Source organism: Microbacterium sp. W4I4, from assembly GCF_030816235.1.
Classification (GTDB): Bacteria; Actinomycetota; Actinomycetes; order Actinomycetales; family Microbacteriaceae; genus Microbacterium.
Genome location: NZ_JAUSXT010000001.1, coordinates 2,614,009 through 2,670,186 on the forward strand (window position 1 = coordinate 2,614,009; position 56,178 = coordinate 2,670,186).

55 protein-coding genes and 1 pseudogene (2 of these 56 cut by a window edge) are annotated in these 56,178 nt (G+C 69.1%); 32 read left to right on the forward strand and 24 right to left on the reverse strand.

The features are described from left to right. Positions 1-917: the 3' portion of a sensor histidine kinase gene (locus tag QF046_RS12395; RefSeq protein ID WP_307370224.1), read on the forward strand. It extends 355 nt beyond the left edge of the window; only the last 917 of its 1,272 coding nucleotides appear in the window; its start codon lies off the left edge, out of view; its stop codon occupies positions 915-917. Continuing rightward, the gene (locus tag QF046_RS12400; protein WP_307370226.1) at positions 914-1,594 is read left to right on the forward strand and encodes a response regulator transcription factor; all 681 of its coding nucleotides are present in this window, start codon (positions 914-916) and stop codon (positions 1,592-1,594) included. Before QF046_RS12395 ends, QF046_RS12400 begins: the two co-directional genes overlap by 4 nt. A 225-nt stretch (positions 1,595-1,819) precedes the next feature. Here QF046_RS12400 and QF046_RS12405 read toward each other — a convergent pair whose 3' ends face one another. The 5 genes from QF046_RS12405 to QF046_RS12425 all read right to left on the reverse strand — a co-directional run bounded on the left by QF046_RS12405 (position 1,820) and on the right by QF046_RS12425 (position 7,112). Further along, on the reverse strand, positions 1,820-3,046 hold the full coding sequence (locus tag QF046_RS12405) for a sensor histidine kinase KdpD (protein ID WP_307370228.1): 1,227 nt from the start codon (positions 3,044-3,046) through the stop codon (positions 1,820-1,822). Next, entirely contained in the window at positions 3,039-3,833 is a 795-nt protein-coding gene (locus QF046_RS12410; RefSeq protein ID WP_307370232.1) for a response regulator transcription factor, read from the reverse strand. Before QF046_RS12410 ends, QF046_RS12405 begins: the two co-directional genes overlap by 8 nt. A 50-nt stretch (positions 3,834-3,883) precedes the next feature. Next, positions 3,884-5,725, reverse strand: coding sequence for an Ig-like domain-containing protein (locus QF046_RS12415; RefSeq protein WP_307370236.1), 1,842 nt, complete (start codon positions 5,723-5,725; stop codon positions 3,884-3,886). Between the two features lie 157 nt (positions 5,726-5,882). Further along, the gene (locus QF046_RS12420; protein ID WP_307370238.1) at positions 5,883-6,476 is read right to left on the reverse strand and encodes a signal peptidase I; all 594 of its coding nucleotides are present in this window, start codon (positions 6,474-6,476) and stop codon (positions 5,883-5,885) included. 75 nt (positions 6,477-6,551) lie between these two features. Continuing rightward, complete coding sequence (locus QF046_RS12425) at positions 6,552-7,112, reverse strand: TasA family protein (protein ID WP_307370240.1); 561 nt, start codon at positions 7,110-7,112, stop codon at positions 6,552-6,554. A 152-nt stretch (positions 7,113-7,264) separates the two neighbouring features. Between QF046_RS12425 and dcd the strand changes: the two genes are divergently transcribed. The 4 genes from dcd to QF046_RS12445 all read left to right on the forward strand — a co-directional run bounded on the left by dcd (position 7,265) and on the right by QF046_RS12445 (position 10,847). Next, on the forward strand, positions 7,265-7,870 hold the full coding sequence (dcd, locus tag QF046_RS12430) for a dCTP deaminase (protein WP_307370241.1): 606 nt from the start codon (positions 7,265-7,267) through the stop codon (positions 7,868-7,870). A gap of 1 nt (position 7,871) precedes the next feature. Further along, complete coding sequence (locus tag QF046_RS12435; protein ID WP_307370242.1) at positions 7,872-8,477, forward strand: hypothetical protein; 606 nt, start codon at positions 7,872-7,874, stop codon at positions 8,475-8,477. Positions 8,478-8,536: 59 nt separating this feature from the next. Further along, complete coding sequence (locus tag QF046_RS12440; protein WP_307370243.1) at positions 8,537-9,577, forward strand: LCP family protein; 1,041 nt, start codon at positions 8,537-8,539, stop codon at positions 9,575-9,577. Positions 9,578-9,647: 70 nt separating this feature from the next. After that, positions 9,648-10,847 carry an MFS transporter gene (locus QF046_RS12445; RefSeq protein WP_307370244.1) on the forward strand — a complete coding sequence of 400 codons (1,200 nt, stop codon included), beginning with the start codon at positions 9,648-9,650 and terminating at the stop codon, positions 10,845-10,847. A 244-nt stretch (positions 10,848-11,091) separates the two neighbouring features. Here QF046_RS12445 and QF046_RS12450 read toward each other — a convergent pair whose 3' ends face one another. Both QF046_RS12450 and QF046_RS12455 read right to left on the reverse strand, forming a co-directional pair. Next, positions 11,092-11,952, reverse strand: a complete 861-nt coding sequence (locus QF046_RS12450; RefSeq protein WP_307370245.1) for an AraC family transcriptional regulator — start codon at positions 11,950-11,952, stop codon at positions 11,092-11,094. 84 nt (positions 11,953-12,036) lie between these two features. After that, entirely contained in the window at positions 12,037-12,774 is a 738-nt protein-coding gene (locus QF046_RS12455) for a hypothetical protein (RefSeq protein ID WP_307370246.1), read from the reverse strand. Positions 12,775-12,859: 85 nt separating this feature from the next. Between QF046_RS12455 and QF046_RS12460 the strand changes: the two genes are divergently transcribed. After that, positions 12,860-13,363 (forward strand): MarR family winged helix-turn-helix transcriptional regulator, encoded by a 504-nt coding sequence (locus QF046_RS12460; protein ID WP_307370247.1) that lies wholly within the window; start codon positions 12,860-12,862, stop codon positions 13,361-13,363. A gap of 1 nt (position 13,364) precedes the next feature. Here the strand turns inward: QF046_RS12460 and QF046_RS12465 are convergent, their stop codons facing one another. Then, positions 13,365-14,270: an alpha/beta hydrolase gene (locus QF046_RS12465; protein ID WP_307370248.1), complete on the reverse strand. Its 906-nt coding sequence runs from the start codon at positions 14,268-14,270 to the stop codon at positions 13,365-13,367. A 69-nt stretch (positions 14,271-14,339) separates the two neighbouring features. Between QF046_RS12465 and QF046_RS12470 the strand changes: the two genes are divergently transcribed. After that, positions 14,340-15,011, forward strand: coding sequence for a TetR/AcrR family transcriptional regulator (locus QF046_RS12470; RefSeq protein ID WP_307370249.1), 672 nt, complete (start codon positions 14,340-14,342; stop codon positions 15,009-15,011). 20 nt (positions 15,012-15,031) lie between these two features. Here QF046_RS12470 and QF046_RS12475 read toward each other — a convergent pair whose 3' ends face one another. After that, complete coding sequence (locus QF046_RS12475; protein WP_307370250.1) at positions 15,032-15,895, reverse strand: helix-turn-helix transcriptional regulator; 864 nt, start codon at positions 15,893-15,895, stop codon at positions 15,032-15,034. Positions 15,896-16,028: 133 nt separating this feature from the next. On the opposite strand from QF046_RS12475, the gene QF046_RS12480 reads away from it, so the two are divergent. Together QF046_RS12480 and QF046_RS12485 are read left to right on the forward strand one after the other, a co-directional pair. Next, positions 16,029-16,925, forward strand: coding sequence for an MBL fold metallo-hydrolase (locus QF046_RS12480; RefSeq protein ID WP_307370251.1), 897 nt, complete (start codon positions 16,029-16,031; stop codon positions 16,923-16,925). Between the two features lie 56 nt (positions 16,926-16,981). Beyond that, positions 16,982-18,460 carry a carboxylesterase/lipase family protein gene (locus tag QF046_RS12485; RefSeq protein WP_307370252.1) on the forward strand — a complete coding sequence of 493 codons (1,479 nt, stop codon included), beginning with the start codon at positions 16,982-16,984 and terminating at the stop codon, positions 18,458-18,460. Positions 18,461-18,473: 13 nt separating this feature from the next. On the opposite strand, the gene QF046_RS12490 is transcribed toward QF046_RS12485, so the two are convergent. Both QF046_RS12490 and QF046_RS12495 read right to left on the reverse strand, forming a co-directional pair. Beyond that, positions 18,474-19,904, reverse strand: a complete 1,431-nt coding sequence (locus QF046_RS12490) for an MFS transporter (protein ID WP_307370253.1) — start codon at positions 19,902-19,904, stop codon at positions 18,474-18,476. Positions 19,905-19,977: 73 nt separating this feature from the next. Beyond that, positions 19,978-20,844: a serine protein kinase RIO gene (locus QF046_RS12495; RefSeq protein ID WP_373425757.1), complete on the reverse strand. Its 867-nt coding sequence runs from the start codon at positions 20,842-20,844 to the stop codon at positions 19,978-19,980. Positions 20,845-21,119: 275 nt separating this feature from the next. Here QF046_RS12495 and QF046_RS12500 point away from each other — a divergent pair, with 275 nt between their 5' ends. The 8 genes from QF046_RS12500 to QF046_RS12535 all read left to right on the forward strand — a co-directional run bounded on the left by QF046_RS12500 (position 21,120) and on the right by QF046_RS12535 (position 28,330). After that, complete coding sequence (locus tag QF046_RS12500; protein ID WP_307370258.1) at positions 21,120-21,422, forward strand: putative quinol monooxygenase; 303 nt, start codon at positions 21,120-21,122, stop codon at positions 21,420-21,422. Between the two features lie 131 nt (positions 21,423-21,553). Next, positions 21,554-22,960 carry an HNH endonuclease signature motif containing protein gene (locus tag QF046_RS12505; protein ID WP_307370260.1) on the forward strand — a complete coding sequence of 469 codons (1,407 nt, stop codon included), beginning with the start codon at positions 21,554-21,556 and terminating at the stop codon, positions 22,958-22,960. 181 nt (positions 22,961-23,141) lie between these two features. Continuing rightward, positions 23,142-23,603, forward strand: a complete 462-nt coding sequence (locus QF046_RS12510; protein ID WP_307370262.1) for a DUF3817 domain-containing protein — start codon at positions 23,142-23,144, stop codon at positions 23,601-23,603. Positions 23,604-23,661: 58 nt separating this feature from the next. Continuing rightward, positions 23,662-24,243, forward strand: coding sequence for a TOPRIM nucleotidyl transferase/hydrolase domain-containing protein (locus QF046_RS12515; protein WP_307370264.1), 582 nt, complete (start codon positions 23,662-23,664; stop codon positions 24,241-24,243). A 137-nt stretch (positions 24,244-24,380) separates the two neighbouring features. Further along, entirely contained in the window at positions 24,381-26,237 is a 1,857-nt protein-coding gene (gene dnaK, locus QF046_RS12520) for a molecular chaperone DnaK (RefSeq protein ID WP_307370267.1), read from the forward strand. 2 nt (positions 26,238-26,239) lie between these two features. Further along, positions 26,240-26,890 (forward strand): nucleotide exchange factor GrpE, encoded by a 651-nt coding sequence (locus QF046_RS12525; protein ID WP_307370270.1) that lies wholly within the window; start codon positions 26,240-26,242, stop codon positions 26,888-26,890. Between the two features lie 11 nt (positions 26,891-26,901). Beyond that, complete coding sequence (locus QF046_RS12530) at positions 26,902-27,882, forward strand: DnaJ C-terminal domain-containing protein (RefSeq protein ID WP_307370273.1); 981 nt, start codon at positions 26,902-26,904, stop codon at positions 27,880-27,882. A 4-nt stretch (positions 27,883-27,886) separates the two neighbouring features. Beyond that, positions 27,887-28,330 (forward strand): heat shock protein transcriptional repressor HspR, encoded by a 444-nt coding sequence (locus QF046_RS12535; protein WP_307370275.1) that lies wholly within the window; start codon positions 27,887-27,889, stop codon positions 28,328-28,330. A gap of 6 nt (positions 28,331-28,336) precedes the next feature. Here the strand turns inward: QF046_RS12535 and mgtE are convergent, their stop codons facing one another. Beyond that, positions 28,337-29,695, reverse strand: coding sequence for a magnesium transporter (gene mgtE, locus QF046_RS12540; RefSeq protein ID WP_307370276.1), 1,359 nt, complete (start codon positions 29,693-29,695; stop codon positions 28,337-28,339). Positions 29,696-29,975: 280 nt separating this feature from the next. On the opposite strand from mgtE, the gene QF046_RS12545 reads away from it, so the two are divergent. The 7 genes from QF046_RS12545 (at position 29,976) to QF046_RS12575 (ending at position 37,601) form a co-directional block, all read left to right on the forward strand. After that, positions 29,976-30,641, forward strand: a complete 666-nt coding sequence (locus tag QF046_RS12545) for a GntR family transcriptional regulator (protein ID WP_307370278.1) — start codon at positions 29,976-29,978, stop codon at positions 30,639-30,641. 104 nt (positions 30,642-30,745) lie between these two features. After that, complete coding sequence (locus QF046_RS12550; RefSeq protein ID WP_307370279.1) at positions 30,746-31,711, forward strand: tripartite tricarboxylate transporter substrate binding protein; 966 nt, start codon at positions 30,746-30,748, stop codon at positions 31,709-31,711. A 53-nt stretch (positions 31,712-31,764) separates the two neighbouring features. Beyond that, positions 31,765-32,307 (forward strand): tripartite tricarboxylate transporter TctB family protein, encoded by a 543-nt coding sequence (locus QF046_RS12555; protein WP_307370281.1) that lies wholly within the window; start codon positions 31,765-31,767, stop codon positions 32,305-32,307. Next, positions 32,304-33,956 (forward strand): tripartite tricarboxylate transporter permease, encoded by a 1,653-nt coding sequence (locus QF046_RS12560; protein ID WP_307370284.1) that lies wholly within the window; start codon positions 32,304-32,306, stop codon positions 33,954-33,956. Before QF046_RS12555 ends, QF046_RS12560 begins: the two co-directional genes overlap by 4 nt. Next, positions 33,953-34,822 (forward strand): dihydrodipicolinate synthase family protein, encoded by an 870-nt coding sequence (locus QF046_RS12565; RefSeq protein WP_307370285.1) that lies wholly within the window; start codon positions 33,953-33,955, stop codon positions 34,820-34,822. Before QF046_RS12560 ends, QF046_RS12565 begins: the two co-directional genes overlap by 4 nt. A gap of 77 nt (positions 34,823-34,899) precedes the next feature. After that, a complete protein-coding gene (locus QF046_RS12570) occupies positions 34,900-35,877 on the forward strand; it encodes a LacI family DNA-binding transcriptional regulator (protein WP_307370286.1) in 978 nt (325 codons plus the stop codon). Positions 35,878-35,969: 92 nt separating this feature from the next. Then, complete coding sequence (locus QF046_RS12575) at positions 35,970-37,601, forward strand: fucose isomerase (RefSeq protein WP_307370288.1); 1,632 nt, start codon at positions 35,970-35,972, stop codon at positions 37,599-37,601. Positions 37,602-37,612: 11 nt separating this feature from the next. Here QF046_RS12575 and QF046_RS12580 read toward each other — a convergent pair whose 3' ends face one another. Beyond that, entirely contained in the window at positions 37,613-38,185 is a 573-nt protein-coding gene (locus QF046_RS12580) for a hypothetical protein (RefSeq protein ID WP_307370290.1), read from the reverse strand. 149 nt (positions 38,186-38,334) lie between these two features. On the opposite strand from QF046_RS12580, the gene QF046_RS12585 reads away from it, so the two are divergent. Further along, positions 38,335-39,513, forward strand: a complete 1,179-nt coding sequence (locus tag QF046_RS12585) for a glycosyltransferase (RefSeq protein ID WP_307370292.1) — start codon at positions 38,335-38,337, stop codon at positions 39,511-39,513. Between the two features lie 16 nt (positions 39,514-39,529). Here the strand turns inward: QF046_RS12585 and QF046_RS12590 are convergent, their stop codons facing one another. The 4 genes from QF046_RS12590 to QF046_RS12605 all read right to left on the reverse strand — a co-directional run bounded on the left by QF046_RS12590 (position 39,530) and on the right by QF046_RS12605 (position 42,370). Beyond that, entirely contained in the window at positions 39,530-40,624 is a 1,095-nt protein-coding gene (locus tag QF046_RS12590; RefSeq protein WP_307370295.1) for an alkene reductase, read from the reverse strand. 83 nt (positions 40,625-40,707) lie between these two features. Next, positions 40,708-41,172 (reverse strand): MarR family winged helix-turn-helix transcriptional regulator, encoded by a 465-nt coding sequence (locus tag QF046_RS12595; protein WP_307370297.1) that lies wholly within the window; start codon positions 41,170-41,172, stop codon positions 40,708-40,710. Position 41,173: 1 nt separating this feature from the next. Continuing rightward, positions 41,174-41,635, reverse strand: coding sequence for a hypothetical protein (locus QF046_RS12600; protein ID WP_307370299.1), 462 nt, complete (start codon positions 41,633-41,635; stop codon positions 41,174-41,176). A 42-nt stretch (positions 41,636-41,677) separates the two neighbouring features. Then, complete coding sequence (locus QF046_RS12605) at positions 41,678-42,370, reverse strand: NRDE family protein (protein WP_307370300.1); 693 nt, start codon at positions 42,368-42,370, stop codon at positions 41,678-41,680. Between the two features lie 184 nt (positions 42,371-42,554). Here QF046_RS12605 and coaBC point away from each other — a divergent pair, with 184 nt between their 5' ends. From coaBC to QF046_RS12625, 4 genes are all read left to right on the forward strand, one after another. Continuing rightward, on the forward strand, positions 42,555-43,781 hold the full coding sequence (gene coaBC / locus QF046_RS12610; protein ID WP_307370302.1) for a bifunctional phosphopantothenoylcysteine decarboxylase/phosphopantothenate--cysteine ligase CoaBC: 1,227 nt from the start codon (positions 42,555-42,557) through the stop codon (positions 43,779-43,781). 74 nt (positions 43,782-43,855) lie between these two features. Next, the gene (locus tag QF046_RS12615; RefSeq protein ID WP_307370304.1) at positions 43,856-46,003 is read left to right on the forward strand and encodes an ATP-dependent Clp protease ATP-binding subunit; all 2,148 of its coding nucleotides are present in this window, start codon (positions 43,856-43,858) and stop codon (positions 46,001-46,003) included. Positions 46,004-46,196: 193 nt separating this feature from the next. Further along, a complete protein-coding gene (locus tag QF046_RS12620) occupies positions 46,197-46,433 on the forward strand; it encodes a hypothetical protein (protein ID WP_307370306.1) in 237 nt (78 codons plus the stop codon). Then, a complete protein-coding gene (locus tag QF046_RS12625; protein ID WP_307370308.1) occupies positions 46,430-46,864 on the forward strand; it encodes a TA system VapC family ribonuclease toxin in 435 nt (144 codons plus the stop codon). The genes QF046_RS12620 and QF046_RS12625 overlap by 4 nt, the downstream gene beginning before the upstream one ends. Before the next feature lie 15 nt (positions 46,865-46,879). Here the strand turns inward: QF046_RS12625 and QF046_RS12630 are convergent, their stop codons facing one another. Continuing rightward, positions 46,880-48,247 (reverse strand): glucose-6-phosphate dehydrogenase, encoded by a 1,368-nt coding sequence (locus tag QF046_RS12630; RefSeq protein WP_307370310.1) that lies wholly within the window; start codon positions 48,245-48,247, stop codon positions 46,880-46,882. An 84-nt stretch (positions 48,248-48,331) separates the two neighbouring features. Here QF046_RS12630 and QF046_RS12635 point away from each other — a divergent pair, with 84 nt between their 5' ends. Beyond that, the gene (locus QF046_RS12635) at positions 48,332-50,116 is read left to right on the forward strand and encodes a glycoside hydrolase family 15 protein (protein ID WP_307372833.1); all 1,785 of its coding nucleotides are present in this window, start codon (positions 48,332-48,334) and stop codon (positions 50,114-50,116) included. A gap of 13 nt (positions 50,117-50,129) precedes the next feature. Here the strand turns inward: QF046_RS12635 and QF046_RS12640 are convergent, their stop codons facing one another. From QF046_RS12640 to QF046_RS12655, 4 genes are all read right to left on the reverse strand, one after another. Then, positions 50,130-50,717 (reverse strand): nitroreductase family protein, encoded by a 588-nt coding sequence (locus tag QF046_RS12640; protein WP_307370312.1) that lies wholly within the window; start codon positions 50,715-50,717, stop codon positions 50,130-50,132. A gap of 111 nt (positions 50,718-50,828) precedes the next feature. Continuing rightward, the gene (locus QF046_RS12645) at positions 50,829-51,914 is read right to left on the reverse strand and encodes an ABC transporter permease (RefSeq protein ID WP_307370314.1); all 1,086 of its coding nucleotides are present in this window, start codon (positions 51,912-51,914) and stop codon (positions 50,829-50,831) included. Next, positions 51,911-52,804: an ABC transporter ATP-binding protein gene (locus QF046_RS12650; protein ID WP_307370317.1), complete on the reverse strand. Its 894-nt coding sequence runs from the start codon at positions 52,802-52,804 to the stop codon at positions 51,911-51,913. Before QF046_RS12650 ends, QF046_RS12645 begins: the two co-directional genes overlap by 4 nt. Positions 52,805-52,899: 95 nt before the next feature. Beyond that, entirely contained in the window at positions 52,900-54,072 is a 1,173-nt protein-coding gene (locus QF046_RS12655; RefSeq protein WP_307370319.1) for a benzoate/H(+) symporter BenE family transporter, read from the reverse strand. 108 nt (positions 54,073-54,180) lie between these two features. Between QF046_RS12655 and QF046_RS12660 the strand changes: the two are divergent. After that, a pseudogene (locus QF046_RS12660) lies at positions 54,181-54,754 on the forward strand (NADPH-dependent FMN reductase). 149 nt (positions 54,755-54,903) lie between these two features. Here QF046_RS12660 and QF046_RS12665 read toward each other — a convergent pair. Beyond that, complete coding sequence (locus tag QF046_RS12665) at positions 54,904-55,572, reverse strand: response regulator transcription factor (protein WP_307370322.1); 669 nt, start codon at positions 55,570-55,572, stop codon at positions 54,904-54,906. Continuing rightward, positions 55,569-56,178 carry the 3' portion of a sensor histidine kinase gene (locus QF046_RS12670; protein WP_307370324.1) on the reverse strand. The gene runs 680 nt beyond the window's last position, so the window shows 610 of its 1,290 coding nt (coding positions 681-1,290); the start codon falls outside the window, past its right edge — the gene reads right to left on this strand; the stop codon is at positions 55,569-55,571. Before QF046_RS12670 ends, QF046_RS12665 begins: the two co-directional genes overlap by 4 nt.

The window sequence follows — 56,178 nt, forward strand, 5'->3', positions numbered from 1 at the left end:
TGTACACACTCGCCGTCCACCGCTCCCCGAGGTCCAGCTGGATCGGCCTCGGGGCCGGAGTGGCGATCACCGGAGGCCTCGCCCTCGCCTGGTTCGGACTCGGCGGGCTCACCCTGCAGGCGGCGCTCAACACGGTGCTCGCCGTGAGCATCCCCGGACTCATCGGTGCGCTGATCGGCATCAACATCGGCAACCGCAAGCGCTACATCGACGCGGTCATCGCCCGCTCGCGGCAGCTGCTCGTGGAACGCGACCAGCAGGGTCAGCTCGCCGCAGCCGCCGAGCGCGACCGCATCGCACGCGAGATGCACGACATCGTCTCGCACTCGCTGACAGTGGTCGTCGCGCTTTCGGAGGGTGCCGCGGCGACGTCGGATCGGGACCGTGCGAGGGATGCATCGATGGCGGCCGCTCAGACCGCCCGCGATGCGCTCACCGAGATGCGCTCCATGCTGGGGGTGCTGCGCGACGGCGATGCGGATGCCCCGCTCGCGCCACTGGATGCGACGAACCCCGCCGACACGGTCGCGACCGCTCAGCGCGCCGGCTTCCCGGTCTCGCTCGCCACGCGTGGAGAGGTGGATGCCGCACCGGCACTGCGCTTCGCGATCGGACGCATCATTCAGGAGGGCGTCACGAACGCGATCCGGCACGCGCCGATGGCGAGCACGATCGACGTGCGGATCGATCATGATGCGGATCCGATCGTGATCGAGATCGTCAACGACGGCGCCTCCCGCCCGGTGTCCGACGCCGGCTTCGGTCTGCGGGGCCTCGCCGAGCGCGCCGCGCTGCTCGGCGGCGTCGTCGTCTCGGCTCCGGCGGGAGAAGCGCGATGGATGCTGCGCGCCGAGCTGCCGCACCCGACCGGACTCCCCGCTGCCCCGCAACCGACCGCCAAGGAGACCGACCGATGACCGATCCCATCCGCGTGCTGCTGGTCGATGACCAGTCGCTCATCCGCATCGGCTTCCGCCTCGTGCTCGAGGCCGAGCCCGACATCGTGATCGTCGGCGAGGCCGGCGACGGTGCCGAGGCGATCGCGCAGACCGCGACGCTGCATCCGGATGTCGTGCTGATGGACGTGCGGATGCCGGGAATCGACGGCATCGCCGCCACCGAGCAGATCGTGCGGCAGCATCCGCAGGTTCGGGTGCTCGTGCTCACCACCTTCGACCTGGACGAGTACGCGTTCGGTGCGATCCGGGCCGGTGCGAGTGGCTTCCTGCTGAAGGATGCACAGCGGCAGGAGCTCGTCGCTGCCGTGCGCGCCGTGCATCGCGGCGACGGGGCGCTCGCCCCGCGCGCCACCCGTGCGCTGCTCGATCACCTGGCGACCCAGCCGGCCGACGCCGTGCCGGGGGCCGCCGGTGCCACGGCATCCGATCCGCTCACCGACCTCACCGACCGAGAGCGCGACGTGTTCCGCGCGATCGCACAGGGCCTGAGCAACAGCGAGATCGCGGCAGGCTTCTTCCTCAGCGAGTCGACCGTGAAGACGCATGTCGGCCGGGTGCTCGCCAAGCTCGGCGCCCGCGACCGCGTGCACATCGTGATCCTCGCCTACCAGTGGGGACTCGCGGACCCCGCCTGAGCCGGGTCCCCTCGCCCGCCGGGTCCCTCTGCCGGCCGGGTCCCTCCGCCCGCCGGGTCCCATCGCTCCGCGCCGTGTCCCACAAGTGGTGGGTGCAGCCGGTCCGGACCCGCCACTACTGGGACACGACTCCGACCGTGTCACAGAGGTGAAGGGTGCGGATGCCGGGGACCCGGCGGGCGGAGGGACATGCCTGGGACCATGACAGGGACCGGGCCCGGCTGATCAGTCCCGTGCGGGCAGGATCAGCGAGAAGGTCGTGGTCGTGTCGCCGTCGAGCAGCAGATGTCCGCCGAGCGATTCGGCGAGCTCCGCCGCCAGTGCCAGCCCGATGCCCTCGCCGGATGTGGTGCTGCGCTGCTCGGGCCGACGCTGGAACACCGCATTGCCGCTCGGCCGCGGGCCCTCGTCGGAGACCTGCACAGTGACGTAGTCCGTGCGACGCGTCCCGGTGATGGTCACCGTGCCGCGACCGTGGGCGAGCGCGTTGTGCAGCAGCACGTCCAGGATCTGGGAGGCCGCCGTCGCCGCCGATCCGAGGCCGGCATCGACCTTCTCGACACGGATGGTTCTGCCCGCGGATGTCGCCTGCGCACTCCAGCGCTCGGCTGCGGCGCGGATCGCACCATCGAGCGGCTCGGTCGCTACGCTTCCCGGCGCCTCGCCGCGCGCCAGCTGCAGCAGCTGGCTGATGGCATCCGCCAGACGATCGATCTCGGTCAGCGCGTGCCCGAGCTGCTCCCCGACCTTCGGCGGGGTCTCGGGCCAGAGCGAGAGGTCCTCCAGCTCGAGGCGCAATGCAGTGATCGGGGTGCGCAGCTGGTGCGACGCGTTGGCGGCGAACTCGTGCTCACGCCGGATGCGATGCTCGAGTGTTTCCGCGCTCTCGCGCAGAGCCTCGTCGATCGCGCGAGCCTCGGGAATCGTCATCCGCTCGCGCTCAGGGTGCAGGCCGCCGCGTCCCAACTCGCGGGCGGTCTCCGCCAGACGCACGAACGGTCGGGACAGTGCGCGGGCGAGCAGGATCGCGGCGATCACCGACCCGATCAGCAGTGCGATGCCGAGCAGGACGACGGGCAGGACCGCAGTCACGATCCGCTGCGTGAGCGAGGCGCTGGAGCGGGTCAACGTGACGCTCCCACCGCCGACCAACTGCTCGGTGGCGTGCGCGTCCTCTGCCGCCGGCTCTCCGACGACCAGTTTCTCGCCGTCGGCACTGATGTAGGTGACGCTCTCACCCGGGCCGAGCAGCGGCTGCAGGAACTCCTCGGTGACCGGGACCGCCTGCCCGCGCTCGGTGACCACCGCGGCCAGCAGCCCCGCGAGCCGGCCGACCTGCTGAGTCTGGGCGGCCTGCACCATCTCGGCGACCATGAACGCGCGCGGGATGCCATACAGGGCGATGATCGTCACCGCGAGGGTGACGAAGGCGACGATCAGTCGCTTACGCATCCGCCATGCCCTTGTCGGACGCTGCACCCTTGTCGGACGCTGAGCCCTTGTCGGAGGCCGTGCCGCTGTCAGGCGTCGAGCCCTCGTCGAGCCGGAAGCCCACTCCGCGCAGCGTGGTGATCCGCACGTCCGCCCCGGATTCCTCGAGCTTCTGCCTCAGGCGGGCCATGGTGACGTCCAGCGTCTTGGTGGATCCGAACCAGTTCTCGTCCCAGACCTCGTCCATCAGCCGCTCCCGTGTGACCACGGAGCCGCGGCGCAGGTCGAGCTGGGCGAGCAGGTCGAACTCCTTCGTGCTCAGCGGCAGTTCGCGTCCGCCGGTGAGCGCGCGGCGCGAGTCGACATCGACGACGAGGGTGCGCTCGGCGGCCGGCGCTGCGGAATGCGCGGCGGATACCTCGGCGCGGGCCGTGGCGGCCGCACCGGCGCTGCGGCGCAGCAGTGCCCGCATCCGAGCGAGCAGCTCGGCCAGGGCGAACGGCTTGGCGATGTAGTCGTCGGCGCCGACGTCGAGTCCGACCACGCGGTCCAGCTCGCCGTCGCGGGCGGTGAGGATGATGATGCCCCCGGAGAAGTCCTGCTCGCGCAGCCTCCGGCACACGTCGAGGCCGTCCATGTCGGGCAGACCCAGATCCAGCACGACCAGATCGACGTCGTCGCCGGCACGCTCGAGCGCCGCGGCACCTGCGGCCACCCGCTCCACATCGTACCCCTCGCGGTCGAGGGTGCGCAGCAGCGGCACCGCGATGCCGTCGTCGTCTTCCACAACCAGGATTCGTCGCCCCACGTGGTCGAGGCTATCAACGTCTTCCTCATCCGATATACCGGGTCGCGTCATCAGAATTCCCTGTCCAGGGCGCCGGTCTCCGAGACGGGTGCCGTCGAGCACGCCGTGCCCGAGAGGTCGGTGGCCGATCCTGACGGGGACCAGACCATGGTGTTGGTGGTGGTCGCGGTGCGCAGCGCCCCGCCGCTGATCAGTGTTCCGACGGTGACGGTGACGACCGTGACTGGTGCGCCGTTCACGGTGGTGGTGGTCGCGACCATCGTGGCGTTGGTGGTGGAGCTCTTGCCGGACTTCACGTAGTCGCCGCGCAGATTGACCGAGCCCAGGCGCACCGAGGTGCTCCCCGCCAGCAGGTCGACGGTGTCGCCGGCGCTGCCGGTTCCCAGCAGGCCGCCGTCGCGCAGGCGCAGGGTCGTCGCGGTCGCGGTGCCGTTCCACCCGGCGAGGATGCTGTTGGTCGACATGGTCTTGCTGAAGGTGAAGGTGATCCGGTCGCCGGTGTCGAGGCGTCCGGCGATACCGGTGGTGTTCGCCGTCTGCACGTCCAGGCCGCGCACCGGCGTGTTGTCGATGCGGCGGCCGCTCACGACGGCCGAGACGGTCTGCTTGCCCGTGCCGTCGAGGAGCACGGCCCGGAGGTCGTACAGTCCGTCGACGACGGTCGTGGTGTTCCAGCCGCAGGTGTAGGGGGATTGGGTCGGCGTGCAGATCGTGGCCCAGCCGCTCGTGCCGGAAGGCGCGTACTGGACGGTGACCGAGGTCACTCCGGCGGTGGAGTTCGCGACCGCCGTGATCGTCGACGTGCCGGCCAGGTAGGCGCCCGGGTCCTCGACCGAGACCGACGAGATCGTGTTGTCGACCATCCGGTTCGCGACGATCGCCGAGGTGGTGCTGTTGCCGGCGAGGTCGGCGGCGATCGCGCGGAAGGAGTAGGCGCCGCGTGCGAGGACGGTGGTGTTGAAGCGGCACGAGAACGGCGCCTGGGTCGACGTGCAGATCGTGGTCCAGGTGGAGGTGCCGTTGGGTGCGTACTGCAGGGTGACCGTGGCGATGCCGGAGTCGGCGTCGGATGCCGTCGCACTGAGCGTCACCGTGCCGCTGAGCGGCGTGCTCGGGTCCGTCATCACGACGGTCGGTGCGACGTTGTCGATGATGACGTCGGTGAGGACCGGCGAGTAGACGACGGTCGCCGGGTTCAGCACGGGGCTGGCCACCGCCCGCAGGTCGTACCCGCCGCTGGCGACGGAGGTGGTCATCCAGGTCGAGGAGCAGGATGCCGAGCCCAGCAGGTTCAGGCAGCCGGGCAGGCTCTTCCAGCTTCCGGTGCCGGCGACCGAGTACTCGAAGCGTACGGAGTACAACCCGAGCAGGTTCGCGTTGTGCAGGGTGGCCCCGAGCGCGACGGTGCCGCGCAGCACCTCGCCGGGATCGGTCAGCGTCACACCGAAGGCGTTGCTGACCGTTGTGCGCACGGTCGCCGAGGTGGTGGAGTAGCCCGCGCGGTCGACGGCGACCGCGCGCAGGTCGTACGACCCGTCGGCGACGGCGGTGGTGTTCCAGGTGCAGCGGTACGGGGCGGTGGTGCTCGTGCACAGCGTGGTCCAGGTGCCGGCGCCGGTCGCCTGCATCTGCAGCATCACGCTCGCCACGCCGGTCTCGGCATCGGCGGCGTTCGCGGTGATGGTGACCGAGCCCTTGAGGGCCGTGCCGGGGTCGACGACGTCGACCGTCGGGGGCGTCCAGTCGGCGGCGGCGGATGCGGTGCTCGACACGTTCGACGACTGCGCGGTGTACATGGCGGAGGAGAACTGCGTGCCGTTGAGAGCGGAGACGGCGATGAGCAGGCAGGCCAGCGCGGCCAGTGCCGTGTTGCGCAGCGTGGTGCCGATCATCGCGATCCCCCTTCTTCCGGTGTCGTACTCATCACGGTATGAGGGGGCCGGTTACAGCCGTCCCACAGCCGCACATCAATGGGGCCACAGTTCCTGCCCCTCGCAGGAACTGTGGCCCCGGTCCCGGCCCCAGTCCGAGTCGGTGGTGGTCAGTCGGTCAGATGCTGATCGAGGCGGTGACCACGGTCGGGGTGACGGGCGCGACGGCATCCGCTGTCCTGTCGGGACGCAGCGCCCGCACGAAGTCGCGCAGGAATAGCAGGGCGATCACGGCGGAGGGGATGCCGATGGCCAGGATCCGCACGATCGGCATGGAGAGGCCGATGAACACCCAACCGAGGATCGGAACCCAGCCGACAGCGCGGGGCTGAGTCGCCGAGGTGAGGGTGAAGGTCCACGGGTCCGCGCTCGCGTTGGCATCGCCCTTGGTGTGGAACACCCGGGCTCCGCCGGTCGAGTCGTCTGCGGTGATCGACAGGATGCGGTGAGTCACCAGTTCGGTCACGCCCGAGTCCTGCGGGGGCAGGTAGGTGATGATGTCGCCGACCTTCAGATCGGCGACCGGCACCTCGCGCTCGAAGACGAGGCTTCCGCGCTCGAAGGTGCCGGACATCGAACCGCCGGTGATGACGTAGCGGTCCATGCCGAGCAGGCCGGGGACGAGCATGAGCGCCACGATCGCCGTAGCGATGACGGCCACGATCGTGACCAGGGTGCTGCCGATTCTGCGTGTCGTGCGCGTGGTGCTCATGCTCGTCTCCTCTCCGGTCTCGGGTGACCGGGCTCAGCGTGCCGGGGGTGCGTCAGGTCGGAATATCGCTCCGGCTCACTGACCGATGGTGTCCGGCGCGGTCTGCGTGGAGTTCCAGGTGTACTTCGCGGTGGCGTTCTTGCCCTGCTCGACGTTCGCCGCCGACTGGGCGAGCGTGGTGCTGAACGTGTAGACGCGGGCCTCGCCGGCGGAGAAGCTGCCGAGGCTGAGCGGGCCGGCGGCGGTCAGGTCGCCGAAGGTGCCCGACCAGACAGGGGTGGGCTGCCCGGCGCGGGTGATCACGAGCGAGAGGTTCGACTTGGTGACGAAGCCGTTCGCCGCGTCCTCGGTCAGGGCGAAGTCCGCGGGAAGGGTGCCGGAGTTCGTGATGGTCACGGTGCCGTTCAGGGTGTCGCCCGGCTTGAGGTTCGCGGCGTTGAAGATCGCGGTGCCCGACTTCGAGTTGCTCTGCGTCAGGGTGCCGGTGCTGAACGCGTTCGCCGCGTTGACCGAGTTGGCGACGAAGTCGGCGCCGGAGCCGACGGTGATGGCTGCGGCGACCAGCAGGCCCGCGAGCGGCACGATGAGACGCTTGCGCGAGCGGGTGGGGGTCTGTGCGGCGATGTTCTCGTTCATGGTTCCTTCTCGGGGATGAGGTCTTGTGGGGAGTGCCCCTGGAGAAGAAGCTATTCAGGCGCGGGCCACGGCCGACCCACGGCCGGGCAACACGATGGCCATGCTTCGGCCACAGCTCCACGCGCGGGCAACAGCACCGATACGCTGAAGGCGTGCTTCTCAGCGACCGCGACATCAAGGCAGAAATCGCATCGGGCCGGATCGGGCTCAGCCCGTTCGACGGCGAGATGGTGCAGCCCTCGAGCGTCGACGTGCGGCTGGACCGGTACTTCCGACTGTTCGACAACCACAAGTACCCCTTCATCGACCCGTCCGTGGAGCAGCCCGAGCTGACCCGGCTGATCGAGGTGGACCCCGAAGAGCCGTTCATCCTGCACCCCGGGGAGTTCGCACTCGGGGCGACGTTCGAACGGGTGACGCTGCCCGATGACGTCGCCGCGCGACTGGAGGGCAAGTCCTCCTTGGGGCGCCTGGGCCTGATCACGCACTCCACCGCAGGGTTCGTCGACCCCGGATTCAGCGGACACGTCACCCTGGAGCTCGCGAACGTCGCGACCCTGCCGATCAAGCTCTGGCCGGGCATGAAGATCGGCCAGTTCTGCTTCTTCCGTCTGACCTCGCCGACCGAGAACGCCTACGGCACCGGCCCCTATGGCAACCGCTACCAGGGGCAGCGGGGACCCACGGCATCCCGCTCCTTCCAGAACTTCCACCGCACCGACGTGGGCACGACCGACGCAGGATCCATCGGAGGATGACATGGCCGACTCCAACCCGGATGCCGAGAACCCGGACGCGGTGACGCCCGAGGGCGTTCCGGATGCGGTTCCCGATTCGTCGAACCCGGCTGCGGTTCCCGACCTCGACATCCCGGCTGTCGACCTACCCGAACTCGCTGAGCCGGCCTCGGCCGTTCCCGAACCGGTCATCCCAGAACCCCAGATTCCGGATGCCGCGATCCCCAGCTCGCTGCTGGCGGAGCCCGTCATCCCACCCGCCCCGGTGGACGCGCGCGTGACGCGGGCGGACGGGCGTTCGACGTGGACCTCGGAGAGCGACGCGCCCGCCGCCGTCCGCCCCCGCGCGCGTGCCCGACTGGCTGCAGCCGCCCAGGCGGCGCGTGCAGCCGAGACGCCGGTGGTCCCGGAGCCGTCGCTCGCCCCGGAGGACGTCGTTCCGCCGTCGTCGGGTGCGTCATCCGGCGGCTATCGCGGGCTGACCGTGGTGATCTTCGCGATCCTGTTCGCGCTGCTGATCGGCGCGATCGTACTGATCGTCGTGCTGCTCAGCGGCGGCATCTCGCCCTTCCCGGCAGCCCTGGCATCCGTGGTCGGGCACGCTCTGGCGGTTGCGCCGCCGGTCTGACCGGCGGTCCCGCAGCGCGCCCCCAGGATAGGCTCAGACGCTCCAGCCAAGATCTGAGCATGCACTCAGACTTCGCAGACCTCGGCTTCACCGACGAGACGCGCACTCAGGCGCTTCCCGTTCGCGGCGGGACTGCGAGGCCTCCCCGCAAGCAGCGCGACAAGGTGAAGGTCGCCTTTCTCATCATCCTCGGCATCGTCGTGGCCGCTCTGATCGCGGGCGGCATCTACGTGTGGACGCTCTTCAACTCGTTCAGTCAGGTGACGGTGATCGACGACGCCTTCCCTGACGATGCGGGTCGTCCCGTCGCGGTCGCCGAGGCGCAGACCTTCCTCCTGCTCGGATCGGATTCCCGTGCGAGCGGAGAGGCCACGATCCGAGGGCGCTCCGACACGATCATGGTCGCCCACATCCCCGCCGATCACAGCACGGTGCAGGTCATGTCGATCATGCGCGACAACTGGGTCCCGATCCCCGGCCACGGCGAGACGAAGATCAACGCGGCCACGGCCTTCGGCGGCATCCCGCTGATGGTCCAGACCGTCGAGGGCATTCTCGACACCCGCATCGACCACGTCGCCATCATCGACTTCGAGAGCTTCAAGGGTCTGACGACGGCGGTCGGCGGCGTGACGGTCGACAACTCGACGGCGTTCAAGGCGGGGTCGGGCGAGCACTTCGCGGCGGGGGAGATCACGCTGGAGGGGGCGGATGCTCTGGCCTTCGTCCGCGAGCGCAAGGCGTTCTCGAAGGGCGACTACCAGCGCGCGGCCAACCAGCAGCTGCTGGTGAAGGGGCTCATCTCGAAGATCCTCAGCGCCGAGACGCTTGCCAACCCGGGTCGCGTGAGTGCGCTCGTCGATCAGGTCTCGCCCTTCCTGTCGACGGATGAGGGACTCGACGCCGGGTATCTCGCGGGACTGGCCGTGACGATGAGGGACATCCGCGCCGCCGACGTGCGCTTCTTCACGTCGCCGACACTCGGCACGGGAACCATCAAGGGGCAGTCGATCGTGAAGCCCGACTGGGACGGCCTCGCCACGATCAGCCAGGCCATCAAGGACGGAACCCTCGACCAGTACGAGCCGACGGGCAAGTAGCCGGACGAACGGTCGGATGCCGCGGACGCACGGTCGGGTGCGGCATCCGCTCTTCCTCGAGGCTGGAAGCATGACCTCAACCGCCCCAGTGCCGACTTCGATCGCCTCTCCCCGACGCATGCCCTACGGTGCGCTGCTGGCGATGATGGCGATGAGCTTTCTGCTCGTCAGCGCCGAGTTCCTGCCCAACGGCGTGCTCACCGAGATCTCCACGGAGCTGGGCGTCACGCCCGGTCAGGCGGGCCAGCTGGTCACCGTGACCGCGCTCGCCGGACTGCTCGTCGCGCCGACCGTCGGGCTCGCGCTTCCGCGGCTGGATCGCCGCACGCTGCTGGTGTGGATGGCGGTGCTCGCGGCCGTGTCGAACCTGGTCGTCGCGATCGCGCCCAGCCTGCCGCTGATGCTGCTGGCACGGGTGCTGCTGGGAGCGGCGCTGTCGGGCTTCTGGACCATGTCGATCACGGTGGCCGCGCGCATCGCGGGGCCGGAGCGGCTGGGGCGTGCGGTGATGTTCACCTCTGCCGGGACGTCGCTCGCGACCGTCGCCGGAGTGCCCGTGGGCGTCATGCTCAGCCAGGTGCTCGATTGGCGGGGCGTGTTCGGCATCGCCGCGGCGGCCACCGCACTGCTCGCGATCGCGCTGCGCGCCCTGCTCCCGTCCGTGCCGGCCGAGAACGTCGCGCGCCTGTCGGTGCTGGTGGAGACGCTGCGTCGGCCGGGCATCGGCCTCGGGTTCGTCGGCCATGTGCTGGTGATCTTCGGGCACGCGCTCGCGTACACCTACATCCGTCTGGCACTGGACCGCGTGCAGGTGGGCGGCGTCGCGATCGACGAGGGCACGGTCGTGCTGCTGCTGGCCGTGTTCGGCATCGGCGGCTTCATCGGCAATCTCGTGATCGGCGCCGCCATCGACCGCACCTACCGGCTGCTCGCGGTGATCACGCCGCTGGTCATCGCCGTCGCGCTGATGGTCGTCATCCTCGGCGCGGGTTCGCTGTGGACCGTCGGCGCCGTCTCCTTCGTGTGGGGATTCTTCTTCGCCTCGTGGCTGCTCATCGTGAACACCTGGGTCGGGCACCGGATGCCGGATCGGCTGGAGGCGGGAGGCGGGCTGGTCGTGGTCGGATTCCAGGCGGCGATCATGCTGGCGGCGGGAGCCGGCGGGATGCTGGTGGACGGGATCGGCATCGAGCTCGCGTACACGACGGGTGCGGTGACTCTCGCCGTGGGCGCCGTGCTGTTCGGCCTGTCGGACCGCCGCGGCCGCTGACGCGGGCCGGGCGCGGGCGCGGCGCGGGGCCACGCCCAGGGTGGATCAGAAACGCTGCGGAGACAGGCCCGGGAGCAGCGTTTTCGATCCACGCCGTGGCGCGCGGATGGAAAACGTCGGTGGGAGGGGCTGGGAACCGGCGGTTTCCATCCGCATGGCTGTTGCGCGGATGGAAAACGTCGGTGGGGCGGGCCGGGAACCGGCAGTTTCCATCCGTGCGAGGCGGACGCATCCGCCGGATGAGTCAGACGGATGCCAGGGAGCCGCGACTGCGCCAACTGGACGGCGTCATGCCGGTGTGCCGGCGGAACGCGCGGCTGAAGCCCTCGTCCGAGCCGTAGCCCAGTTCACGAGAGACCTCGCTCACGCCGCGGCCGTCCATGAGCAGCGCACGCGCAGCGCGCATGCGCACCTCGGCTACATGCTGCGCAGGCGACCGGCCGAATGCGATGCGGAACCGCTCGGCGAACACTGATCGTGACAGGGCGCTCAGCGCGGCCATGCTCTCGACCGTCCAGTCGCGGCCCGGGTCGCTGCGCACTGCGTCGATCACGCGCTCCAGGAAGGGATCGCCGGTGGCGGAGGGCCAGCCCTGCGGGGCGCAACCCAGTCGCGACCACGCGCGGATCACCGACTGCAGCAGTGTGGTCGCCATCATCCGGCAGATCACGAGGTCGCCGCGGCCGTGGTCGACGGCGTCGTCACTGCCCATGTGCTGGGCGAGGGCGGCGGCTGCCGGTTCGAGCTCGTCGAAGTGGTGGATCCAGGCGGAGTCGGGCAGGAGGTCGGCGAGGTGCGCGGCGCTGTCGGCCCAGTTCAGGTGCGAGATGAGCACGCCGGACCCCGCCGGCACGTGGATCGTGAGCGCGCGCTTTCCGGACACCAGCAGCGCATCGCCCGAGGCCAGATGCTCGGGTAGCGGTGTACCGGCCGGCAGGTGGATATCCCCGTCGAGGACGTATACGAGCGAGAGTCCGGCATCGCCGACCGCGATCGCCTGATCGGTGACGGACAGGATGCGGTGCTGCGAGCGAACACTGATCGCGACGTCTCCGAGGAGGCGCTCCAGCGCGTCGTCGTGCAGGGGCGGCGCGGCGATGCTCATGCGTCAGGAGAACCGTCCGTCGCGTCCCCCTATTCCGAAACGGCCCGGCGGCTGATGCCGTCGGGCCGTTTCGGGTGCTGAAGCTCAGCCGTGGTGGTGGTGGAAATGGACGTGCGCCGGGGCGCCGCGGTGAGAGAAGCGGCGACCGCCGAACCCCTCTCCGCGTCGGAAGCGGTCGCCGGGGCCGAAGCCCTCACCACGCGGGTGCTCGCCCGGTTCGGACCCTTCGCCGGGTCCGAAGCCTCTGAAGCGCCCGCCGTGCCCGGAGTCCTCGCCGCGCCCGGAGTGCTCGCCGTGGAATCCGTGACGGAAGCGCTCGCCGTGGAATCCGTGGCCGAAGCCGCGGTGTCCGCCGGGATGCCGATGGCCGAATCGACCCTCGCGTCGGGGGAGACGGCGGCCCTCGGCCCAGCCGAACTCGCGCGCGATCTTCTCGAGCGATGCGGTCATGGTGGCGTACTCCTCAGGGGAGACGGCGCCGGCGACGCGGGCGCGGATCTCGTCCACGGCGATGCCGAGGCGCTGCTTCGCGAGGGTGCCGGCCTCGGTGAGGGTCCAGCCCTCCTTGCTGCGCTCGACCCAGCCGAGTTCCAGAAGGCGGTGCAGCTTGCGTGCGCGCAGCGGGCGGTCGGATGCCGCGGGTGCGGCGAACGTGCCGTCGATGCGGTTCAGCATCCGCCACTCGCGACGCGTGATGCCCTCGTCGTCGAAGACGGTGGCGAGCTCGGCGCGCAGCAGGCGGTCGACTGCCGTGATCCAGTAGCCGAACGGGCGGCTGTTCTCGGTGGTGTTGTCGTTGTCGTTCGTGTCAGTGGTGTTCATGGTGTTCCTTTGCATGTCATAGTGCATATGCATGTAGTGTGACATGCGAGTGCAGTGCATGTCAAATCACATGTAAAATCGCCCTATGACCGCAGACCCCGTCGACCCCGCCGACATCATCGCGGCCGCGCTGTCGCGGCTGCGCGGTCGGCGCCAGCATCCGCACGACCACGGACCCCACGAGCACGGGCCGCACGGAATGCGCCCGCGCGGCCGACGCAGCCCGTGGGGTGCCGATGGCGGTCTGCGGCACGGTGCGCCGGCACTGATCCGCATGGTGGAGGCGCTGTCCGCGGCATCCGAACCGCTCAGCGTGAGCGGCCTGGCCGAGGCGATCGGCGTCGATCAGCCGCGCGCCTCTCGCCTGGTGCAGCAGGGGGTCGACCGCGGCTGGGTGCGCCGCGAGGCCGACCCCGACGACGCGCGACGCACGCGGATCGCACTCACCTCCGAGGGAGTGCGTCTGTTCCGCGGCGTGCGCGGCGAGCGACGCGAGGCGCTCGGCCGGGCGCTCGCCGCCTTCACCGACGAGGAGAGCGCTGAACTCGCACGACTGCTCACCAAGCTCGCCGACAACTGGAACGTCTGAGCTACCGCTGTTCGGCGCGCTCACGTCGGTCGTCGACGGCGGCATCCCCGACTGCGGAGAGGCCGCCCGCGGCGAAGGCGAGCACAGCATCCAGCACCGGATCGGCGGCGAGGATGCGATTGTGGCCGAAGCCGCGGGTGAGTAAGAGGTGCGAGCGTCCGCTGTGTGCGGCCGCGAGGTCGCGGGAGTTCTGCGCATCGATCCGCATGTCGTTCTCGTCGTGCGCGACGAGCAGCTCGACGCCGGCGGGGAGCGGGTTCGCCAGAGAGTCGAAGAGCGCGTCCGACTCCGCGCGGGTCAGGCCCAGGCGGCGGTAGAAGGCCTTCTCGAAGGCCGCGCGCACCCGAGGCGTGAGCCGCAGCATCCGCTGGAACTCGTCGTGCAACGCGCTCCCTGTTCCCGCGCCTGCGATCGAGACGACGCCGCGCGTCGGTACACCGGCTCGCACGGCGGCGAGCGCGGCGAAGGCGCCGAAGGAGTGGCCCACGATGATGTCGAAGGGGCCGTCGGATGCGCTCAGCCGGCGCGCGGCGGAGATCCAGTCCCGCGCGTCGGTGCGTTTTCCGGCGGAGTCGCCGTGGGCCGGAGCATCGAATCCGACGACGCGGTAGCCCTCTCCGACGAGATCGCGCACGAGGGTCGCGAACTGCGAGGTGCGTCCATTCCAGCCGTGCATGACCAGCGCCGCGCGCGTTCCGGTTCCCCACTGGTAGGTCGTGACCGCGTTGCCCTGCACGTCGATCACCTCCCGCCGCGCCGCCCGGTGGGTGGTGAGGTCGTCCGCGCGCACTCGCATTCTCGGTGACGTCGTCAGAAACGCGGAGTGCGCCAGTCGTCCCGCGATGGCCGGAGAGACGGCGCCGGTGAGTCGGATGCTGCGCTCGACGGCGCTCATGGGCGAGGACACGATGGATGCTCCAATCAATACGAACGATCGTGCATAGACTATCGGTACGATCGTTCGTAGACTAGGGGTGTGGCAGATTCGATGACGGAGCAGGCGGATCTCCTCCGCGACGGGAGACGCGCGCGCGGCGACGCCTCGCGTCGGGCTGTGATGTCGTACGCGACCGATCTCACCTCGATCGAGGGCCTCGACGGGTTGAGCATCGGCCGGTTGGCGGAGGTGTCCGGGCACAGCAAGAGCAGTATCGCCGGTCTGTTCCGGAACAAGGAGGGCCTGCAGCTGGCGACGGTCGCCGCCGGTCGTGCGGTGTTCACTGCGGTCGTCGTGGAGCCCGCTCGCGAGCATGCGCGCGGGCTCGCGCGGCTGGTGGCCCTCATGCACCACGTCATCGAGTACTCCCGCACGCGCGTCTTCGCCGGCGGATGCTTCTTCGCCGCAGTCAGCGCCGACTACGACTCCAAATCAGGGCCGGTCCGTGACGCCGTGCGCGACGCGATGGAGGACTGGTACGTCTACATCGAGATCCAGGTGCGCGCTGCCGTGGATGCCGGGCAGCTCGAGCTCGACACGGACGGCATCTCACAGCTGGCCTTCACGCTGCCCGCGTTGTACGAGCAGGCGAACGCCCGATCACTGCTGTACAGCAGTGATCAGCCCTACCTGCTCGCCAGGCGCGGCATGCGATCCGTGCTTCAGGCAGCGGGAGCGGACCCCGGGATGCTGACGCTGCTCGAGAGTTGACGCGCGGGCGCGCGGGCGCGTCAGCTGTGGACGGCCTGCACCAGCAGGCGCAGGGCGCTCTCGGATGCGCTGCCGCGTTCCGTCGTGCAGATAATGACGGTGTTGCTCGTGACGCTGGGGACGGAGAGCAGCTGCTGCGTGATCTGCATCTCGCCGACCAGCGGATGCGACATCCGATACCGGGCCGTGGCGGTGGTGCGGATGCGGTTCAGCGCCCAGAGGCGAGTGAAATCCTCGCTCTGCGCGGTCAGCGAGCCGATGAGCTCCAGCAGGCGACGGTCGGTGGACTGCCCGGCGGCCAGGAGCCGCAGGTGGCCGACGCTCGCGATGGCCTTCTCCTCCCAGTCGGGATAGAGGTCCCGGGTGTGCGTGTCGAGGAACACCATCTCGGTCGCGTTCGGGCGGCGCAGCGGATCATCGACCGAATCGATGTCGAGGTGGCCGGCGAACAGCGCATGACCCATCCGGTTCCAGCCGAGAATGTCGCGGCGTCGGCCGAGGACCATCGCCGGGATGTCGCCGAGGTTCAGGATGAGCTCTGCGAGCTCCGGATCGAGCCGCTCCTCCTCCACGGGTTCGCTCTGGGCGGGCCGCGAGTCCGCCCGTGCCAGCTCGTGCAGGTGCGCGGTCTCGGCGATGTCCAATCGAAGGCTGCGGGCGATGGCATCGATCACCTGCGCCGAGGCGTTCAGCGCCTGCCCCTGCTCGAGGCGCGTGTAGTAGGAGGGGCTGACGCCGGCCAGCATCGCGATCTCCTCGCGACGCAGTCCGCTCACCCTCCGCCTCTCGTGCAGCACGGACAGGCCGATGTCCTCGGGGTTCAGCCGCGCTCGCAGCGCGGTGAGGAACTCACCCAGGCTGCCGGAGCCGATCACTCTGTCCATGGCTCAAGTATGGGCGCGCGGATTCGCCCGTGGGCACCGAAGACTGACCCTGATAGGGGTAGGAACGCCGCGGGGTGGTTGTCTGTGATGCGAGCGCTCAAGCTGGCGGTGAACCCGCTACGAAAGGATCGCGATGAACGAGATCACCGTCGGAGACGTGACCATCACACGCGTCGAAGAGATGCACGGCCCCATCCTCCCGCCCGAACAGTTCTTCCCCAGCATCCCGGCTGCGGCCTGGCAGGAGCACCGCGCCGGTCTGAGCCCCGACCATCTCGATGACGCCGGGGAGATGGTCCAGGTGGCCATGCAGCCGTGGCTGGTGCGCAGCGGCGGCAAGACCATCCTGATCGACACCGGAGTCGGCAGTCACAAGTCCCGCCCGGCGGTGGATGCGTGGGATCACCTCGACCTGGATTTCGTCGCCGCTCTCGCTCGTGCGGGCGCCGCTCCTGAGGACATCGACATCGTCGTGAACACGCACCTGCATGTGGATCACGTGGGCTGGAACACCACCTGGCGAGAGGGGCAGTGGGTGCCGACGTTCCCGAACGCCGTCTACCTCATGCCCGAGGAGGACTTCGTGTACTGGAACCCGGAGACCAACCCCCGGGTCGCGGGCGGAGTCAACGAGAACGTGTACGAGGACAGCGTCATGCCCGTGCACCAGGCCGGTCAGGTGCAGTTGTGGACGGGGAGCCACCGGATCGATGATGCGCTCGAGCTTCAGGCTGCTCCGGGGCACACCCCAGGATCCAGCATCGTCCGGATGGACTCCGGCGGTCGCACGGTGATCTTCGCGGGCGACCTGCTGCACAGCCCCATCCAGGTCTTCGAACCGGGCCACAACAGCTGCTTCTGCGAGGATCCTGAGCAGGCGCTTGCCACGCGTCATGCCGTCCTGACCATGGCGGCCGAGACGGGCGCGCTGGTGCTGCCGGCGCACATCAGCGGACACAGCGGCTTCGAGGTCGAGGCCGCGGGAGATGCGTTCACGATCACCCGCTGGGCTGAATTCTCGAAGCTGTGAACGGGGCGACTGCCCGAGCGTCCGCTGCCCGGGCGCCTGCTGTCGGAGCCCCCGGGGTGCCCGTGGTCGAGATCGCCCTGCCCGACGGGCGACTGCGAGGCTTGTCCCACGGAGGGGTCCGACGTTTTCTCGGCGTTCCGTACGCGGCGCCAATCGGCGGCGCGGGGCGGTTCGCTGCGCCGCATCCGGTCGTCCCGTGGCACGGCATCCGCGATGCCACGGTTGCGGGGCCGACCTCCCCGCAACCCGATCGCAGCCGCTTCGGTTCGCTGGATGTCAGCCCGTTCTTCGCGCCGGGCTGGGTGCGCGGTGACGATCACCTCACGGTGAACGTCTGGGCGCCGGAGGATACCGACGGGCGGGCGCCGGTGCTCGTGTTCGTCCACGGCGGTGGCTTCATCGCCGGCTCGGCATCCGCTCCCGCCTACGACGGCACGGGGTTCGCCCGCGACGGCGTCGTCTTCGTCGGGGTCAACTATCGGTTGGGGGCGCCCGGCTTCCTCGCCGTTCCCGATGCCCCCGACAACCGCGGCGTCCTGGACGTCATCCAGGCGCTCCGGTGGGTGCGCGAGAACATCGCGGCGTTCGGAGGCGACCCCGCGGCGGTCACCCTGGCCGGGCAGTCGGCCGGGGCAGTGATCATCGCGAGCGTGCTGTGCGAACCGGATGCCGAAGGGCTGGCACATCGGGCGATCATGCAGAGCGGCACAGGCGTGGGTGCCTTCACCCCTGAGCAGGGCGAGATCGTGGCATCCGCGTTCGCTGAGCAACTGGGTGTCGACCTCACAGTCGACGCGCTGGGCGCCGTTCCTGACGCGGCTCTCGTCGGGGCGTCGGTGATGCTGGGTGAGGTGGACGTCGCCACCGCTTCCGCGCGGGCCCCCATCGGGGACATCGTGCGGTTCGGCCCTGTTCATCCACGCCAGCCCGCGGACAGGATCGCGGAGTCCTGGGGTGGTGGTGTTGAACTGCTCATCGGCACGAATCTCGACGAGGCGGGACTCTACCTGGCGCCGACCGGGCAGTTGGACGGGGCCGTCGATCCTGTCGCCGCGGCCGCCCGTTTCGTGGACGAACCGGAGTCGCTGGTCGCGGCGTACCGCCGTGAGTTCCCGGATGCCGATGACGTAGAGCTCGTGCGGAGCATCACCGGGGACGGCATGTTCGGCGCCGGCACCCGCCGGTTCGCGGACCGGCATCAGTCAGCGGGAGGCACGACCCACGTCTACGAGTTCACCTGGCGCCCCGACTCGGTACGCCAGCTGCTCGGAGCGAGCCATCTCATGGAGCTGCCGTTCGTCTTCGACACGGATGCCGAGGGGCTTCGCGGCCCAGACTCCCTGCTGGGCACGACCCCGCCGCCGGCTGATCTGGCCGTCCGCATGCACGCCGCGTGGGTCGACTTCATCCAGGGCCTCGGACCCGGATGGCCGGCGTGCACCGCCGACGCGCAGCAGGTCCAGTCGATCGGTGAGCGGTGGGAGATGCATTCCGGTCACCGGGCGCGGTTGCACGAGGCGTGGGGGAGTGCCTGACCTCAGATGTCGATCACGCCCCGACATCCTTCGGGAACCTCACGAACAGCAGCAGCACGAGGCCGATGAGCAGGACCAGGCCGATGCCCAGCACACCGTAGACGATGCCGCCGAACCACGCGAGGAACAGCGACCAGGCCAACGGCGAGAGGAAGGACGCGACGCGACCGGTCGTGGCGTACAGGCCGAAGATCTCGCCCTGCTGGCTCGGAGGAGTCAGGCGGGTGAGCAGGCTGCGGCTGGATGCCTGAGTCGGGCCGACGAACGCGCACAGCAGCAGGCCGCAGACCCAGAACACGATCGTGCCGAGATCCTTCAGCGCGAAGACGGCGAAAGCCATCACCACGAGCCCGCTGAGGGTGATCACGATCAGACGGCGCGGGCCGATCGCGTCATCGATCCGTCCCGCGAGCACCGTCGAGATGCCTGCGACGAGGTTCGCGGCGAGGCCGAAGACGATCACCTCGAGGAAGGTGAAGTTGAACGCCTGCGCGGCGAGCACAGCGCCGAACGCGAACACCCCGGCCAGACCGTCGCGGTAGACCGCAGCCGAGAGCATGAACCAGAACGTGGGCCGGTTCGTGCGGAAGAGCTTGACGATGTTCTTCGCGAGCACGACGTACGCGCGGAAGAAGCCCACCTTCGCGGAGGTGTCGTACGCCGGGGACTCCGGCACGTTGCGGAACATCGGGATCGAGAACACCAGCGTCCACACCGCGCAGATGATCGCCACGAGCTTGAATGACAACGGGTTGTCCTGCCCGACCGTGAAGAGCACCGGAATGCAGACGATCAGCGCGACCACCCCGCCGATGTACCCGAGGCCCCAGCCGAGCCCCGAGATGCGCCCCACGTTCTTCGGCGTCGAGACCTCCGACAGCATCGCGTAGTAGCTGACGTTGCCGATCTCGCTGATCACGGCGCCGATCGCGACGGCGAAAGCGCCGTACCAGAAGTAGATCGGGTCGGCCTCGATGAAGAAGAGCGCGAACTGCAGCAGTGCGATGCCGATCGTCGCGCCGATGACCCACTTCTTCTTGTTGCCGCGGGCGTCGGCCTGCTGGCCCAGAACCGGCGCCAGCAGCAGGATCAGGATGCCGGCGGCGAAGTTCGCCCACCCCCACCACTCCGACAGGTCGGTGAGGCCCTGGCAGTAGGCCGACCCCAGGAACTCGTCCTTGTTGCAGCTCATGTAGGAGCCGTCGGCGAGCAGACCCGAATCGCGCACCGCCGGATCGAGGAACATCCGCGAGGTCAGGTACAGCGCAATCCACACGAACGTGAGGATCACGGTGTTGAAGGGCTGCATCGCCCAGTCCCACATCGCCCACGAGACGACCTGCTTGCGCGTGGCTTCGGGAGCCACGTGGTCGCGCCCGAAGGCGGTCATCGCGGCGGTGTTGATCGGTGTCCCCGCCGCGGAGGCCGGCTGCTCTTCGCTCATGCTCGAAGTCTGGCCGGGTGCGGTGAACGACAGGTGGCGGCGCGCCGTACGGTGGGGCCGGAGGGCGCGCCCCTCACCCGAACGACGCCGCGAGCAGCTCGCCGAACAGCTCCTCCGGATCGCGCTCCACGCGTCGACGGGTGAACCAGTCGCAGATGTTCACGCAGTCGCGGTGCAGCAGATCGAGGCCCTGCGGGTTCGCGACCGTGTCGACGATCTGCGGCAGATCGATCACGCGCACGCGGCCCTCGTGCACGAGCAGGTTGTAGGCCGACAGGTCGCCGTGCGCGAAGCCCGCGGCGGCGAAGAGGTGCATGATCTCGACGATCTGCGCGAACAGGTCGGGGAGATCGGCATCCGCCCTCACCTGCGCGAGACGCGGCGCGGCCGTCTGCCCGTCGCCGATGAACTCCATCAGCACCTCGGTGCCGTTCACCTGCACGGGATAGGGCACCGGAGCGCCGAGCGCGTGCATCCGGCTGAGTGCCGCGAACTCGGCGAACGACCATTGCGCGGCCGCCACCTCGCGCCCGTGTGCGGAGTTCTTGGCCAAGGCCCGGGTGTCGCGGGTGTTCCGGGTGCGCCTGCCCTCGGTGTAGGTCGACGAGCGCTGGAAGCTGCGGTGATCCGAGTCGCGGTAACGCTTCGCCGCAAGCAGGGTGCGCTGGGTCGGATCGTCGGGCACGGCGCGTTCGATGAGGAAGACGTCGGCCTCCTTTCCCGTCTTGAGGATGCCGAGTTCGGTGTCGACCGCGGCGGCGCTCGTCACCACCCAGTCGGGCCACGGCAGCGGCCCGCGCTCGGTCGGCGTGATCGCCGGCCAGGTCGACCAGCGCTGATTCTCGACGAGCTCGGTGTCGGCGAAGGAGAGAGCAGCGTCGAAAGGGGATGCGTCGAAAAACGATGCGTCGAAGGACGCGGAGTTCTGAGGATTCACGATGTGGCTCCGGGATACGGGCCACACGCGGATCAGGAGCGGGTGGCCTCGGCGAGGGGGAAGTCGGCGGCTGTGGACACGACGAAGACGGCATTCATCGTTCGCTCCTTCCGCTCGGGCTTCCGGGCCGATCCCGGTGCGGGTTCGAGCATAGGCCGATCCATCGCGGAAGTGCGGTGCGCGGGCGGCGGGTGTTATGGGTTCGTGACCGTCCGGCTGTGAACGGCGGGCGAGCACGTCGCCATCTGTCAGGGGTGACAGGCCATATCGTGTGGGCCATGGTGTTTGTGAATGCAGGAACTCTGGGAACAGTCGCCGGTCGACGCGACGAACTCGTTGCACATCTCACTCGGCGCAACGACGTGCTTGCCGAGCTGGGCTGTCTGGCGTATGAAGTGGGCGTCGAAGAGAGCGAGCCCGACACCGTGTTCGTCGTGGAACTGTGGACAAGCGCAGAGGCGCACCAGGCGTCGCTGGCCCGGGCCGAGGTCCAGGAATCCATTGCGGCGGCGCGACCGCTGTTGTCGGGAGAGTTCGGCGGATTCCGCTTCGAGGTGGTCGGGTCGCCGCTGCGCGACTGACGCCCGATCCTGGCATCCGTGACAACCGCGGGGCGCCCTGCTGCACGTTCGTTATGCGTTCGTGACCTTGGGAGGTCTGAGCACGCTCGAATCTGCGTTCGAATGTCGGTGGTCACTCGGATACTGGAATCATGAACGCGATGGTGGCCGCAACGGACGAGCAGATGTCGATGCTCGACGGTCTCGTCTCGTCGATCCAGAGTGTGGAGCAGACTCTCGCCGGTGTTCTCGCGACACGAGACGGCTTGCTGGCGCTGGCGGGGAAGCTGGCGCTGTCGATGGCCGAGGACGGCGACGGCATCGACGCGTCCGACCTGACGATCAGGACGGTCGCGGCGGAGGTCGGAGCGGTGCTGCGGGTGAGCGACCGGACGGTGCAGCGGCGGATGGCCGAGGCATCGATCACGGTCGAGCGGTTCCCACTGGTGTGGGCGGCGCAGGGCGCCGGACAGATCAGTGCAGGTCACGCCCGGGTGATCGTGGATGCCGGCGCTCACCTCGACGACGCGGAAGCGCGGGCCGCCTACTCGGCCAGAGTGCTGGAGTTCGCGGAGGACGAGTCACCGAATCGGCTGCGGCCGATCGCGGCGCGCATCGCGGAGCAGTACCAGCCGAGGTCGCTCGAGGAGCGGCATGCGGATGCTCGCAAGGCCCGCGGGGTATGGGTGAAAGATGCCCCGGACGCGATGGCCGAGCTCGGCCTCCTCGGTCCGGCCGCACTGGTCCACGCCGCGTTCGACAGGCTCACCGGCATGGCCAAGGCGGATGCCGGCGCCTCGGTGGGCACGGCAGGGGTGGCCTTCGGGCTCGCCACCGCACCGGAATCCGGGGACTCCGCTGACCTGCGCACGCTGTCTCAGAAACGTAGCGACCTCGCCCTCGACCTGCTGCTGACCGGCGCCCCGGCAGGTCACGACACTCCAGACGGACTGCTCGCAGCGATCGTGCCGCACGTGAGCGTGACGGTGCCGGTGACCACTCTGATGGGTGCCGAGGGTGCGGAGACGCCCCCGGCGGAGCTGGACGGACGCACCCCGATCGACCTCGAGACCGCAAGGCTGCTGGCTGGCGCCGCATCCGGTTGGGACCGCATCCTCACCCACCCGATCAGCGGCGCGCTGCTGGCAGCGGACCGCTACCGGCCGAGCGCGCACCTGCGACGCCACCTGCGGGCGAGAGACCAGCGGTGCCGGTTCCCGGGCTGCGGCATGCCTCCTCGCAACAGTGACCTCGATCACACCCTGGATGCAGCCTTCGGCCGGCCCACCGAAGAGGAGAACCTCGCCGAGCTCTGTCGTCGACATCACGTTCTCAAGCACCACTCGCCGTGGCACGTCGAGCAGGTCGGGGGCGGACTCCTCGAGTGGACGAGCCCCACCGGCCGCGTCTACATCGACAAACCGCCGCCCCCGAACACCGTCACCTTCGCCGAAACGGGTCCGCCGCCTGATCCTGTCGATCTCAGTGATCCTGTCGATCTCGGTGACCCCGCCGATCCGTGGGCCTCGGTGCCGGACGAACTCCTCGCACCCTTCTGACCGGCGCGCAGGCGCGAGCCCTGACCGCCGGCAAGGTGCAGGCCAGATTGGGCACCTGGGCTGCGCTCTCTCCACCTTTCGAATGATCTTCGGCCCTGATCGGGCGCTCTTTCGGCCGCGATCCCAGCAGATCGAAGGAGACCTTCCCCTACCGTGGTGACAGATCCACCCGAGGAGACCCATGTTCCGCAGTCCTGCCCGCCTGTTCCGTGTGCTCGCGATCGCCGAGGCGATCACGTGGACCCTGCTGATCAGTGCGCTCATCGCGCGCGCCGTCGGCGCGGCTCCCGTGCTGGTGACCATCGCCGGTGGCATCCACGGCTTCGTGTTCCTCTCCTACGGCGCCACCGCCGTGCTTCTCGCGTTCAACCAGCGCTGGCACGTCGGCGTCGCGATCACCACCATCGCCAGCGCGATCGTCCCCTACGCCACCATTCCGATGGAGATCTGGTTGCACCGCACCGGCCGACTCGAGGGCGACTGGCGTCTCACCGAGACCGACGACCCGCGCGACCACTCCTGGTACGACCGCACGATGCGCTGGTTCCTACACCGCCCCTGGGTTCTCGCCGTCCTCATCCTCATCGCGATCGTCGCGATCTTCAGCATCCTGCTGATCATCGGCCCTCCCGGCGGCAAGTGAGCCGCGCGTCCGTGCCCGCGGCTGTTCAGCACTGATCGCACCGGACTAAGGTCGTGCCATGTCGGGAGCACGCACGGTCGAGCCGACCGTCGTGCTGTTCGAGGGCCGAAGTGATCGGCTCGCCTTCGAAGCCCTCGCGCAGCGGCGCGGCGCGAACCTGGCGGCCGTCGACCTCGTCGAACTGGACGGCATCACGAATCTGCGCACGCGGCTGTCGACTCTGAGCACCACGGGTGCACGGGTGTTCGTGCTGTTCGACGCCGCCGAACAGCGGTACGTGAGCGGGGTCCGGCGCGCTCTCGGGCTGACTGGTGCCGCGGACGAGCCCGACCCGCACGAACTCGACGCGATCGGCTTCTTCGGATGCGAGCGCGACCTGGAGGAGGAGGTGATCCGCGCCGCCGGGCCGGAGCTCGTGCTCGAGACGCTGGCCGTGCGCGGAGAGCTCGAACGGTTCCGGGTGTTCCAGCGCCAGCCCGCACAGCGAGTGCGGAGCGTCGAGGAACAGCTGCACCGGTTCGCCGGAACGGCCGCCGGCCGGAAGTCGCGCTTCGCCGCCGACGTCATCGAGGTCATGCCGATCGAGCGGATGCCACGCCCGCTCATGCGCCTGCTCGACGCCACCCTGAATCAAAGTTGAGTCGACGTGTATCAACTTTCTTGACAGCTTCGCCGCCTGTGCATACACTTGAGTCATCGCGACTCAGGTTTCTGGGTCGCCTCTGACTTCCTCACAGTCTTCAACAACTCAGCTCTTCAAGAAACAAGGAGAATCACATGGCACGTGCTGTCGGTATCGACCTCGGAACCACCAACTCCGTCGTCAGCGTCCTCGAGGGCGGCGAGCCCAAGGTCATCGCCAACGCCGAGGGTTTCCGCACCACCCCCTCGGTGGTCGCGTACACCAAGGACGGCGAGGTGCTCGTCGGCGAGACCGCCAAGCGCCAGGCCGTCACCAACGTCGACCGCACGATCTCGTCGGTCAAGCGCCACATGGGCACCGACTGGTCCTTCGACGTCGACGGCAAGAAGTGGACGCCGCAGGAGATCTCCGCGCGCATCCTCATGAAGCTCAAGCGCGACGCTGAGTCCTACCTCGGTGACACGGTCACCGATGCCGTCATCACGGTCCCCGCGTACTTCAACGACGCCGAGCGTCAGGCCACCAAGGAGGCCGGCGAGATCTCGGGCCTGAACGTGCTGCGCATCATCAACGAGCCCACCGCCGCAGCCCTCGCCTACGGCCTGGACCGCGGCAAGGAGGACGAGCTCATCCTCGTCTTCGACCTCGGTGGCGGAACCTTCGACGTCTCCCTCCTCGAGGTGGGCAAGGACGACGACTTCTCCACCATCCAGGTGCGCGCCACCGCCGGTGACAACCGCCTCGGCGGTGACGACTGGGACCAGCGCGTCGTGGACTTCCTCATCAAGCAGTTCAAGGAGACCTCCGGCGTCGACGTCTCGAGCGACAAGATCGCCCTGCAGCGACTGAAGGAGGCCGCTGAGCAGGCCAAGAAGGAGCTTTCGTCCTCGACGAGCACCAGCATCAACCTGCCCTACCTCTCCCTGACCGACTCGGGCCCCGTGTCGCTGTCCGAGACCCTCACCCGGGCCAAGTTCGAGGACCTCACCAAGGACCTGCTCGACCGCACCAAGAAGCCGTTCGCCGACGTCATCCGCGAGGCGAACGTCAAGGTCGGCGACATCGACCACATCGTGCTCGTCGGCGGATCGACCCGCATGCCGGCTGTTGCGGATCTCGTCAAGGCCGAGACCGGCAAGGAAGCCAACAAGGGCGTCAACCCGGACGAGGTCGTCGCCGTCGGCGCCGCACTGCAGGCCGGTGTCCTCAAGGGCGAGCGCAAGGACGTTCTGCTCATCGATGTCACCCCGCTGAGCCTCGGCATCGAGACCAAGGGCGGCCGCATGACCAAGCTCATCGAGCGCAACACGGCCATCCCGACCAAGCGCAGCGAGACCTTCACCACCGCCGACGACAACCAGCCGTCGGTCGCGATTCAGGTCTTCCAGGGCGAGCGCGAGTTCACCCGCGACAACAAGCCGCTCGGCACCTTCGAGCTCACCGGAATCGCCCCGGCTCCTCGTGGCATCCCGCAGGTGGAGGTCACTTTCGACATCGACGCCAACGGCATCGTGCACGTGTCCGCCAAGGACAAGGGCACCGGCAAGGAGCAGTCGATGACCATCACCGGCGGCTCGTCGCTGTCGAAGGACGACATCGAGCGCATGGTGCGCGAGGCCGAGGAGAACGCGGCCGACGACAAGAAGCGCGCCGAGGCTCTCGAGCAGCGCAACCAGGCCGAGTCGCTCGCGTACTCGATCGACAAGCTCATCAAGGAGAACGACGACAAGCTGCCCGAGGACGTCAAGTCCGATGTGCAGGCTGACGTCGACGCTCTGAAGACGGCCCTGGCCGGCGAGCACGACGACGCGGTCAAGACCGCGTTCGACAAGCTGAACGAGTCGCAGGGCAAGCTCGGCGAGGCCATCTACGCTCAGTCGCAGGCGGATGCCGCAGCCGGCCCCGCCGCGGATGAGGCCCCGGCCGACGCCGCATCCGAGGAGGATGTGGTCGACGCCGAGGTCGTCGACGACGAGGACGAGAGCAAGTAACCATGACGGACAAGAACTTCGACGAAGTTCCCGAGAACGAGGGGTCGGATGCTGCGGCATCCGGCCCCGCGCCGGATTCCCGGAACTTCGCTGAGCAGAACATCCCCGAGCAGGACTCCACCGAGGCGACCGCCGCGGAGGGCTCCGACGACGAGCTCACGATCGACGACATCCTGAACGCCGTGCAGACCGAGGAGGCCTCCTCGGAGGACGGTTCGGATGCCGGCATCCAGGATGCCGAGCACGCCCTGCTCAACGATCTCAAGCGACTGACCGCCGAGTACGCCAACTATCGTCGGCGCACCGAGGAGCAGCGGCACGTCGAGATCGCACGCGCCAAGGGCGAGGCGGCCAAGGGCATGCTGCCCGTGCTGGACGACCTCGACCGTGCCCAGCAGCACGGCGACCTCGCCGAAGGCTCGCCCTTCTTCGCGATCGCGGAGAAGGTGCGCGCGGTCGTGGAGCGCCTCGGCGTCACCGCCTACGGCGAGAAGGGCGACGTATTCGACCCGCAGCACCACGAGGCGATCTTCCAGCAGCCGACGCCCGGCGCCACGGAGTCGACCATCCTCGAGGTCGTCGAGGTCGGCTACCGTCTGGGTGATGTCGAGCTGCGTCCGGCCAAGGTCGTCGTCGCCGTTCCCGCAGAGTAGGCAGGTGATCGGTGGCTAGTCAGGACTGGTTCGACAAGGACTTCTACAAGACGCTCGGCGTCTCGAAGGACATCACCGACGCGGAGCTGAAGAAGGCGTACCGCAAGCTCGCCCGCAAGTATCACCCCGACTCCAATCAGGGCGATGCCAAGGCCGAGGCGAAGTTCAAGGAGATCAGCGAGGCGTACAGCGTGCTCAGCGACGCCGAGCAGCGTCGCGAGTACGACGAGATCCGCGCGATGGGTTCAGGGGCGCGGTTCACCGCGCCCGGCGGCAGCGCGGGCGGCTTCGAGGACGTGTTCAACCGGTTCGGACAGGGCGGCCGGCAGGCCGACTTCGACGAAATCTTCTCGATGTTCAACCAGGGCGGAGGCGGCGGCTCGTTCGGCTCCGGCCGGTTCGGGCAGACGTCGGGTGGGTACCGCGGTTTCGGCGGCCCGCAGAAGGGCGCCGATGTCACGGCCCGCACGACGATCGACTTCATCACCGCGGCGCAGGGCGAGACCATCACCCTGCAGGCCGAGGACGGCAAGCCGTTCAAGGTCAAGCTGCCGGCCGGCGTCGCCGACGGGCAGAAGATCCGTCTGCGCGGCCGCGGCCGTCCCTCGCCGGACGGCGGGGAGTCGGGCGACATCGTCGTGCAGGTGACGGTGCGTCAGCATCCGGTGTTCAGCCGCGACGGACTGAACCTGCGCCTGACCGTGCCCGTCACCTTCACCGAGGCGACGCTCGGCGCGACGATCGAGGTGCCGACGCTCGGCGGCGACACCGTCAAGCTGCGCGTCGCGCCGGGAACGCCGTCGGGCCGCGTGCTGCGCGTGAAGGGTCGGGGGATCACCTCGTCCAAGGGCACCGGCGACCTGCTCGCCGAACTGCAGGTGGCCGTGCCGGCACACCTCGACGACGTCGCGCGCGAGGCACTGCTCGCCTTCCAGGCGGCGGAGCCGAAGGAGAACCCGCGCGGCGAGATGATGGCGAAGGCGCGGGGATAGTCCCATGGACGCCGATTCCCCCGTCTTCGCGATCGCCGTCGCGGCCGACCTGTCGGGCATGCACCCCCAGACGCTGCGGCAGTACGACCGCATCGGATTGGTCGTGCCCGGCCGCACCCGCGGCGGCTCGCGGCGCTACTCGATGCGCGACATCGAGCAGCTCCGCGAGGTCGCCCAGCTCTCCAGCGAAGGCGTGAGCCTTCCGGCCATCGCGCGGCTGCTGGACATGGAGGACGAGGTGCGGATGCTGCGCCGCCGCGTCTCCGAGCTCGAGGGCGCCCTGCGCGCCGAGCGCGAGAACCGCCCGGGCGCTCGCGTGTTCGCCGCTGGGGTCTCCGGCCAGGCGTTCTCGGTCGGCTCCGGCCGCCGCATCCGCCGTTCCACGGAAGTGGTGCTCTGGCACCCGCGTGCGGCGGCCGCGCCCGAGGCTGAGAACGACGAGAACTGACTCGGGTCAGATCCCGAGCACGGCCTTGGCGATCAGGAAGTAGATGATCAGTCCGGTCGCGTCGACGAACGTCGTGATGAACGGGTTCGAGAACACCGCGGGGTCGACGCGGATGGCGCGCGCGGCCAGCGGCATGATGCCGCCGATCGACGCCGCCACCGTGCATACGGCGACGAGCGTGAGCCCGATCACCAGACCGATGTGCCACTCGTAGATCAGCCCCGCCAGTGTGAATCCCAGCGTGCCCAGCAGCAGGCCGAGGAAGAACCCGACCCGCACCTCGCGCGACAGCACCCGGAACAGATCGCGCGGCGTCACCTCGCCGAGAGCCAGCGAGCGGGTCACCGTGGTCGCGGCCTGATTCCCGGTGTTGCCGCCGGTGCCGATCAGCAGCGGCACGAACAGCGCGAGCACCGTCAGGTGTGCGAGCGTCGTCTCGAACGCGTCGAGCACCTGCACGGTCAGCGTCGCGCCGACTGCCAGCACCAGCAGCCACACCACCCGTGAGCGAACCAGGCGCCGGATCGGGGTGGACAGGTACGAGCGGCGCAGCGGCTCCACACCGCCCTGCCTCGCGGCATCCTCGCTCTCCTCCTGCTTGAGGATGCGGGCCGCATCGTCGATGGTCAGGATGCCGACCAGCCGGTGCTCGCTGTCCACGATCGGCAGGGCGAGCAGCGCGAGGTCCGTGGCGCGACGGGCCGCGGTCTCGGCGTCCTCCGTGACCTCGGCGACGTGCGCGTCGCTCATCAGATCGTTGATCAGGTCATCCGGGTCGCCACCCATCAGGTCGCGCAGGCTCACGACGCCGACGACGCTGCGCCCGCCGTCGGTCACGGGCAGTGTGTAGATCGTCTCGGCGCTGTCGAGCGACGCACGGATGCGGTCGAGTGTCTGCCCGACGGTGAGATGCGGGTGCGTGGTGACGAACTCGGGGCTCATCCGGCGCCCGATCGAATCCTGCGGGTATCCGAGCATGCCCGAGGTGAGGTCGCGCTCCTGCCTGGTCAGCCCTCGCAGCAGCTGCGGGGCGACGGATGCCGGCAGCTCGTCGAGCAGCCAGACGCGGTCGTCCGGATCCATCTCGGCGAACAGCATCGTGACCTCGGCGTTGCGCAGCGCCTGCACCAGGTCGCCGCGAGCGCCGGGGGAGAGCGCCTCGAACACCTCGAGGGCGCGCGGTTTGGCGAGCAGGCGGTAGACGATCGCGGCATCCTCGATGCCGAGCCGGTCGACGAGCTCGACGACCTCGGGGACGGACAGCGGAGTCAGGACGGCGGATGCCGCGGCCAGATCACCGGATGAGATCAGCTGGTCGATCGCATCAGCGGCCTCGGAGACGGTCTGAAGCTGGGAGGGAGTCATGGGCGTGCCTTCAGAAGGGCACCGCGCGGGGCGGGAACGCCGGAGCGTCGAGGCGCGTGCGTCGCAGCAGGCGCCGCCTCGGGCTCAGTCGAGCGGTGCGGAAGCGGGGAGGAGAACGTGTCTGCGACTATGACTGTCACTTGACATGATGAACCACCTCACTTCCCGGATGCTCGAGGGACTTTCCTCGACGAGTCTAGTCGAGGGCGACTGGGATGTAGCCTGTCAACAGTCAACAAGAGCCAGGGTCAACGACGGCCAGGGTCGACGGGGGAGTCACGTGGCCGACACAGTCAGACGAGGCGATTCGCTGGGCGCGCAGATCGCGAACGTCCTGCGCCACCGGATCGTTCGGGGGGAGATCGCACCGGGCGAGCGCATCACCGAAGAGGCGCTCGCCGAGGAGTTCGCCGTCAGTCGTGGGCCCGTGCGTGACGCGCTCACCCAGCTCAGCTTCGAGAAGCTCGTGCGCATCCAGCGCCCCCGAGGAGTGTTCGTCGTCGGACTCACCGGCGACGACGTCGACCAGCTGTACAGTCTGCGCGGGGCCCTCGAGCAGCTCGCGCTGTCTCGAGCGATCCGGGTCGAGGACGACGCCCGCTGGCGCACGATGGCAGACGCGGTGCGGCGTATGGCGGAGGCTGCGGACGCCGGAGACCATGCGACCTTCGTGGAGGCCGACCTCGACTTCCACTCCCAGATCTACGCGCTCGCCGATCACCCCCGCCTGGAGGGTGCGTGGCGGCAGTACCTGCCGACCTTCACCGCCCTTCTGGAGGTGACCATCAACCACGACGAGGATCTGCACGATTCCGCCGCCGACCATGTCGAACTGATGGGTGTCATGCGCAGCGGCCCTGCGGAGAAGGCGGCGGATGTGCTCACCGCTCATCTGGACGGCGCGCGGAACCGCATGCTCAGCGAGCTCGCTCAGCAGGAGCGCTGAGGCGTCGACGGACGGGTGCCGCGTATCAGTGTTGACTGTTAACAGTCGACACTGGTACGCTCGCCAGCATCGACAACACGGTCGATCAGCACCGAGGAGCAAAGATGCCCCGCATCCGCATGTCCCGAGCGGCCGCAGCCATCGCCGCCGTCGCCGCAACCGCGCTCGTCCTGGCCGGTTGCACCAAGGTCGATGAAGGAGGTGCCGAGTCGGCCTTCCCCGAGAAGGACATCCGCCTGATCATCCAGGCGAACCCCGGCGGCGGCTCAGACCTGTCATCGCGCGCTCTCGCCAGTGAGCTCGAGAAGATCCTCGACGTGAGCGTCATCCCCGAGAACATGCCCGGCGCCGCCGGTGCTCTCGCAATGGAGTACGTCGGCAGCCAGAAGGCCGACGGCTACGTCATCGGCTTCGCGCCCGTCGAGATCGCGATGCTCAACACCACGCAGGGTGCCAAGGTCCTGCCGGAGAACTACGACCTGCTCGGCCAGATCATGCTCGCCCCGGGCGTGATCACGGTCGGCGCGAACAGCGGCATCGACTCGCTCGAGGCGCTCGTCGAGAAGGCGAAGGCCGGTGCGGTCACCGTCGCCAACTCCGGTGCGGGCTCCATCTGGGAGGCGGCGACCGTCGGTCTCGCCGACGCCAGCGGCGCGCAGTTCACGCCCGTGCCGTACGACGGCGGTGCGACCGCGGTCGGCGCGGCAGCATCCGGCGAGACGGTCGCCGCAGTCTCCGGACTCGGCGAGGCGCTCGCGCAGGGAGCCGCGGTGAAGATCCTCGCCGTCATGCACGACGAGCGTCACCCCGATGCGGCCGACGTTCCGACGGTCGAGGAGGCCATCGGCGAGAAGGTCGAGTTCGGCGGCTGGGGCGGCATCTACGCCGCGAAGGGCCTTCCCGACGACGTGCACAAGACGCTCGAGGATGCGGTCAAGAAGGCCGTCGACTCCGACGGGTACCAGAAGTTCCAGAAGGACGCCGGCAACCTGGTCGTCTACCGCGACGCATCCGACTGGACGTCGTTCGTGGGAGAGCAGTTCACGCTCTTCAAGGACCTGCTGGGCTGAGAGCATTCCGGGGCCGGATCGAGTGATCCGGCCCCACCTCTTGAGAGGAAACCATGTCGAGCATCGACACCCCCGCCGAGGACGCCCATGTCGACGATCAGTACGAGGGCGCGACGCCATCGCGTCGGCTCGAGATCGTCTTCGCGTTCGTCGCGATCGCCTTCACCGCCTGCTTCCTCGTGCTCGCCACGCAGATCCCGTTGCGTCGCGAGGCGGCTCCCGGACAGATGGATGCCAGGTTTTGGCCCACCATGCTCGGGGTCGCGGCGGTCACGCTGTCGATCCTGCTGCTCGTCATCGCGATCACACGCCCGGCGCCGACCCGCGAGGACGTCGAGCGCATCCAGCACCGCGGCGTGACGCGCATGGTCGTCACCCTCGCCATCACCTGCACGTTCATCGCGCTGTGGTCGCTCGGCGCCGTGGTGCTGTTCGGCTACCGCGTCGAAGTCTTCCCGATCGCGGCGGGCCTGCTGATGGCCTCGCTGATGCTCGTCTACGGGCACCGGCGCTGGCTCAGTCTGATCATCTACTCCGTCACGGTCACGGCGTTCGTCTACGTCGTGTTCGGCATGCTGCTGAGGATTCCGCTGTGAACGCATTCACCGAGGGCCTGAACGCCCTGCTCGACGTCTCCATCCTCCTCAACATGGGAGTCGGCCTCGTGCTCGGCTTCATGGTCGGCGCCTTCCCGGGCATCACCGCCACCATGGCCGTCGCGCTCGCCGCCGGCTTCACGATGACCCTGGAGCCCGTGCAGGGCCTCGCCGTCATGCTCACGATCTACGTCGCCGCCAACTTCGGCGACCGGGTCCCCTCCATCCTCATCAACACCCCGGGCACCCCGGCATCCATCGCCACCACCCTCGACGGCTACCCGATGGCCAAGCAGGGCAGGGCGGGCCTCGCGCTCACCGTCTCCGCGATCGTCTCGGCCGTCGGAATCCTCGCCTCGCTCGTGCTGTTCTCTGTCGCAGCCGTGCCGATCGCCAGCTTCGCCCGCGACTACTTCCGCTCTCCCGAGCTGTTCGCCCTGGTGATCTTCGGCATCGCGATCATGATCGGCATCTCGTCGAAGTCGATGATCAAGGGCATCCTCGCCGGCCTGTTCGGCCTCATGCTCGGCACGGTCGGCACCTACGCCGCGACCGCCGATCAGCGTTTCACGTTCGGCGCGCTGGAGCTCGTCGAGGGCGTCAACTTCATCGCCGTGATCATCGGACTCTTCGGCATCGCCGAGCTCTTCGACCAGCTGCTCACGCATCGCAGGAACAAGGTGCGTCCCATCTCGAGCCTCGGCCGCTGGTGGCCGACCTGGGGAGAGATGAAGCAGACCGGTCGAGCCACGGCGATCTCCGGATCGGTCGGGCTGGGAGTCGGTCTGATCCCCGCGGCCGGCGGCGACATCGCCGGCCTCATCGGCTGGGAGCAGGCGCGGCGCGCATCCAAGCACCCGGAGAAGTTCGGCAAGGGCGCGATCGAGGGTGTCGCAGCAGCCGACACCGCATCCAGCGCGACGCTCGGCGGATCGCTCACCACCACCATGGCGCTGGGCATCCCCGGCGATTCGGTGATGGCGGTCATGATCGGCTCGATGATCATCTGGGGCATCACGCCCGGGCCCACGCTGTTCACCAGCCGCCCCGACCTGGTCGTCTCGATCGTCGGCATCATGCTGATCGCCACGCTGCTGTCGCTGGCGCTGAGCCTGGTGCGCATGAAGGGCATGGTCAAGCTGCTCGACGTGCCGCAGCAGTACCTGTGGAGCGGCATCCTGATCTTCTGCATCATCGGCACGTACGCGACGTCGAACAGCCTGTCCACCGTCATCACCATGCTGATCTTCGGCGTGGTGGGCGTGCTGCTCAAGCGGATGCAGGTGCCGGCGGGACCCGTCGTGCTCGGGCTCCTGCTCGGCCCGCTCGCCGAGGAGAATCTCGCCCGTACGATGGCGATCCTGCCGACCAAGCCGTTCTTCGAGGTCGTCAGCCCCATCGCGATCGCCCTGCTCGTTCTCGCGGTGCTCTCCATCGCCCTGCCCGCCATCCGCGCTGCGCGCAAGCCGCGCGAGAAGCGCGCATCGCTGGAGGAGTCGGTGCTGCCGACCGCCAGCATCCGGCAGATCGAGGATGCGCGCGAAGAGCTTGCCCAGGACCCCGAACTGCTCACGTCGACCGTGCGCAATGTTGAGAAGAAGAAGGGCACGCGCCGTGCGCGCCGTGGCCAGAAGGAGAACGAGAAGTGACCCGTTACGACATCCTCACCGCGATTCCCACCGCCTTCGGGCGCGACGGATCGCTCGATCTGGAGGGGTCGCGCGCGATCTTCCGCTACGTCGGGAAGTCCGGCAACGAGGGCGCCTTCGTGCTCGGCACGACGGGTGAGTTCCCCGCCGTCGACGTCGAGGAGTTCACTGCTCTCGTCTCTGCCGCTCTCGAAGAGTTGAAGGACCGGATGCGCGTTGTCGTGCACGTCGGGCAGCCGAGCACGTTCCAGGCTGTGCGCCTGGTGGGCATCGCCCGCGGACTGGGAGCGCGCGAGTTCGCCGCTCTGACGCCGTACTACCTGCGCTCGTCGGACGACGCGATCTTCGAGTACTTCCGTCAGGTGTCGGATGCCGTCGGCGACGGCCGCCTGTACGTGTACATCTACCCGGCGCGCAGCGGCAACCCGGTCTCGTCTGAACTGCTGGTGCGGCTGGCTCAGCTGCCCAACGTCGTCGGTGCCAAGGTCAGCGAGCTGTCCCTGGATGAGATCGCCGCGTACCGGGCGGCTGTGCCCGCCGACTTCGAGCTGTACACCGGCGCGGACCGCGACCTCATCGCGGCGGGCGCCGCCGGCGCCCAGGGCGTCGTCTCCGGCGTCTCGTCCGTGACGCCCAAGCCGTTCCGCGCACTCGCGGATGCCGGGCGGTCGGGGGACGCGGATGCCATTGCGGTGGCCCAGGCCTCCGTCGACGAGGTCGTCTCGCTCATCGGCGGCGACATGGCTCGCATGAAGGAGGGGTACCGCGTGCTCGGAGTCGCGGACTCGTACTGCCGGATGGCGCTGGACGAGCCGACGGATGCCGAGCGCGAGGCGGTCGCGCGGGTGGTGGGGCAGTACGCCTGACGCGGAGTGTGCCCCGACGTTGCAATCGATTTCTCGAGGGGTAGTGTGAGCGTGTCCGCACAGGCGCAGGGGGAGAATTGGCAACGATCTACGACGTCGCGAAACTCGCAGGAGTATCGCCGGCGACGGTATCGCGCGTGTTCAACGGCACGAGCGTCTCGACCGCGAAGGTCACGGCGGTGCGTCATGCCGCCGAGCAGTTGAATTTCACGCCCAACCGCGCCGCCCGATCACTGCGCAGGCAGAGCTCGGAGGTGATCGCCCTGATCATCCCCGACATCGAGAATCCGTACTTCACCGAGATGGCCCGCGGGGTCGAGGACGTCGCCAGCGAGGCGGGGTACTCGGTGGTGCTGTGCAATTCCGACTCCCAGCTCGAGAAGGAGTCGACCTACCTGCGCATCGCGATCGCGGAGAACATGTCGGGGGTGATTCTGGCCGCGGCGTCCGATCGCACGAATCTCGACGAGATCCTCGCGACCGGACGCCCGGTCGTCGCAGTCGACCGCAGCACAGAACAGGAGATCGACGGCGTCGTGATGGCCAACAGGGATGCCGGGCGCATGGCCACGGAGCACCTGCTGGCCTCGCACCGGCGCATCGCCTACATCGGCGGGCCCGAGCACATCGAGACCTCTTCCGATCGCGCCGACGGCTGGCGGCTCGCCCACCGCAGCGCGGGAATCGAGGCGCCGCTGGACCTGCTGCGCTTCTCGTCGTTCCGCGTCGACGGCGGCCGGGATGCCATGGAGCAGCTGCTCGCCCTGCCCGAGCCGCCGGATGCCGTCGTGGCGGGCAACAACCTCATCGGCGTGGGAGCGATCCAGGTGCTCACGGAGCGTGGTCTGACCCCGCCGAAGGTCGGTGTCGCGGTGATCGGATCACTGCCGTTCACCACGCTGTCGCCGAGCGCGGTCACCGTGGTGCGTCTTCCCGCCCGGCACATGGGAGTCACGGCCGCGCAGATGCTGCTGGAGCGCATCCGCGGCGATCAGCAGCCCGCGCGCACCGTCGTGCTGCGCAACGAGGTGCAGGCAGCGTCGGCACCTGCCTGACGGCCGGTGCGGGGTGCAGGAAGTCTATGCACGGTGGTGTATGAAATCGATTTCGCGTACGCTGGACTGACCCACACCCAACGGAGAACACCATGAGCTACACCCTTCCCGCACCGGTCTCCCGGCCGCAGGCCGCCTCGAAGGCCGTCTACCTGATCACTTCGGGTGACCTGCGCGAGTCGGCGAACATCGCCGGCTGGCCAACTCAGGTCGCCCTCGAGGCCGGCGTCACCGGCGTGCTCGAGGGCCTCGGCTGGAGCCTCATCCGGCCCTTCGGCGTCGACCCCGCCACGGGGCACGGCTTCATCTCCAGCCAGCGCATGGGCATGGAGATCTTCAAGAGCATCCCCGTCGACGCTCCGCTGGTCGTCGCCATCGCCAACTGGCAGTACTCCCACCACGTGCTCGCGGGCCTGCGCACCCACCAGGGCCCCATCCTCACGGTCGCGAACTTCGCCGGAGACTGGCCCGGCCTTGTCGGCCTGCTGGGTCTGAACGCGGGCCTCACCAAGATGGGCAAGCCCTACGCCACCACCTGGTCGGTCGACTTCACCGACGAGTGGTTCACCGACGGCATCCGCGAATGGACCGAGACCGGCGCCATCGTGCACGACGCCTCGCACGTGCGCGACCTGCCCGAGCTGCCCGAGAGCGCCGAGAAGCAGCTGGGTCAGGCGCTCGCCGCCGAACTGCTCGCCGACAAGGCCATCATCGGCGTGTTCGACGAGGGCTGCATGGGCATGTACAACGCCATCTTCGACGACGAGCTGCTCAACACCATCGGCGTTTACAAGGAGCGCCTCTCGCAGTCGGCCCTGTACGCCGAGATGCTCGAGGTCGGCGAGGCCGAGGCCGACGCCGCCTACGACTGGCTGATCGAGCACGGCATGACCTTCGTCTACGGCGAGGATGCCGCCACCGAACTCACCCGCGAGCAGGTGCAGTGGCAGATGAAGATGTACATCGCCGCGATGCGCATCGCCGACGACTTCGGACTGGATGCCGTCGGCATCCAGTACCAGCAGGGTCTGAAGGATCTCGTGCCGGCATCCGACCTCGCCGAGGGCATCCTGAACTCCACCGAGCGCCCGCCGGTGACCAGCCGCGACGGCTCGCGCGTGCTGCACGAGGGACGCGCCTTCCCGCACTTCAACGAAGCCGACGAGGGCGTCGCGGTCGACGCGCTGATCACCGACCGCGTCTGGCGCGCGATGGGCCTCGTGCCCGACAACACCCTGCACGACGTGCGCTGGGGCGAGGAGTATGACGGCGACTTCGTCTGGGCGTACGAGATCTCCGGCTCCGTCCCCGCCTCGCACCTCGGCGGCTGGGACAAGGCCGAGGGCTGGCGTCAGGGTCACGTGTTCTTCCCGGCCGGAGGGGCGACGCTCAACGGCGTCTCCAAGCCCGGCGAGGTCGTGCTCTCGCGCGTCTTCATCGCCGACGGCATCCTGCAGGCGGACATCTTCCGGGCATCCGTCGTCGAACTCCCCGAAGAGGAGACGCAGCGCCGCAAGGCCGCCACGAACGAGGAGTGGCCGATCGCGCACGTCGTGCTGCACGGCCAGAGCCGCGACCAGTTCATGGCCCGGCACAAGGCAAACCACGCCCAGCTGGTCTACGCGCCCGACGCCGAGACCGCAGACAAGGCGCTGATCGCGAAGGCCGCCATGTTCGACGCCCTCGGCATCAAGGTCAATCTGGTGGGCGACGTCACGATCTGACGCGGTGAGGCTCAGGCCGGCGGCAGCTGCAGCACGTTCGACTCGCCGCCGGTCAGCTCAGGCGCGATGCGGATGCTGCGCGCCAGCGCGTCCAGTGCCGACTCGAGCGTGCCGAAGCGCTCCCGGTCGCTGCAGACCGCGGTCAGCGTGATGAGGTGCGAGCCCGTGTCCCAGGTGTAGGTCGCCGTCGCCGGGGACTCCGGGCGGGGCGGCATCGGCATGAGCAGCTTCTCGCCCACGCCGAGCGGCGTCGGGAAGTTCACGGTGTCGTCGTACTCGATCGGCATCATGGCGCGCGCCGTGCGCAGCTGCGAGGTCAGCTCCTGTGTGGTGGCCATCGCGACGACGAGCTCGGGCTCGGCCTTCCACGTCCACGCCAGTACCCGGCCGTCGGCTCTGCGCATCGCCAGCGGGATGGCCTGGCTCGCCAGCCAGCTGCCGAAGCGCGCACCGGGCAGAGATCCGGCGCCGGCGCCGGCCATCAGCATCCGGATCGCAGCCTTGCGATGGCGGCGACCCCGCAGGCCGAGCGAACCGGTGACGGGGATCCACAGGGCGGGATCGGCGGAGGAGACCAGGCGCATGACACCACGCTACGGGAGGTGGCGTGGGATGCGCTGAGAGCGGTCGGCCTCCGGGGCGAGTCCAGCCCGCTCGGGTAGAGTTGCCAGCGCCCAGCAGGGCCGGCGCACGATGCCGCGACCTCAGAGCTACAGATAGGCAGCATCCTTCCGTGACCTCCGGACGTCCCCTGAAGATCCTCATCGGCTGCGACACCTTCGCGCCGGACATCAACGGCGCAGCACGTTTCGCCGAGCGCCTGGCCGCCGGCCTCGTGCAGCGCGGTCATGAGGTGCACATCATCGCGCCGAACTCGGCCTACCGACGTTCCGCGACCCACACCGAGATCATCGAAGGCGAACCGCTGATCATGCACCGCCTGCCCGCGGTGCGCTGGCTGCCGCACGACTGGCTGCGTTTCGTCTGGCCCTGGCGCTCCAAGCACTACGCCCGCAAGGTTCTCGACGAGGTGCAGCCGGATGTCGTGCACATCCAGTCACACATCATCATCGGCCGTGGCCTCACCCGCATCGCACACGAGCGCGGCATCCCGATCATCGCGACCAACCACGTGATGCCGGAGAACATCCTCGACCACACCTCGATGCCGGACTTCATCAACCTCCCCGTGCTGAAGTGGGCCTGGGCCGACGCCAAGCGCACCTTCGACATGACCCGTGCGGTCACGACCCCCACGCGCAATGCCGCCGACTTCCTCGAGCACACGATCGACATCACGGGTGTCATCCCGGTGTCCTGCGGCATCGACCGCAGCCACTACACCCCGGTCATCGCACCCCGCGAGCAGAACCGCATCCTCTTCGTCGGACGCCTCACCGGAGAGAAGCAGGTCGACGTCGTGCTGCAGGCCATGGCCGAGCTCGATCCGGCGCTGGACGTGCACTTCGACATCGCGGGCGGCGGCGACCAGCGCAAGGCCCTCGAGGCGCTCAGCACGCAGCTCGGGATCGAGGATCGGGTGACCTTCCACGGCCGTGTGACCGACGAGGAGCTGCGCGAACTCTACTCGCGGGCATCCCTCTTCGCGATCGCGTCGATCGCCGAGCTCCAGTCGATCGTGACGATGGAGGCCATGGCATCCGCCCTGCCCGTCGTCGGAGCGAATGCCGTCGCCCTGCCGCACCTCGTGCACGACGGCGAGAACGGCTACCTGTTCGAGCCGGGTAACGTCTCCGACCTCGCTGACAAGCTGACGCGGGTGCTGACCGCGTCTCCGGCCGAGTACGCGCGGATGCAGCGCGCCTCGCTCGACGGGGTGGCCGTGCACGACATCAACCGCACCCTCGACACGTTCGAGGCGCTGTACCGGGACGAGCCGCTGCCGGAGTAGCGGCCCGCCTGGTCGCTCAGGCCGCGCGGCGCGGGTAGTCGGTGTAGCCCTCGCTGGTGCCGCCGTACGCCTTCGACAGGTCGGGCGCAGCCAGCTCTGCCCCCTCGGCCAGACGCTCGACGAGGTCGGGGTTGGCGATGAACAGCCGTGCGAACGAGACCAGGTCCGCTGAGCGGTCGTCGACCAGGCGGAGGCGGTCAGCGTGCGTGCTGATGTCGGGCGCCGAGGCGTTGAGGATCAGCACGCCGCTCCAGGCCTCGCGGATGCGCGGGGTCAGGTCGGGCGCGCCGGCGTCGACCAGGTGCAGGTAGGCCAGCCCGAGCTCGTCGAGCTCGTCCACCAGCAGCGGGTAGAGCGTGGCGTAGTCGTCTTCCGCGGTGTCGCCGAGCTTGTTGTTCGGGGAGATCCGGATGCCGGTGCGGCCGGCGCCGATGGCATCCGCAACCGCGCGGGTGACCTCGAGGGCGAAGCGGATGCGGTTCTGCGCGCTGCCTCCCCACTCATCGGTGCGCACATTGGCGTTGGTCGTGAAGAACTGGTGGAGCAGGTAGCCGTTGGCCGCGTGCACCTCGACCCCGTCGAAGCCCGCCGAGATCGCGTTCTTCGCCGCCGAGACGAAGTCGGCGATCGTGTCGCGGATGCCGTCCTCGGTCAAGGCGATCGGCGCGGCGTGCTCCTGCCTGCCGCTCGGCGTGAAGATCTCGCCCGCCGCCTGAACCGCCGACGGCGCGACCGGGGTCAGCTGCCCGTTGCCGGCGGCCTCGGCGTTGCTCGGGTGCGAGATGCGCCCGGTGTGCATGAGCTGCGCGACGATGGTGCCGCCGTTCGCATGCACGGCATCGGTCACCCTGCGCCACGACTCCACCTGCTCGGGGGAGTGCAGTCCGGGGGTGGCGGGATACCCCTGACCGACCGCGCTGGGCTGCGTGCCCTCGGTGATGATCAGGCCCGCGCCGGCGCGCTGGGCGTAATAGGTCGCCATATCGCCGGTCGCCTGAGTGGTGGATGCCCGGCTGCGGGTCATCGGCGCCATCACGATGCGGTTGCGCAGTCGCAGGCTGCCCGCGGTGATGGGCTCGAACGCCACGGAGGTGGCGGTGTCATGGGTCATGAGGAATCTCCTGTTCGGGCGGGCACCTCCCGTCCTGCTTGCTCGAACAAGCGTTTCCTCGTCGCTATTCCTTGTCTGAACAACTAAAGATCATCGGCCGACCCGAGGTGCGATTCCAGCTCGCTCAGGGCGTGCAGCAGCTCGGTCTGGCGCTGCGGCGAAGCCGCGCCGACGGTGAGCCGTTCCAGGGCCGCCCAGGCGGCGGCCACCCCGGGTCGCAGCGACAGGCTCGCCTCGGTGGCCTGCACGATCACGACCCTGCCGTCCAGAGGAGACGCGCTGCGCGTGACGAGTCCGGCCTTCTCCAGGCGCGCGATGCTGCGCGTCATGGTCGGGGCATCCGAGTCGAGCGTCTGCACCAGGTCCACCAGGCGCTGCGGGCCCGCGGCCCAGAGCGTCATCAGGACCAGCTCCTGCCCGGGGCGCAGACCCGTGTCACGCAGCAGCTGCGCGGCGACGCTCTTGTGCAGGCGGGCCAGCCGGAACACCGCCTGACTCAGAGGCGTGTCGGCGAATGGATCCTGCCCGCTCCGCAGCCGGTCCGCCATGTCAGATCACGGTGTAGATGAGGGTGACCAAGAAGGATGTCACCACGCCCAGAACCTCGACGCCGCCCACGCCGATGGCGATGCCGGCCAGCACCGGCTGTGCGCCGCGGCGGGCCGCGATGATGCCGAGGATCAGTGCGAGCGCGCCGAGTGCCAGTCCCAGGATGGATCGTCCGAACGAGACGATCTGATAGATGGCGTAGCCATCGCGCATGCTCGGGATCAGGAACGGATTCGCGAGCACGAAGAGCAGGCCGATGGCGGCGGCGATGACCGCGATGATGAACGCCGTCCGGCCGAGCGTGCTCGTCTCGGCCGGCGCTGAGCCGTACCCCGGGGTCGAGAATCCGGTTCCGAGAGGGTAGCCGGAAGGCTGCGCGGGTTGTCCGTATGCCGTCTGCCCGTAGGGGGTCGACGGCTGGTCGGGCTGCGGCGCGTACGGCGGCTGCTGAGGATCGCTCATGCGGATGAGCCTAGCGGCGCACCCGCCGTCGGTCCGGGACGGTCAGCCCCAGTGGCCCGGGCGGTCCAGCACGTGCGAGCGAGCCTCGACGGTGTCTGCCGAGACCTCGGCGGTGCAGAACAGCAGCGACATGGTCGGGTACCCGTGCGGGTTGTTGTCGCGGATGATTGCGCGGTCGTCGTCGGGGGAGAGTGTCGCACTCTCTGCGAGCAGGCCGATCCACCGCTCCGCCCAGCCCTCGTCATCCGGGCGGCTGCCGGCGAACAGCGGAAGCCAGGCGTCGATGCGGGCCGTGCTCGGATCGTCGAGGTCGGCGTGCGCGATCATGTGCACGCCGTCGGGCACGGGCGTCTCCCGCAGCGAGACGCCATCCCAGGACAGCACACGAGAGCCCTCCGGCGTCGCCTCGAGCAGGTTGAAGCCGTGCATGGGAAGGGTGGCTGCGGCGGGTGAGCGTCCGGATACGGACTCCAATGCCAGCGAGCCCCGTGAGAGCACTTCCGACTCGGGCAGGTCGAGCACGTCGGCGCGGTTCAGCAGCACTGCCAGGCGCCGGGCCTTCGGGTCGATCGCCAGCCAGGCGCCGCCCGCACGACGGTCGTGGATGCCGATCACGCCCGGATACTCCTCCGGCCACCACTCGCCCAGATCATCCCAGGGCCGCTGCGGGTCCTCGTCGCGCACGGCCAGCATCCGCGCCCCGGCATTCGTCACGTCGATCACCACGGTGCACATGATGCCGAGTCTATGGTCGGGCCGCGACGTCGGTCGCGCGGCTGGGTACAGATGCACGAGGCGGGAACGCCTGCACGACCGAGCGTGCGATTGGATCGCCCATCCGTTCCCGGATCGTGCAGGTGTTCCGGGGCGGATGCCGCAGAGGGCCCGCCGCCGCATCACCCTGGGGCACAATCGAGGTGTGAACATCGTCGTGGGAGTCACAGGCGGCATCGCCGCGTACAAGGCAGTGCACCTGGTGCGCCTGCTCATCAAGGCCGGGCACGAGGTCACGGTGATCCCCACCGAGGATGCCCTGCGCTTCGTCGGCCTGCCCACCTGGGAGGCGATCAGCCGCAAGCCGGTCACCACGAGCGTGCACGAGGATGTCGCGCAGGTACGCCACGTGGCCCTCGGCCAGGCTGCCGACCTCGTCATCATCGCGCCGGCCACCGCGAACACCATCGCGAAGATGACAGCCGGTCTCGCGGACGACCTGCTCGGCACGACGCTGCTCGCCACCACGGCACCGGTCGTGATCGCCCCCGCGATGCACACCGAGATGTGGCGGCATCCGGCCACCCGGGCGAACATCGCCACCCTCCGCGAGCGCGGTGTCACGATCCTCGGACCCGCGGAGGGCGAGCTGACCGGCGGCGACTCCGGACCGGGACGGATGCTGGAGCCCGAGGAGATCGTCGATGCGGCGCTCGCGCTGGTAGGCCGCGTTGAGGACGACGGCGACGACCGCGACCTCGACGGCCTTCAGGTCGCCGTCTCGGCCGGCGGCACCCGCGAACCGCTCGACCCGGTGCGCTTCCTCGGCAACCGCTCCAGCGGTCGGCAGGGCGTCGCACTCGCGCTCGCCGCGGCCGATCGCGGTGCGCAGGTCGTGCTGGTCGCGGCGAACATCGACGCCGGAGTGCTGGCGGATGCCGAGCAGCATCCGCTCATCCGCATCGAGCACGCCGGAACGGCAGCCGAACTCGGCGACGCGATGCGCGCGGCGGCAGAGGACGCCGCGGTGATCGTGATGGCCGCGGCCGTCGCAGACTACCGCCCGGCGGAGGTCGCCGACGGCAAGCTCACCAAGGAGTCCGGCGTGCTGGAGAGCATCGACCTGGTGCAGAACGAGGACATCGTGGCGTCGCTGGCCGCCCGGCGACATCCTGGTCAGGTCGTCGTGGCCTTCGCGGCCGAGACGCCGCAGGATGCCGAGGAGATGCTCGCCCGCGCGCGACGCAAGCGCGAGCGCAAGGGCGTCGACCTGCTCGTGGTCAACGAGGTCGGCTGGGATCGCGGCTTCGAGACCGCCGACAACACCGTGCAGGTCATCGGCGACGGCGGCGCGGTGCTGGCCCGGTCATCCGGGACGAAGCGCGCCGTCGCCGACGACATCTGGGACGTGATCGCCGCGAACCTCGGGTGACGCCCTCAGCGCCATTCTGATAAAGTTGAGTCAATACAACTCAACTTTGAAGGAGTCTCCTCAGGAGGGAACAGATGAGCAATCCCGCCCAGAACGACGAGCAGCAGAGCGCCCTCGAGCAGTTCGGCATCAACCTCACCGATCGCGCCCGCCAGGGCAAGCTCGATCCGGTGATCGGCCGTGACAGCGAGATCCGACGCGTGAGCCAGGTGCTCACCCGCCGCACCAAGAACAACCCGGTGCTCATCGGCGAGCCCGGCGTCGGAAAGACCGCCGTGGTCGAGGGCCTCGCGCAGCGCATCGTCGCGGGAGACGTCGCCGAATCGCTCAAGGACAAGGAGCTCATCACCCTCGACATCTCCGCCCTCGTCGCCGGTGCCATGTACCGCGGCCAGTTCGAGGAGCGCCTGAAGAGCGTGCTCAAGGAGATCACCGAGTCCGACGGCAAGGTCATCACCTTCATCGACGAGCTGCACGTGCTGATGGGTGCGGGTGGCGGCGAGGGGTCGGTCGCGGCATCCAACATGCTCAAGCCGATGCTCGCCCGTGGCGAGCTGCGCATGATCGGCGCGACCACGCTCAACGAGTACCGCGAGTTCATCGAGAAGGACGCCGCGCTCGAGCGCCGCTTCCAGCAGGTGTACGTCGGCGAGCCCACCGTGGAGGACACCATCGCCATCCTCCGTGGGCTCAAGGGCCGCTACGAGGCGCACCATGGGGTCACGATCTCGGACAGCGCGCTGGTGGCATCCGCCGCCCTCTCCAACCGCTACCTGCCCAGCCGTCAGCTGCCCGACAAGGCGATCGACCTGATCGACGAGGCCATGTCGCGCCTGAAGATGGAGATCGACTCCTCGCCCGTCGAGATCGACGAGCTCAAGCGTCAGGTCGACCGGATGAAGCTCGAGGAGCTCGCTCTCAAGCGCGAGAAGGACGCCGCCTCCAAGGAGCGGCTGTCCACCCTGCGCGAGCAGCTGGTCGAACTCGAGCGCGACCTCGCCGCGCTCGAGGAGCGCTGGGCGCGCGAGCGCCAGGGGCTGAACCGCGTCGGCGAGCTGAAGAAGAAGCTCGACGACGCCATCACCCAGCGCGACCTCGCCATGCGCGAAGCCGACTACACCAAGGCATCCAAGCTCGAGTACGAGACGATCAAGCGCCTGCAGGCCGAGATCGCCGAGGCCGAGCAGGCCGAAGCCGCCGTCTCCAGCGAAGGACGGATGGTGAACGAGCAGGTCACCGACGAGGACATCGCCGCCGTGATCGCCGCGTGGACGGGCATCCCCGTCGGGCGTCTGCTGCAGGGCGAGAGCGAGAAGCTGCTGCACCTCGAGAGCGAGCTCGGCAAGCGGCTGATCGGTCAGAAGGAGGCCGTCAAGGCCGTGTCGGATGCCGTCCGCCGTTCCCGCGCGGGCATCAGCGACCCCGGCCGCCCCACCGGGTCGTTCCTGTTCCTCGGGCCCACCGGTGTCGGCAAGACCGAGCTCGCCAAGGCGCTCGCCGAGTTCCTCTTCGACGACGAGCACGCCATGGTGCGCATCGACATGTCGGAGTACGGCGAGAAGCACACCGTCTCGCGGCTGGTCGGAGCCCCTCCGGGATACATCGGCTACGAGCAGGGCGGCCAGCTGACCGAGGCCGTGCGCCGGCGCCCCTACAGCGTGGTGCTGCTCGACGAGGTCGAGAAGGCGCATCCCGAGGTCTTCGACGTGCTGCTGCAGGTGCTCGACGACGGCCGCCTGACCGACGGCCAGGGCCGCACGGTCGACTTCTCGAACGTCATCCTGATCCTCACCTCGAACATCGGCTCGCCGATCCTCATCGACCCGGTGATGTCGACGGATGACAAGCGGGATGCCGTGATGACCCTCGTGCGCCAGGCGTTCCGCCCGGAGTTCCTGAACCGGCTCGACGACATCGTGATGTTCTCGGCGCTGAGTCAGGACGACCTCGCGCAGATCGTGGAGCTCTCGGTCGACCAGCTGCAGCGGCGTCTGCACGATCGTCGGCTCACGCTGGCCGTCACTCCGGATGCGCGGTCGTGGCTCGCCGAACGCGGCTACGACCCGATGTTCGGTGCGCGCCCGCTGCGGCGCCTCATCCAGACCGAGATCCAGAACCGCCTCGCCACCGCGCTGCTCTCCGGCGGCGTCCGCGACGGCGACACGGTGCGGGTGGACATCGCGGCCGACGGCTCGGGACTGGTGCTCACCGGCGCGAGCTGACCCGAGTCCGCCGATCACGAATGTCGGCGCAGACGACGGATGTCGGCACGAAATGCGCTTTCTGAGCTGACATCTGGATTGTGCGCCGACATGTGTCGGGGAGTGGCTCGGCCAGGGGTGTTGCGGCCGATGACCTGACCCGTCTTCCCGCATTGACCTATACGGGAATACGGGTCGCGGGTAGAGTGATTGCATGAAGACCACGATCGACCTGCCGGACGACCTCGCGGCCGAGGCCAAAGCCGCTGCCGCCGAGAGGCGCACGACCCTGCGCGAGATGATGATCACGGGGCTGCGGGCTGAGCTCGACCGCCGCGAGAGCCTCGGACCAGTGGACTTCTGCTTCCCGACCGTGAACGGCAACGGGCTGGCCGTCGAGCTCGATCCTGCTCAGGTGATCACCCGGTCCTACGGTCTGCCCGACGCATGATCGCCGTCGACACGAACATCCTCGTCTACGCGCATCGAGAGGACAGCCCGCACCACGCTGTCGCGGCGCGCGCACTGCGAGGATTGGCGGAGGGCTCGGCGTCGTGGGCCATCCCCTGGCCGTGCGTGCACGAGTTCCTGGCTGTCGTGACGCATCCGCGGATCTATCTGCCGCCGACGCCGATGGACGTCGCCCTGGCTGCGGTGCGCACGCTTGCCGAGCTGCCCGGCCTGCGACTGCTGCACGAGTCCGCCGGACACGCTGAGGAACTGCGGCGGCTGCTGGAACGCGGTGACGTCGTCGGCCCGCGCGTACACGATGCGCGTATCGCGGCGATCTGCCTGTCTCACGGTGTCACGGAGCTGTGGTCGGCGGACCGCGACTTCTCGTGGTTCCCGCAGCTGCGCACGGTCAATCCGCTGGTGCGCTGAGGATGGCGAGCGGCCTCAGGAGTGCGAGGTCGCCCAGTCCGCCGGCCCGGTGGATCCGGCGACGTACTCGTCCATCGGCACGTCGCCGCGCGCCCACGCGTCGCGGACCGGCTGGATGATGCGCCAGCACTGCTCGGCCTCGTCTGCGCGCACCGACAGGGCGACATCGCCGTCGAGCAGCTCGTCCAGGACCTCCTCGTAGGAGCGCTGCTGGCCTTCGCCGAGATCGGCCATCAGGTCCTCGTGGCGCAGGGCGAAGGGATCATCGCCGCCGGTGACGTGCAGACGCAGGTGCATCTCGTCGGGACCGAGCGAGAACGTGAGCCTGCCGCCGTCGGCGGGCACGCCGTCCAGTCCCGGCGGCACGTGCCGCACCGGCTTGAACGTCACCACGATCTCCGAGTGCTTGCGGTCGAGGGCCTTGCCCGAGCGCAGCACGAAGGGCACCCCCGCCCAGCGATCGCTCGCGACCTCGAAGGTCACCTGCGCGAGCGTCTCGGTGGCGCGCTCATCATCCACGCCCTCCTCATCTCGGTAAGACGGCAGATCGCGGTCGCCGATCCGGCCAGCGGTGTACTGCGCACGGCGGGAGGCAGTCGCCGGGTCGTCGCCCATCACGTGGGTCGCCCGCAGCACCGCCGCCTTCGCATCGCGCAGGTCGCGCTCGCCGAGAGTCGTCGGCGGATCCATCGCGACAAGGGCGAGCACCTGCAGCAGGTGGCTCTGGATCATGTCGATCATCGCGCCGGCCTTGTCGTAGTACCGGGCGCGTCCCTCGAGCGCGACGCTCTCGTCGAACCGGATCAGCACCTGCTGGATGTGCTCGGCCGACCACACCGGCTCCCAGATGCGGTTCGCCAGGCGCACGCCCAGCAGGTTCAGCAGTGTCGAACGACCCAGGAAGTGATCCACGCGGAAGATCTGCTCCTCGGGCACCAGCGCCAGCAGCTTGCCGTTCAGCTCGCGGGCGCTTGCTTCGTCCTCCCCGAACGGCTTCTCCATCGCCAGCACGGTGCCCTCGGGCAGCTTCAGGCCCTCCATCGCGTCGATGGCCGCGGCGGTCACGGCGGGGGGCAGTGCGAAGTACAGCACCGTCGACGGGGCGAGCCCCTCGACGAGGGATGCCACAGCGGCGGCATCGGTCACATCCGCCCGGAGGTAGTCGGTGACGTTCACATGCGCGAGCGCATCGGGATAGTCCGCGAAGGCCTTCTCGACCGCGGATCGCCAGGTATCGGCATCCCAGTCCTCGGTGCCGGAGCCGCGCAGCGCGACCCGCCGTCTCGGCTCCTTGCCGAGCAGCGCGGCCAGCGAGGGCAGCAGCAGCCGTGAGGTCAGATCGCCAGAGGCGCCGAGAATGAGAAGCGTTGTCTCCTGAGCCATGCCTTCACGATATGCCCTCGTCGTGCGGAAGCGGAGGGTCGCTCGACGGCCGGCCGCACCGGTGGAAGACTGCGGACTGTGGCTATGCGGATCGAGGACTACGCGCTGTTGAGCAACTGCCGGACGGCGGCGCTCGTGTCACGTGAAGGCAGCATCGACTGGCTCTGCCTGCCGCGGCTCGACTCCGCGAGCACGTTCGGCGCACTGCTGGGCGACGAATCGCACGGGAGGTGGGCGCTGCGCCCTGCGGATGCCACGGTCACCCGCAGCTACGACCGCGACACGTTCGTGCTGATCACCCGCTGGCAGAGCGCGGATGCCGTGGCCGAGGTGCACGATCTCATGCCGATCGACCCGGACCCGAGTGTCGACATCCGCCGTACCGACCTCATCCGGCGGATCATCGGCGTCGAAGGCACCATGCGGTTCGAGCAGCGACTCAGCATCCGCTTCGATTACGCGCGGGCGATGCCGTGGGTGCGCCAGACCGGCACCGCCCACCATCCGCGACTGGTGGCCATGGCAGGACCGGATGCCGTCGCGCTGCGCGGTGCCGCGCTGAAGCCGGTCGACCACGAGCACCACGGCGATCTCACCGTCGCCGCCGGCGAGGTGCGCGACCTGCAGCTGACCTGGTTCCCCTCCCACGTGGACGTGCCCGAGCCTCTCGACGTCGATCACGAGATCGACCGCACGAAGAACTGGTGGCAGGGCTGGGCCGACCGAATCGAGCATCACGGCAGGCATCACGGCGACGTCGTCCGGTCGCTGCTGATCCTGCGCGCCCTCACCAACCACGAGACCGGCGGCATCGCGGCGGCGGCGACCATGTCGCTGCCCGAGGACTTCGGCGGTGAGCGCAACTGGGACTATCGCTACGTCTGGCTGCGGGATGCCGCGCTCACCCTGGAGGCGCTGCTCGACCACGGCTTCCTCGCCCTCGCCGACCGCTGGCGGGAATGGCTGCTGCGCGCGGTCGCCGGAGACCCGGCCGACCTGCAGATCATGTACGGCCTGGCAGGGGAGCGCGACCTCGTGGAGCGCGAGATGCACTCGCTGCCCGGCTTCGCGGCATCCGCTCCCGTGCGCATCGGCAACGGCGCCGCGTCGCAGTATCAGGCCGACGTCGTCGGCGAGGTGCTGGTGACGCTGTCGGCCGCGCGCTCCGCGGGCCTCGAGGAATCGAAGTTCTCCTGGCCGCTGGAGCGTCAGCTGCTGAAGTTCACCGCCGAGCAGATCGATCGGCCCGACCAGGGCCTGTGGGAGATCCGCGGCGACCCGCACCAGTTCACGCATTCTCGGGTGATGATGTGGGCGGCGTTCGATCGCGGCGTGCGGGCGGTGGAGGACTTCGGCCTGGACGGGCCGGCGCAGAAGTGGCGTCAGCTGCGGGACCGGATGTGCGAGGAGATCGATCAGCACGGTGTGACCGACGGGTATTTCACGCAGTACTACGGCACGACCGAGGTGGACGCGTCATTGCTGCTGCTGCCGCAGGTGGGCTACTGCACGCCGGATGACCCGCGGATGCTGGCGACGGTCGAGCGCATCGAGCAGACGCTCATGCGTGACGGCCTGCTGCACCGGTATCGCACCGGCACGGGGGTCGACGGGCTGGCGGGCGACGAGAGCCCGTTCCTGGCGTGCTCGTTCTGGCTCGTCGAGCAGTACGCGGCCACCGGCCGCGAGGACGAGGCGGGTGAGCTCATGCACCGCCTGTGCGCGCTGACGAACGATGTCGGGATGCTGTCGGAGGAGTACGATCCGGTGAACGAGCGCCAGGTCGGCAACACCCCGCAGGCGTTCTCGCACCTCGCGCTCGTCAGAGCGGCCGATGCCCTGTCGAGGACAGGCCACCGGCCGCGGTAGGCGATCTCGCCGATCAGGCGCTCAGCACCACGGTCTCGTGGATCGGGCGGCGCACGCGCGGGGCGACCTCACGCTGCTTCAGCGCCTCGGGCAGTTCCGAGGCATCGCCCAGGTCGCCGAGCGCGATCACGGTCATCGGCAGGAAGCGCTCGTCCAGTCCGGCGATCGCGCGGATCTTCTCGGGCTCGAATCCGCTCATCTGGTGCACGACCAGGCCATCGTGGTGCGCCTGCACGGACAGGTGGGCGACGGCCTGACCGAGATCGTAGACGGCGTGCGAGATCGGGGTTCCGTCCGCGGTCGCGGTCTCGGCGACCGCGACGATGAGCACGGCGGCGTTGCCCGCCCAGGCCTGGTTGAAGCCCATCAGCGCCGCATGGATGCCCTCGTGCAGCTCAGTGCCGCGGCGAGCCACGATGAATCGCCAGGGCTGCGAGTTGTTGGCGCTCGGCGACCAGCGTGCGGCCTCGAGAGCCGAGGCCAGCTTGGACTCGTCGACCGCGTTCTCGGCATCGAACGCCCGCGGGCTCCAGCGATCGGCGAGCACGTCCAGGACGGGATGCTCGGTCTGGGCGGTGCGGTCGAGGACGGGCGTGCTCATAGGGTGCCTTTCGGACGATCATGGGTTCCTGCCAGACCCCATCGTCCAGATGCTCGAACTATCCTATGCGTCCGAATATTCCTGCCGCTTCGACAGGCTCAGCCCGACAGCTCAGCCGCGCAGAGCCTCGACGAGCTTCACCCGTGCGCCCATGCGCAGCAGCGAGTTCTCGTAGATCTTCGCCCCGATCAGGATCGCCCCGACGCAGCTCGCGAGCAGGATGACCAGCGACACGAGCGGCTCCCACCACTGCGCCTCGCCGACGAACAGCCGCACCGGCATCCCCACCGGCGCCGAGAACGGCACGTATGACAGAACCGTCATCACCACGGGGTTGTCGTTGAAGAAGATCACCAGGAAGTACGGCGCCATCACCAGCATCATCAGGGGCATCGTCGTCGAGCCGATGTCCTCCTGACGCGACACCATCGCCGCCGCGGCCGAGTACAGCGAGGCCAGCAGGATGAACCCGAACAGGAAGAACACGGCGAACCACAGCACCGGGGCGCCCAGGCCCGCGAGCACCTCGTTCTGGCCGGTGACGATCAGCCCGACCACGGCTATCGCCGCGAGCAGCAGGATCTGCGCCATCGCGAGGACGGTGTTGCCGAGCACCTTGCCGGCCAGCAGCACCCGGGTGGGGATCGCCGAGATGAGCAGCTCGACCACGCGGGTCTGCTTCTCCTCCACCACGCTCTGCGCGATCGTGGCGCCGAAGGTGGACGCGGCCATCAGGAACACGACCCCGAAGCCGATCGCGACCAGGTAGCGCAGCAGCGAGTTGGTCGTCGCCGGCTGCAGGATCTCGACCTGCGGCGATTGGGACAGACCCATCACCAGGCTGCTCGGTGCGTCCTTCTTGGCGAGGATCACGACGCCCGTCGGATCGTCGTCGGCGGGCAGCACGGCGGCCGTGACCTTCTCGTCGAGCACGAGCTTCTCGGCTTCGGCGCGATCGCCGACCTCGGTGACGGTCACGTTCGGCAGCGCCCTCACGACGGATGCCGTCTGCGAGGTCGCCGCGACCGCATCGGGGGTGGAGGTCTTGCTGGCGAAGCCGCCGATCAGCACCCCGGCGAGAGCCACCAGCAGCAGGATGCCGGTGGAGATCATGAACGCCTTGCTGCGCAGCTTGGAGCCGATCTCTCGCTCGGCGACGAGCCAGACGGCGGATGCGGTGCTCTGTGTGGGGATCACGCGATGACCTCCTTGAAGATCTGGGCGAGGGACGGATGCTGAGGGGCGAAGGATGTCACGGCTCCGCGCTGGAGCGCCTCGCGCAGCACACGCTGCGCGTTCGAGGGCTCATCGACGTCGAAGAGGGCCGAGCCGCCCTCGAAGTCGATCACGGTGATGCCGGGCTCATCGCGCAGCCAGCCGGTGTCGCCGGACGAGTCGAGTTGGTAGCGCAGCGTGGAGTGCTGGGCGCGCAGATCATCGCGGGAGCCGGATGCGCGGATCGTGCCACCGGCGATGATGATCAGGTCGTCGCAGAGCCGCTCGACGACGTCGAGCTGGTGGGAGGAGAACAGGATCGAAGCGCCCTGAGCGGCGCGTCGCTGCAGCACGTCGGCGACGACGTCGACGGCGAGCGGGTCCAGGCCCGAGAACGGCTCGTCGAGGATCAGCACCTCGGGATCGTGCACGAGGGCGGCGGCGATCTGCGCGCGCTGCTGGTTGCCGAGCGAGAGCGATTCGATGGTGTCGTGCAGGCGCTCGCCGAGTCCCAGCTCTTCGAGCAGCGCGGTGGCGCGCACTGTGGCGTCCGCCTTGCCGAACCCGTGCAGCCGCGCGAGGTACACGACCTGCTCCATTACCTTCATCTTCGGGTACAGGCCGCGCTCCTCAGGCATGTACCCGAAGCGCCGGCGGTCGGCCGAGGTGACGGCCGCATCGTCGAGGGTGACCGTGCCGGCATCGGCGGCGAGCACGCCGAGGATGATGCGCATGGTGGTGGTCTTGCCCGCGCCGTTGCCGCCGACGAAGCCCGTGAGACGTCCGGGGACGACCTCGAAGCGGATGTCGTCGAGCACCGTGCGCGCACCGTAGCTCTTGGTGATGCCGTCGAGATGCAGTCTGCCTGTCATGCCTCCCACGCTACGGAGACCGGGGGTGCACCGGCATCCCCCCTGCGGCGGACTGTGCCGTCTCCGCCGGGTGGCGGACGCGGGCCCCCCAGGCTTCAGCGCCGACCGAGGTGCGTGACGCCCCGGGCGATGAGCCCGGCGGCCAGCGCCCAGAAGGCCGCGCTGATCCCCAGGAGTGCGACGCCGGATGCCGCGACCAGGAAGGTGATCACCGCGGGCATCCGCTCGCCCGGATCATCGATGGCCTGCTGCACGGCCGAACCGAACGCGGCGAACAGCGCGAGCCCGGCGACAGCGGGGATGACCGCGGCCGGGGCGAGCAGCACGAGAGCCGCGAACACTGCCGACAGGCCGCCGAGGATGACATACGAGACGCCGGTCGAGACCCCCGCGATCCAGCGGCGTCGTGCGTCGGGCTCGGCATCCGGTGCGGCAGCGAGCGCGGCGCTGATGGCGGCGAGATTGATCGCGTGCCCACCGAACGGGGCCCCGAGAGCCGAGCCGACACCGGTGACGAGCATCGCCGGGCGCCAGGGCACCTCGTAGCCGAAACTGCGCATGACGGCGACGCCCGGCACGTTCTGCGAGGCCATCGTGACGATGAACAGCGGCAACGCGATGCCCACGGCTGATCCCAGCGTGAATGCGGGGGCGGTGAACTCGAGAGCGGGCACCAGCAGCGTCGGGTCGATGGCGGTGCCGGTGAGGGCGATCCCGACGATGACGACGACGCTCGCCGCGGCGAAGGCCGCCGGCACCGCCCACCGTGGCGCGAGACGCACGAACAGCAGCCAGATGGCCACGACGGGAACCACGCCCCACGGATTCTCGACCATGCCGGTGACCGGCGCCAGGCAGAGCGGGAGCAGCACTCCGGCGAGCATGGCCTGCGCGATCGAGGGCGGGATCGCGGATATCAACGTGCCCAGGGCGGGGATGAGCGCGGTGAGCAGGATCAGCACCGCGACGATGAGGAACGCGCCCACCGCGGCGGGCCAGCCGCCGTCGACCGTGCTCATCGCGGCGAGGAGCGCGGCGCCCGGGGTGGACCAGGCCGCGGTGATCGGCATCCGGTACCGCCAGGCGAGGATGACGCATGCCGCGCCCATCGTCAGGCTCAGCACGAGCAGGCCGCTCGCCGCCTGCGCCGGGCTCGCGCCGACCGCGTCCAGTCCCGTGAGCACCACGGCGAACGAGCTGGTGAAGCCGACCAGGGCCGTGACCACGCCGGCGGTGATCGGGCGGCTCAGCGTCGTGGCGGCGGGCATGAACCGACATTAGCGCGGGGCGGATCCGATCCGTCACACAGGGGAATAATATGCGCACGCATATATGTTGGGCTGATTGACCGTACCCCTCCACAGAAGGATTCATCCGTGACCCGCACCATCGGCTACATCGTCGGCAGCATCTCGAGCACGTCCATCAACCGTCGCCTCTCGCGCGTTCTCGCGAACCTGGCACCCGAGGGCACCGAGCTCGTCGAGATCGCGATCAAGGACCTCCCGTTCTACAGCGCCGACTACGACTCCGACATCCCGCAGGTCGCACGTGACTTCAAGCAGGCCATCGCCGACGTCGACGGCGTGATCATCATCACCCCCGAGTACAGCCGCTCGATCCCCGGCGTGCTGAAGAACGCGCTGGACTGGTCGACCCGTCCCTACGGCGAGATGTCCTTCTACGGCAAAGCCCACCGCCGTGATCGGCACATCGGGCAGCGGTGTCGCGACGGCCGCCGCTCAGCAGCACCTGCGTGCGATCCTCGGACACTTCAGCGCCGTCACCATGGGCCAGCCCGAGGGCTTCATCCAGGACCGCCCGGGCCTGTTCACCGAGGACGGCCAGGTCACGGATGACAGCACCGCCGGCTTCCTGGTGGGCTACCTCGAGGCGTTCAACGGCCTGATCTCGCGCGTGCAGCACTCCGCGGAGCTCGTCAACGCCTGACGCTCTTCCCTCTCGAATGCCCCGGAGCCTCTCGGCTTCGGGGCATTCGTGCGTCCGGGGGCGCCCCGCCCGGACATGTGTGCCACATGGCCGCTTCGCACGTACGGAATGCGACCATGTGCGCCACATGTCCGCTATGGAAGCGCGGCTCAGGTGAGCCCGTGACGGTGGGCGAGCACGATGGCCTGCACACGATCGCGGGCGCCGAGCTTCTGCAGCACGCGCGACACGTGCGTCTTCACCGTCGCCTCGCCGATGAACAGCGCCCGCGCGATCTCGGCGTTGCTGCGGGCATCCGTCATCAGGGTCAGCACCTCGCCCTCCCGCTCGGTGAGCGGCTCGGCGAGGACCCCCTCATCCCGCGGTGCGGCGGGAGCAGGAGCGGTGAGCGGGGCGGATGCCGCGAAGCGGGCCAGCACGCGGCGCGTGACCTCCGGAGCGAGGATGCCGTCGCCGGCGGCCAGCGCCCGCACGGCCGTGATCAGCTCCTCCGGGCCGGCGTTCTTCAGCAGGAAGCCGCCGGCGCCGGCATCCAGCGCCTGGAACAGGTACTCGTCCCGGTCGAACGTGGTGATGATCGCCACGGATGCGGTGATCTCGGCATCCGCGACGATGCGCCGGGTCGCCTCGATGCCGTCCATGTCGGGCATCTGCACGTCCATGGTGATGACGTCGGGCAGCAGTCGCGCGGCGAGTTCGACGCCCTCCGCGCCGGTCGCCGCCTCGCCGACCACCTCGATGTCGGGCTGGGTGCCGAGTATGGTGCGGAAACCCGCGCGCAGCATGGCGTGATCGTCGACGATCAGCACGCGGATCATCGGACCACCCGCTCGGCGTTCGATTCGAAACCGGTGCGGCCGAGCGGCATGCTCGCCCGCACGCGGAATCCGCCCTGCGGTCGGGGGAGCAGGTCGATCGACCCGCCGGATGCCAGGGCGCGCTCCCGCATGCCGAGCTGGCCGAGTCCGGGGCGCAGCGTGCCGACGGAGCGTCCGGTGTTGACGACCTCCAGCTCCACGGCATCCGTCGAGTACCGCACCCGCACGTCCGCGGTCGCGCCCATCCCGGCGTGCCGGCGGGCGTTCGTCAGCGCCTCCTGCGCGATCCGGTACAGGTTCACCCCGACCGTGCTCGACACCGGCAGCGGATCGCCGATCACGGTGTAGTCGGTGGGCAGTCCGGCATCCCGCGACGACTGCGCGAGGTCGGCGATGTCGTCGAGCCCGAACGTCGACGAGGGCTCATCGTCAGTGCCGACCGTGCCGTCGCCGGGAGCGCGCAGGGTCTCCAGCAGCTGGCGGAAGTCGCCGATCGCCTCGCGGGAGGCGTCTTCGATGCCGGCCAGCATCCGCTTCGCCTGCGCGGGATCCTGCTCGACCATCAGCCGGGCAGCCCCCGCCTGAACACCCATCACCGACACGTGA

Bases quoted from the DNA above. Each gene is read 5' to 3' on its own strand.
- QF046_RS12400 (WP_307370226.1), top strand. From the start codon at position 914: ATGACCGATCCCATCCGCGTGCTGCTGGTCGATGACCAGTCGCTCATC.
- QF046_RS12405 (WP_307370228.1), bottom strand. From the start codon at position 3,046: ATGCGTAAGCGACTGATCGTCGCCTTCGTCACCCTCGCGGTGACGATC.
- QF046_RS12415 (WP_307370236.1), bottom strand. From the start codon at position 5,725: ATGATCGGCACCACGCTGCGCAACACGGCACTGGCCGCGCTGGCCTGC.
- QF046_RS12420 (WP_307370238.1), bottom strand. From the start codon at position 6,476: ATGAGCACCACGCGCACGACACGCAGAATCGGCAGCACCCTGGTCACG.
- QF046_RS12425 (WP_307370240.1), bottom strand. From the start codon at position 7,112: ATGAACGAGAACATCGCCGCACAGACCCCCACCCGCTCGCGCAAGCGT.
- QF046_RS12435 (WP_307370242.1), top strand. From the start codon at position 7,872: ATGGCCGACTCCAACCCGGATGCCGAGAACCCGGACGCGGTGACGCCC.
- QF046_RS12440 (WP_307370243.1), top strand. From the start codon at position 8,537: ATGCACTCAGACTTCGCAGACCTCGGCTTCACCGACGAGACGCGCACT.
- QF046_RS12445 (WP_307370244.1), top strand. From the start codon at position 9,648: ATGACCTCAACCGCCCCAGTGCCGACTTCGATCGCCTCTCCCCGACGC.
- QF046_RS12450 (WP_307370245.1), bottom strand. From the start codon at position 11,952: ATGAGCATCGCCGCGCCGCCCCTGCACGACGACGCGCTGGAGCGCCTC.
- QF046_RS12455 (WP_307370246.1), bottom strand. From the start codon at position 12,774: ATGAACACCACTGACACGAACGACAACGACAACACCACCGAGAACAGC.
- QF046_RS12460 (WP_307370247.1), top strand. From the start codon at position 12,860: ATGACCGCAGACCCCGTCGACCCCGCCGACATCATCGCGGCCGCGCTG.
- QF046_RS12475 (WP_307370250.1), bottom strand. From the start codon at position 15,895: ATGGACAGAGTGATCGGCTCCGGCAGCCTGGGTGAGTTCCTCACCGCG.
- QF046_RS12480 (WP_307370251.1), top strand. From the start codon at position 16,029: ATGAACGAGATCACCGTCGGAGACGTGACCATCACACGCGTCGAAGAG.
- QF046_RS12490 (WP_307370253.1), bottom strand. From the start codon at position 19,904: ATGAGCGAAGAGCAGCCGGCCTCCGCGGCGGGGACACCGATCAACACC.
- QF046_RS12500 (WP_307370258.1), top strand. From the start codon at position 21,120: ATGGTGTTTGTGAATGCAGGAACTCTGGGAACAGTCGCCGGTCGACGC.
- QF046_RS12505 (WP_307370260.1), top strand. From the start codon at position 21,554: ATGAACGCGATGGTGGCCGCAACGGACGAGCAGATGTCGATGCTCGAC.
- QF046_RS12510 (WP_307370262.1), top strand. From the start codon at position 23,142: ATGTTCCGCAGTCCTGCCCGCCTGTTCCGTGTGCTCGCGATCGCCGAG.
- QF046_RS12515 (WP_307370264.1), top strand. From the start codon at position 23,662: ATGTCGGGAGCACGCACGGTCGAGCCGACCGTCGTGCTGTTCGAGGGC.
- dnaK (WP_307370267.1), top strand. From the start codon at position 24,381: ATGGCACGTGCTGTCGGTATCGACCTCGGAACCACCAACTCCGTCGTC.
- QF046_RS12525 (WP_307370270.1), top strand. From the start codon at position 26,240: ATGACGGACAAGAACTTCGACGAAGTTCCCGAGAACGAGGGGTCGGAT.
- QF046_RS12535 (WP_307370275.1), top strand. From the start codon at position 27,887: ATGGACGCCGATTCCCCCGTCTTCGCGATCGCCGTCGCGGCCGACCTG.
- mgtE (WP_307370276.1), bottom strand. From the start codon at position 29,695: ATGACTCCCTCCCAGCTTCAGACCGTCTCCGAGGCCGCTGATGCGATC.
- QF046_RS12550 (WP_307370279.1), top strand. From the start codon at position 30,746: ATGCCCCGCATCCGCATGTCCCGAGCGGCCGCAGCCATCGCCGCCGTC.
- QF046_RS12555 (WP_307370281.1), top strand. From the start codon at position 31,765: ATGTCGAGCATCGACACCCCCGCCGAGGACGCCCATGTCGACGATCAG.
- QF046_RS12575 (WP_307370288.1), top strand. From the start codon at position 35,970: ATGAGCTACACCCTTCCCGCACCGGTCTCCCGGCCGCAGGCCGCCTCG.
- QF046_RS12580 (WP_307370290.1), bottom strand. From the start codon at position 38,185: ATGCGCCTGGTCTCCTCCGCCGATCCCGCCCTGTGGATCCCCGTCACC.
- QF046_RS12590 (WP_307370295.1), bottom strand. From the start codon at position 40,624: ATGACCCATGACACCGCCACCTCCGTGGCGTTCGAGCCCATCACCGCG.
- QF046_RS12595 (WP_307370297.1), bottom strand. From the start codon at position 41,172: ATGGCGGACCGGCTGCGGAGCGGGCAGGATCCATTCGCCGACACGCCT.
- QF046_RS12600 (WP_307370299.1), bottom strand. From the start codon at position 41,635: ATGAGCGATCCTCAGCAGCCGCCGTACGCGCCGCAGCCCGACCAGCCG.
- QF046_RS12605 (WP_307370300.1), bottom strand. From the start codon at position 42,370: ATGTGCACCGTGGTGATCGACGTGACGAATGCCGGGGCGCGGATGCTG.
- QF046_RS12615 (WP_307370304.1), top strand. From the start codon at position 43,856: ATGAGCAATCCCGCCCAGAACGACGAGCAGCAGAGCGCCCTCGAGCAG.
- QF046_RS12620 (WP_307370306.1), top strand. From the start codon at position 46,197: ATGAAGACCACGATCGACCTGCCGGACGACCTCGCGGCCGAGGCCAAA.
- QF046_RS12625 (WP_307370308.1), top strand. From the start codon at position 46,430: ATGATCGCCGTCGACACGAACATCCTCGTCTACGCGCATCGAGAGGAC.
- QF046_RS12630 (WP_307370310.1), bottom strand. From the start codon at position 48,247: ATGGCTCAGGAGACAACGCTTCTCATTCTCGGCGCCTCTGGCGATCTG.
- QF046_RS12635 (WP_307372833.1), top strand. From the start codon at position 48,332: ATGCGGATCGAGGACTACGCGCTGTTGAGCAACTGCCGGACGGCGGCG.
- QF046_RS12640 (WP_307370312.1), bottom strand. From the start codon at position 50,717: ATGAGCACGCCCGTCCTCGACCGCACCGCCCAGACCGAGCATCCCGTC.
- QF046_RS12650 (WP_307370317.1), bottom strand. From the start codon at position 52,804: ATGACAGGCAGACTGCATCTCGACGGCATCACCAAGAGCTACGGTGCG.
- QF046_RS12655 (WP_307370319.1), bottom strand. From the start codon at position 54,072: ATGCCCGCCGCCACGACGCTGAGCCGCCCGATCACCGCCGGCGTGGTC.
- QF046_RS12665 (WP_307370322.1), bottom strand. From the start codon at position 55,572: ATGATCCGCGTGCTGATCGTCGACGATCACGCCATGCTGCGCGCGGGT.